Origin of the sequence: Actinokineospora terrae (assembly GCF_900111175.1) — a bacterium.
Classification (GTDB): domain Bacteria; phylum Actinomycetota; class Actinomycetes; order Mycobacteriales; family Pseudonocardiaceae; genus Actinokineospora; species Actinokineospora terrae.
On the sequence record NZ_FOGI01000009.1, the window covers coordinates 1 to 56463 of the forward strand.

The following is a 56463-nucleotide window of genomic DNA, read 5'->3' on the forward strand; positions in this document are numbered from 1 at the left end:
GCCCCGACCCGCTTCGCGCGCACGCCCGCGAGGACCCCCGCCCAGCCCCCACCCGCACCGGGGGGCGTCCCAGTGCCAGTCTATCGGCACCCCCCGACAGACGATCTTGAAACAGGGAGTCGGTGATCGACTTGTGGACAACTTCTGTCGCTGGAACGGGTGAAAGTCGAAGCGGGCGGAGATGAAGAACCACAGGTCAGGGGCTTGAAGGGCGCCGCGGTAGCGGGCTCGGGGTCGAAGTCGTGCAGCGGAAGATCGACCAGGGGCGAGCGGGTGATCGAATCGTCCACAGTGGACATCTGGACAGGATCATCTCCAGGCCATGCCCAGATCACCGAGCGAGACGGCAGCTCCCGCATGACCCCAACCCAAGACGGGGCCACCCGGAGACACTCCGACCTTGACCCCAGCGCAGCACTAGCCCCCGCGAGCCTTACTACTCGCAAACCTCTTGCCACCGAGAGCCCGTATCCCGCGCGAGCCCTCCGCGCCGCCCGCGCCTCCTGGCGAACTCTCCGAACCGTACGAGCCCCTTGCCCCGAGAACACTCCGGTACCGGGAGAGCCCTCTAGCCCCAAGAACTCTCCGACGCCCGAAGCGCATTCCGACCCCCGCAAGCCCTCTGCACCGCGCAACTGCTCTTAGCCCCACACCGCTCCGGACCGCACAAACCCTCCACGCCCCAGCAAGCGCCCTATCCCCACCCCAGCCGCCTCGCGGGCACGCGGTCCCGACCCCGCCCAGCCCCCACCCACACCGGGGGGCGTCCCAGTGCCAGTCTATCGACACCCCCCGACAAACGATCTTGAAACAGGCCGCCGAAGATCCACATGTGGACAACTTCTGTCCCCGAACCGGGTGAACCCACCAACCCGCGAACCCCAAGACCCCGATCACTCCACAGTGAACAGAGTCGAGTGCCATCCCGTTGCCCCATCAGGGATGGGCGGCACGCGCACGTCCGTCTGCGTCATCCCCCCGCGGTCAGTAGCCCGTACCTCAGCCCGGTGACTGCCCGAGGCCAACGGGAAAGTCGTCTGCCAGTGCCGCCAAGTCTGGTCGTTGACCTCGACCGCCAGCTCAGCCTCCTGCCAAGCTCCGCCATCGATCCGGACTTCCACCTTCGAGATCCCCACCGTCTGCGCCCAAGCGATCCCGGCGATGGTCACCGTGCCTGCGGGCACGTTCGCGAACCCGCGCGGTACGTCGATCCGGGACTGCGTCTTGATCGGCCCCCGAGCGGCCCACCCGCGTTCCTCCCAGTAGAACTGCTTCTCCCCGAACCGGGTCAGTTCCATGTCCACCACCCACTTCGTGGCCGACACGTACCCGTACAGCCCGGGCACCACCATCCGCGCAGGAAAGCCGTGTTCCAGGGGCAGCGGTTCGCCATTCATGCCGATCGCGAGGAGGGCGCCGCGTTTTTCGTCCATGATGTCGTCGAGCGGGGTTCCGGTGGTCCAACCGTCCACACTGGACGAGTACACCTGGTCGGCCGACGGCTTGACGCCTGCTTCCATCAGCAGGTCGCGCAGGGGGACGCCGATGAAGTTGGACGTCGACACGTACGGGCCGCCGACCTCGTTGGAGACGCAGGTCATGGTGATGGTGCGCTCGACGAGCGGGCGGCCGCGGATGTCGCCGAAGTCGAGGTTGAGTTCGGTGTCGACCAAGCCGTGGATGCGCAGGTGCCAGTCCTCGGCGCGCAGGCGGGGGACGGTCAGGGCGGTGTCGACGCGGTAGAAGTCGCGGTTCTGGGTGATGAAGGTGGGGTTGCCGGGGAACTCGGCGCCGCGGGGGACGGCGGGTGCGGGGGTGGCCGGGGTCAGTTTGCCGACCGCCGCGCGGGAGCCCTCGACGTCGACGCGGCCGGACAGGAACTGGCCGAAGCCGCCCAGCACGCCAGCACCGATGGCGATCCCGCCGGAGAGCCGCAGGAACGAGCGTCGGGACTCGTCGCTGGTCGCCCGGTCGCGGGCGGCGCCGTGCAGGAACCGGAACACCACGACGCCCACGACGAGGGACGCGAGCGGCGCGAGGACGGCGATCATGCCCAGGTCGGGCCGGTTGAGCACGGCGGCGACACCCAGCAGCCCGAGCGCGCCCGCGAGCACGAGCCCCGGCACCGGCGACCGCCGCGAGAGCAGACCGGCGACCACGGCGAACACCAGGATCGTCAGACCCATCCCGCCGAGCAGGACGATCTTGTCGTAGGTGCCGAAGGTGCGGACCGCGAAGTTCTTCAGCCACGAGGGCGTCAGGTCGATCGCGGTGTTGCCGACAGCGAGGAAGGGGGACGCGTTGGGGCCGACGAGCCCGGCGACGAGGTGACCGGCGGCGAGGGCGGCGGCGACGGCGAGAACACCGACGAGCGCGGCGACCCGCTTACCAAGCCTGGCGGAAGTGTCCACACCAGGGCTTCGGAGCCGATCGCCGCGCGGATCGGGACCTGATCAGGTGAGTGCCGCGCGCAGGCGGTCTTCCTCGACCCGCCAGTACCCGTGCTCGGCGTCGTCCACCAGGACCACCGGCACCCGGTCGCCGTACTCGCCGCGCAGCTCGGGGTCACCGTCGACGTCCACAGCGGACCAGGTGACGCCCAGGTCGGCGCAGATGCGCGCCACGTCGGCCTCGGCCACCTCGCACGCGTGGCAGCCCTGCCTGGTCATCACCGTCACCCTGCTCATGTCTGGACGTTATCGCGCAGGCCTGCGCGCCGGATCTTGCCGGTGACCGAGTGCGGCAGCTCGGCGGCGAACTCGACGACGGTCGGCACCTTGAACCGGGCCAGGTTGACCCGGCAGTGCTCCAGCAGCCGCTCGCGGGTCAGCTCGACGCCCGCCCTCGGGACGACGACGAGCTTCACCCGCTCCCCCGCGCGCTCGTCCGGCACGCCGACCGCGGCCACCTCGGCGACCTCCGGCAGCTCGCCGACGACCTGCTCGACCTCGTGCGGGTACACGTTGAACCCGTTGACGATGATCAGGTCGTTGGCGCGGTCCACCAGCCGCAGGTCGCCGTCGGGGTCCAGGTAGCCGACGTCGCCGGTGCGGAACCAGCCCTCGGCGTCCGGACCGCCGTCGCCATCGGGCCAGTAGCCGCTGAACAGGTTCTGGCCGCGGGCGGCGACCAGGCCGGTGTCGGAGTCGTCGCCGAAGTCGGGCTCGTCGTCGGAGTCGTCGGGCGCGACCGGGGTGCCGTCCGCGTCGACCAGGCGCAGCTCGACGCCGGGGATGGCCCGACCGACCGACCCGGGCTTGGCGAAGCCGCCGACCAGGGTGGAGGTGAGCACCGGGCCGGTCTCGGTCAGGCCGTAGCCCTCGAAGATCGACAGGCCGGTCTCCTGGCGGAACAGCGCGAGCGTGCGCGGGTCGAGCGGGGCGGCGCCGGAGGTCAGCATCCTGGCGGTGGCGAGCGCCTCGCCGAGCCGGTCGCGGCCCGCGGTGGCCAGCGCCTGGTAGATGGCGGGCACGCCGACGAGGGTGGTGACGCGGTGGTCGCGGCACGCGTCGAGGGCGGTGTCGATGCCGAACCTGCCGGTCAGCACGCCCGTGGCGCCCGCGAGCGCGACCTGCCAGAGGCCGGAGAGCCCGTAGGCGTGCGCGAGCGGGACGGCGAGCAGCACCCGGTCGGTCGGGGTGACCGGCGCGGGTCGCAGGGCTGCGCACTGCGCGGCGTTGGCCAGCAGCGCCCGGTGCGACAGCATCACGCCGCGCGGGGTGCCCGCGGTGCCGGAGGTGTAGCAGAGCAGGGCCAGGTCCTCGCCGCCGCCGATGGCCGAAAACCGCGAGTCGACCTGCTCGGTGTCGTCCAACACCGGATCCGGGAGGGCGGTGACGACTCCGCCGGTGCGATCGGTAACCCTGGGTACGCCGAAAGCGAAACACACACCGCCGTGGTCGAGAACCCGCTCGACCTCCCGGGGCACCGCGTCGGTACCGAGGGGTACCGCCACCGCACCGGCCCGGAGCACCGCGAACAGCACGACACACGCCTGGAGGCTGTTGGACATGACCAGCGCGACCCGGTCACCGGGGGCGACCCCCAGTCCGGCCAGCGTGTTCGCGTAGCGGCCGACCGCCAGCTCGACCCGCTGCCAGCTGAGTGAACGCCCGTCGGGGACGTCGACCAGCCCGAGGTGGGCGGGTACGTTTTCGCTCGCCGCGGTCACCAGGTCGGCGACGTTTCCGGTCAGCGTGTCGGCCACCGGCGGACCCCCCTCGTTCGATCCCATCCCGTTCGACCAGCAAGCAGCAGCACCGCAGTCACATCCAGCAAGCACGCCACTGTCCTATCCAGCAAGCAAAGCCGCAGTCATATCAGCAAGCAAAGCCGCAGTGTGGCACGCATCACCCACGTCACGGTTAACTACCTGTTCCGACCCCATCCTGGCCCACCCACCGGCTCTACCGAGAAGTAACACCAAGTGAAGCTGCGATGCCCCGGCGGTGGCGCGACCGCCGGGTCCCGAGGGAGTGTGCGGCCGTCCGATGACCCGCCAGACGCGATCCGACCCGACCAGCCGGAACGTGCCCTCGGCACGGGCGGGCACCGACGGCGCCGGGCAGGACGGGGCGGTGCCGGACCAGGCGCACAGCGAGTCGTGGGCCCTCGTGCACGCCGCGCAGCAGGGTGACACGGTGGCCTTCGGGCAGCTCTACGACCGGTACGTGGACGTGGTCTACCGGTACGTCCTGTTCCGCGTCGGCGACCGGGAACTGGCCGAGGACGTCACCAGCGAGACGTTCTTACGGGCCTTACGCCGCATCACCTCCGTCACCTACCAGGGCCGCGACGTCGGTGCCTGGTTCGTCACCATCGCCCGCAACCTGGTGCTCGACCACGTGAAGTCCAGCCGGTTCCGGCTCGAGGTGACCACACCGGAGATCCGCGACTCCGAGCGGGTCGAGGCCGGTCCCGAGCAGCAGGTGATGTCCAAGGTCACCAGGGAGGCGCTGCTCGGCTGCGTCGACCAGCTCGGCGACGACCAGCGCGAGTGCATCGTCCTGCGGTTCCTGCAGGGCTTGTCCGTCGCCGAGACGGCGGAGATCATGAACCGGAACGAGGGCGCGGTCAAGGCGCTGCAGCACCGGGCGGTGCGCAGGCTGGCCCAGTTGTTGCCCACCGAGCTGCGGTGATCCGGCGGGTTCGGCCGGATCCGGTGCGTGGCGGTGGGAGAGTGTGCGTTGACCCGTTGGGGTCAATCGATATGTGCCACGTGGCCGGGCCGTAACCCGGAGGAAGGCCAGTCGTTTCATCCACAGCGAGACCCACAGGAGTCGGAGCGGGATGGTGGACAGCGGAACCGGGTCGACCGGACCCCAGGGCGAGCGGGCGGACAGACCGCGCGCGGGCCGCGCGCACCCCGGTCTGGTCGATGAGCTGGGACCCGAGTTCACCGACGACGACCACGCCATCGTCGAACTGCTGGCCGCGCTCGCCCGTGACACCGCACCCGAGGACGACGCCAGGGCCAGGATGCGGGCGAGGATCACCGCGAGCCTGGTCGCCGACCCGATCCACCCCGACCGCGCCGAGCAGCCCCGCGTCGAGCAGCCGCACCCGTCGCCGACCCCGCGCCGCGCAGGCGAGTCGCGACCGGGCAGACCGCAGCGCTCCGGCCGGGCACCGCGCAGCAGGCGCGACCCGGACTCGGCGCCAGCTCCCCGGCCGTCGCCGACCCCGCGCGGGTCGGCCCGCGCCCGCTTCACCATCGCCGCCGTCGCCGCGCTCGCCCTGGTGTTCTCGCTGGCCGGGATGAGCCTGCTGCTGGCCCGCGACGCCCTGCCGGGCGACGCCCTTTACGGGGTGAAGCGGACCGGGGAGGCCGCCGCCCTGGGGTTGACCTTCGGGCAGGAGGAGAAGGCCTTCAAGCACCTGGAGTTCGCCACCGCCCGGATCGGCGAGATCGAGACCCTCACCCTGCGCAACGCGGACCCGAACGGCGCGCCGACCGGCGGGTACCTCGACGCGCTCGGCGACTTCGACAACGACGCCACCGCCGGTAGCCGCGGCCTCACCTCGGTGGCCACCTCCGGCGACGGCAGCCAGCTGGCCACCCTGCGCACCTGGGCCGACCAGCAGGGCGCCCGGCTGGCCGCGCTGCGCCCGAAACTGCCCCCGGCGACCGACAGCAGGCTCTCGGCGTCGCTGGCGCTGCTCGACCAGGTCGAGGGCCGGGCGGCCGCGCTGCTGGCCAGGATGCGGTGCTACCAGGTCACCTCGGGCGACCTCGACGAGATCGGCGCGCTGCCTGCGACCGCGGCGTGCGAGGTGCGCCCGGACGCGCCGAGGGTCCTGACGTCGACGCCGGGCAGCCAGGCGGGCAACGAGCCCACCGCGGACCCGCGCACGCCGACCACCGAGCCGCAGCCGACCGGGCCGCCGACGGGACAACCCGTGACGACGACACCGGGTGCGCCGCGGACCACGACACCACCACCCCTGGTGGACCTGCCACCCATCATCGGCTCGCCCAGCCCGATCCCCGGCACCAGCACACCGGCCCCCGGTGTGTCGGTGCCGCTGCCGTTGCCGCTGCCGACCATCGAGCTGCCGCCGCTGCTGGGTATCGGGCCGATCAGGATCGGCTGAGGCGGGCACCGAACCGGGCGGCGGCTCGCTACCCTGGTGGGGACAGGTGGGATCCAGCGGGGAGGCGTGCGGTGTTCGTGCGGCGTGGGGACAGGAACAACCCCGAACTCGAACGGCTCGCCGCGCTCGCGGGCGAGGCGAGCGCCGAGGCGGCTTCCGTCGCGATCGAACAGTCCGACACCCCGGTGCCGATCGACCTGACCGCGGCGGCGTTCTTCGACGTGGACAACACGATCATGATGGGCGCGTCGATCTTCCACTTCGCCAGGGGACTGGCCGCGCGCAAGTTCTTCTCCAACTCCGACCTGGCCAAGTTCGCCATGCAGCAGGTGATGTTCCGCATCGGCGGCAAGGAGAGCGCGGACGGCATCCGCAGCAGCCGGGAGCAGGCGCTGTCCTTTGTGGCCGGTCACACGGTCGCCGAGCTGAGCGCGCTGGGCGAGGAGATCTTCGACGAGCTGATGTCGGACAAGATCTGGCCGGGCACCAGGGCGCTGGCCCAGATGCACCTGGACGCGGGTCAGCGGGTCTGGCTGGTCACAGCGACCCCGGTGGAGCTGGCCGAGATCATCGCCCGCAGGCTCGGGCTGACCGGCGCGCTGGGCACGGTCGCCGAGAGCACCGACGGCGTCTTCACCGGGAAGCTGGTCGGCGAGATGCTGCACGGCCCGGCCAAGGCGCACGCGGTCCGCTCGCTGGCCGCCCGCGAGGGCCTGGACCTGCGCCGCTGCACCGCCTACTCGGACTCGTCCAACGACATCCCGATGCTCTCGGTGGCGGGCACCGCGGTGGCCGTCAACCCGGACTCCGGCCTGCGCGAGGTGGCCCGCAAGCGCGGCTGGGAGATCCGCGACTTCCGCACCGGCCGCAAGGCCGCCAAGATCGGCGTCCCCTCGGTGCTGGGCGCGGGCGCCCTGGCAGGCGCCGTCGCCGCGGGCCTGGCCTACCGCAAGCGCGTCATCTGACCTGGGCGGATGACCTCGACCACGACGGGTGGTCACGGATCGGCTCCGCGCGTCACGCTGGGGCGGTGATCCGGCGCGGCTGGGGCACGGACCGGTGCGACAGGATCGGGGGGAACCGTGAAGGACGAGCTGAAGCTGGGCGCGCGGCTGGGTGTGCAACGCGCGGCGGTGTGGGGCATGGCGGCGCGGGGCGACGGGCTGGCGCGGTTGGTGTCCGCGCCGTGGCGGGGTGAGCCGTACGGGATCTACGCGCGGCTGCGGGAAGGCGCCGGGGTCCGGCGCAGCGCCACCGGGTTGACGGTGGTGGCCTCGCACGCGTTGTGCTCGAAGTTGTTGCGCGACCGCACCTTCGGCGTCCGGACCACCGACGGGGCCGAGCCGCCGCCGTTCACCGCCTCCGGGCTGCCGGGCGATGTCGAGGTCATCCCGTCGTTGCTGGAGCTGGACCCGCCCGACCACACCCGGCTGCGGGCGCTGGCCAGGCCCGCGTTCTCCCCGGCCAAGATCGCCGGGTACCGGTCAGGCGTCGAGAACGCCACCGCCCGGCTGCTGGAGCGGGCCCTGGCCGAGGACCGGTTCGACCTGGTGGCCGACTTCGCCGCGCCGCTGCCGATCGCGGTGATCAGCGACCTGCTCGGCATCCCGGACGTCGACGCCGACGTGTTCGCCCGCTACGGCCGGGTGCTCGGCGCGTCGCTGGACGGGGTGAAGTCGGTGCGGCACGCGCTGCAGGTCCGGACCGCGAACCGGGAACTGCGCGCGCTGTTCACCCGGCTCATCGCCGAGCGCAGGGCGGACCCGGGCGAGGACGTGATCAGCGCGCTGGCCGCCTCGGACGAGCTCACCGAGGTGGAACTGGCGACGACCTGCGAACTGCTGCTGCTCGCCGGCTTCGAGACGACGACGAACCTGATCGGCAACGCCGTGTGGTCCTTCGCGACCAACCCCGACCAGTGGGACCGGCTGCGCGGCGACGACACCCTGCTCGGCCCGGCCGTCGAGGAGGTGCTGCGCTACGAGGCACCGGTGCAGATGACCGCGCGGATCTCGCACCGGGACACCGAGATCTCCGGGGTCCCGGTGGCGGAGAACAGCATGGTCATCGCCCTGATCGGTTCGGCGGGCCGGGACCCCGCGGCGTTCGAGCAGCCGGACGAGTTCGACATCGGCCGCGCGCGGGACAACGACCACCTGGCCTTCTCCAGCGGCGCCCACTACTGCGTCGGCGCCCCGCTGGCCCGGCTGGAGGGCGAGGTCGCGCTGCGCGCGCTGACCGAGGCCCTGCCCAGGATCACCGTCGCCGCGAAGCCGAAGTGGCGGTCGACGTCGGTGATCCGGGGGCCGCGCTCGTTGTGGTTGCGGCCCTAGCCCAGGAACGGGTTGCCGCGCTGGTTGAGCATGCGGTAGAGGGTTTGCTGGATGGTTTCCCGGATCTGGTCGGTCAGCGCGAACACCACGGCCGGGTCGTCCTCGGCGGCCGCGTGCTCCTCAGTGGACACCGGGGGTCCGAAGTGGATGTGCCACTTGGACGGCAGCGGGACCAGCCCGAGTGGACCGAGCAGCGGGAAGAACGGGGTGATGGGGAAGTAGGGCAGGCCGAGCAGGCGCGCCAGCGGCTTGAGGTCGGCGATCTTGGGGTAGATCTCCTCCGCGCCGACGATGGAGCAGGGCACGATCGGGACGCCGGTGCGCAGCGCGGCGGAGACGAAGCCGCCGCGGCCGAAGCGCTGGAGCTTGTAGCGGTCGGCGAACGGCTTGCCGACGCCCTTGAAGCCCTCCGGCCAGACGCCGACCAGTTCGCCGGAGCGCAGCAGGTGCTCGGCGTCCGGGTTGCAGGCCAGCGTCTGCCCGGACTTGCGGGCCAGGGCACCCAGCAGCGGGGTCTGGAAGACGAGGTCCGCGCCGAGCATCCGCAGGTAGCGGTCCCGGTTGTCCTTGACCGCCACGGCCGTCATCAGGGCGTCCCACGGGAGGGTGCCGGAGTGGTTGGACACGACGAGTGCGCCACCGGATGCCGGTAGGTTCTCCGCGCCCGTCACCTCGACCCGGAACCACTTGCGGTAGACCGCACGCAGCGGGGGCAGCAGCACGGCGTCGGTGAGTTCAGGGTCGAACCCGAACTGGTCGACCGTGTAGTCGCCCGAGAGGCGCCTACGGGCGAAGCCGAGGGCATCCGCCACCACCCCGCGGAGACCCGTGGCGGGCTCCTCCGAGGGAGGCGGGCGTAAGGGGGTCGGCTCGACCGGTGGACCTTCCTGCGTCGGCTTGCGCTGCCGCTCCGCGCGGTCCAACGGGATGACCTGGGCCTGCTGCTGCACGCGCGTCACCTTCATCGGGTACCCACCAAGCGGCGTTCAAGACGCTCGATGACCGTGGGATCGAGGACCGGTCGCAACCCGCTGCCGTGGACGTAGTCGTCGAACGCCTGGCGGGTGGTCCACCGCGGGGTGAACCCGAGGACCGTGCGCAGCCGGGTCGTGTCCAGCACCCGGCCGTGGTTGAGGTAGCGGACGTGGTCGGCGGAGAAGTCGACCACCCTGGCGCCGCGCAGCAGCCTGCCCGCGGTGGGCATCGCCGCGCGCGGGACCGGGAACGGGACCCGACCGGCGCGGCGGATGGCCTGCGAGAGCAGCAGCACCCCGTCGCCGCCCGCGTTGAACACGCCCGAGACCGGGCTGGTCGCGGCCCGCTCCAGCACGGCGAGGGCGTCCTCGGAGTGCAGGAGCTGGATGCGCGGGTCGTAGCCGAGCACGGTGGGCACGACCGGGAGCGCGAAGTAGCGGGTGAGCACCGTGTCGACGCTGGGGCCGATGAGGTTGCTCAGCCGGACCACGGTGACCTCGACGTCCTGGCGGCGGCGGGCGAACGCGCGGGCGTAGCCCTCGACCTCGACGGCGTCCTTGGCGTACCCGCTGGAGGACAGCTCACGCGGCGGGCCGTCCTCGGTCAGCACGGCGGGCAGCCGGGCCCCGGCGCCGTAGACGGCGGCGGTGGACTTGATCACGAGCTTGCGCACCGACGGGGCGCGCTGGCAGGCGGCGAGCAGCTGCATCGCCCCGATGACGTTCATCTCCTTGACCGCGCTGCGCCGGGACGGGCCGGGCGGGTTGGCGGTCAGCGAGGCGTGCACGACGGTGTCGACCTCGGCCGAGGTGATCACCTTGGCGATGAGCGGGTTGCGGATGTCGGCGCGGACGAACTCGACGCGACCCGGCAGACCGGCGACCGCGCGGTACGGGCCGACGGTGTCGACGCCGAGCACGCGGTCGATGGCCGGGTTCGCCGCCAGCCGGGCGGCCAGGTGGCCACCCAGGTAGCCGCCGACACCGGTGACCAGGACGGTCCGTGGTGTCATGGGACCCCCGGGGGAGTGGGCGCTTGGAGGTCCGAGCCTACTCGCGCCCACCGGCGTCCCCCGGTCGGGCAACGCACTGTTAACGCAGGTCACACAGGGTGTTACCAGCGGCGCCCGCACCAGCGGACGCCGCGGGCAGACACTACTTCTTGAGCTTGCGACGCTGGACGCGAGTCTTGCGGAGCAGCTTGCGGTGCTTCTTCTTCGACATGCGCTTGCGACGCTTCTTGATGACCGAGCCCATGTGTGTCCTTACGTGTTTCTAGGTCGTTCCAGGTGTCCGGCGCTCCGGTGCGGCGGACACGTCAACGACGCGCGCCAAGACACCAGGCACAACGGCTGGCCAGCCTACCTGGCCGCCTCGGCGAGCTCGCGGGCGGGCGGGGACAAGCCCGCTCACCCAGCGTCGAAGTAGGCGTTCTGCAGGTAGTCGTGCACGGCCTTCTCCGGAACCCGGAACGACTTGCCGACCCGCACCGCGGGCAGCTCGCCGCCGTGCACCAGCCGGTACACCGTCATCTTCGAGACCCGCATGAGGGCCGCCACCTCGGCCACCGTCAGGAATTGCACCTGCGGGAGGCCGGGCGGATCGGAGTCGCGCTTGCTCGCAGGCATGATCCACCGCGTCCTTAACCACGCGTCGCGCCGTCGGCTTCCCCACCGACGGATTCGACACGCACGTGTACCGATCGAGAGTAGCGGGACACGTGTGACAAGTGCGACGTCACTTCGGGTTCAATCTGCGTCGTGCGCGCGGCCCAGCTCGCGGGAGCGGTCCCTGGCCGCCTCGATGGCCGCCAGCAGCGCCGCGCGCACCCCGTGCCGCTCCAACTCCCGGATCGCCATGATCGTCGTCCCAGCGGGCGAGGTGACGGCCTCGCGCAGGGTCACCGGGTGCTCGCCGGTCTCGGCCAGCATCGCCGCCGCGCCGACCGCCGACTGGATGATCAGCTTCTCGGCCACCGCGCGCGGCAGGCCGAGCAGGATCCCGGCGTCGATCATGGCCTCGACCAGGAAGAAGAAGTAGGCCGGGCCGGAGCCCGACAGCGCGGTCACCGCGTCCTGCTGCGACTCGGGCACCCGCACGACCTTGCCGACGACCCCCAGCAGCTCCTCGACGATGGCCAGGTGCGCCGAGGTGGCGTGCTTGCCCGGCGAGATGGCGCTCATGGCCTCGCCGACCAGCATCGGGGTGTTCGGCATGACCCGGACCACCGGGATGCCCGCGGGCAGCCTGCGCTCGAACAGGGCGGTCGGCAGGCCCGCGCACAGCGACACGATCAGGGTGTCGGCGCTGACCGCACCGGCCAGGTCGTCGAGCAGCGGGTCGATGTCCTGCGGCTTGACCGCGATGACCAGCACGTCGGCCGTCTTGGCCGCGGTGGGCACGTCGACGGCGTCGATGCCGTAGGTGTCGGTCAGCTGCGCGGAGCGGCCTGCGGAGCGCTCGGTGAACAGCAGCTCGTCGGCCTGCCTGCCGCCGTGCAGCAGTCCGGAGAGCAGGGCCTCGCCGATCTTGCCGGCGCCGAGCACGGCGATCACCGGCCGCGCGTTCGCCTCAGTCATGGCCGACAGGCTAGCCACTCGTTCCCGGTTTTCCCGGCAGCGGTGCCCGATCGGGTGCGGCGGGGACGAATGCGGGCGCGCCGGAATGGGTGGTCCAGACCATCCGCCGCACTTTGTGGAAAACAGTGAAAAAGACGGCGAAAACGGTGAAGTTCTAACCGGCGGCCGATAGCGCCAACTGCCGCGCCTGGCAGACAAGTCTGCCGGTGGAATCGACCACAGTCGCGTCGGAGTCGAACCAGACACCGTGCACGGCCTTCGACTCCACCTGGATCCGCAACCACCCCGGGGCGGGCCGCGACCGCAGGTGCGCGGTCAGCTGGACCGTCGGCGACCAGCCGAGCCTGCCGAGGTTGAAGGTCACCGGCATCGAGATGTCCCCGGCCACCAAGGCGAACAGCGGGTCCGGGTGCTCACCCCTTGGCCGCGCCCACAGCCGCAACCGCAGCGGGTCGCCGATGTGCCCGTGCAGGAACCCGGCCCCGTTGGGGTCGAGCCGCACGTCGCAGACCTCGCTCAGCTTGAACACCGAGGCCGAGGGCACCGTGGACAGGTCGATCGCGTTGCCGGGCGGTTCCGCAGACTGGTTGGGTAAATCCGTCCAGGCGGCGCGTTCGCGCGGCAGCCGACCGGTGGTGACCACGCCCTCCACGCAGCTGTGCCCGCTCTGCTCGAGGTGCACCGCCACGACCGTGGTGCGCCGCCCCGACTTGCGGACGTCGGTGCGCAGCAGCACCGGTCCGACCCCGGGTGGGCGCAGGAACTGCGCGCTCACCGTCAGCGGGTCGACCAGCGGTGCGCCCGCGCCGCTGTGCGTGGCCACCGCGGCCTTGGCCAACAAGGCCATCAGGAATCCCCCGTGCGGGCGCCCGCCGACCGTCCACGGGGCGGGGAGGTCGGCGGTGAAGGTGCCGTCCCCCAGCGGCCGCACCCTGACCGCCGCGGCGAACGCCCCACCGGCCGCCCGGACGTCGCCGTGCCCTGCAGCACTACTCATGGGCGATAGCCTGCCACGCCCGCGTCCGCGATTTTGCGCTGTGCCACGGATCGGGGTTCTTCTCAGCCCCGGGTCGCCAGGGCGCGGAGGAAGAAGGCGGTGTTCGCGGGGCGCTCGGCCATCCTGCGCATCAGGTAGCCGTACCACTCCCCGCCGTAAGGCACGTACACCCGCACGGTGTGGCCGAGCTGCGCCAACCGGAGTTGCTCGTCGGGTCGGATGCCGAAGAGCATCTGGTGCTCGAAGCTGCCCGGCTTGCGGCCGTGGGCCTCGGCGCGCTCCCCGATGATCCGCACCAGGCGCGGGTCGTGGGTGGCGAACTTCGGGTAGCCGTCGCCCGCGAGCAACGCGTTCGCACAGCGGACGTAGCTCTTGTCGACCTCGACCGCCTCCTGGAAGGCGACCGTCTCGGGCTCCTTGTAGGCGCCCTTGCAGAGCCGCACGCGCGAGCCGGACCCGGACAGGGCGTTGACGTCGTCGAGGGTGCGGTGCAGGTAGGACTGGAGCACGGCGCCGACCCACGGCCAGGTCTGGCGCAGCTCGCGCAGGATGCGCAGCGTCGAGTCCGTGGTGGTGTGGTCCTCCATGTCGAGCGTGACCGTCGTGCCCGCTGCCTCGGCCGCCGCGCAGATCCGCTTGGCGTTGGCCAGCGCGAGGTCCTCGTCGAACATCTGCCCGACGGCGGAGAGCTTGACGCTCACCTCGGCCCGGTCGGACAGGCCGTCGGCGTGCAGCTGGTCGAGGAGCTCCAGGTACGCCAGGACCGTGTGCTCGGCCTGCTTGGCGTCGGTGGTGTCCTCACCGAGGTAGTCGAGGGTCACGGTGAGACCGGAGTCGACCAGCTGCCGGGTGACGGCGACGGCCTCCGCCGTGGTCTCGCCCGCGACGAAGCGGCGCACGACGTCCCTGCTGACGGGAGCGGTGGCCACCAGGCGGCGGATGGTGCCGTTTCGCGCGGCGGCCAGGATCAAGGAACGCAACGGGTTCACGGGGGGAACTGTACGGCTCGTGTCCTATCGAGCCAAGACAGCCATCCGGTCGTCCTATGTTTGCGCCGAACTGTCTACTCTCCGACCAAGTGGGACCGTGCGAACCGCAACGCCGCCGCGATGTCCGCCTCGCGCTGCCCGGAGGTGCGCGCCCGCCTGGTGCTGATCTCCACCACGACCTGCCCGGCGAACCCGGTCTCGACCAACCGCCTGCACACCTGCGCGCACGGCTGGCCACCGCGACCCGGTACCAGGTGCTCGTCCTTGGCCAGTCCGGTGCCGTCCGCCAGGTGGACGTGCCGCAGGCCCGCGCCCATCCGCTCGGCCAGCGCCAGGGCGTCCACATGCGCGGCGGAGGTGTGCGACAGGTCCAGCGTGTAGTTGCGGTGCCCGACCTCGGTCGGGTCGATCGACGGGCGGAACGCACTGATCTCCACCGAGCCGCGGCGCACCGGGAACATGTTCTCCACCGCGACCGCGACGCCGCTGCCGTCCTCCAGAGCGGCGACCAGGTCCGCGAAGCGCTCGGCGTAGCCGCGCTGCCAGCGGAACGGCGGGTGGACCACCACCGTCGGCGCACCCAGGTCTTGCGCGGCCTCCACCGCGCGGCGCAGCCGGACCTCCGGGTCCGGCGACCAGATCCGCTGCGTCACCAGCAGGCAGGGCGCGTGCACGGCGAGCACCGGGACCCCGCTGCGGCGGGACTGGCGGGCCAGCGCGGGCACGTCCTGGCTCAGCGGGTCGGCCCAGACCATCACCTCGACCCCGTCGTAGCCGAGCGAGGCGGCCAGGGCGAAGGCGGTCGAGGCGGTCCTCGGCCACACCGACGCGGTCGAGAGACCGACCGGGATCACCGGCCGAGCAGCAACAATGCCGCCGGGGAGACCGTCGCCAACAACCCGACCAGCACCGCGAGCACCGTGGTCTGCAGGTCCTCCGCCCGGCGCACCTTGCGCACGATCAGCACCAGCCCGACGATCACCGCCAGCGCGCCGACCAGCGCGGCGGCGGGCAGCACCCGCCACAGCCAGTTGAAGATCAACCACACCACGGCGCCGCCGACCACGCCGAGCCCGAGCTGGCCGACCATGATCAGCCACTCGCGGCCAGCCGAGCGCGGGGCCTCGTCGGCGTCCGGCTCGTCCTCGTCGTCGTCGAGGTCGTCGCGGGCGCGGTCGGGCTCGTCGTCCTCGTCGAACCGGTCGTCGATGTCCTTGTCGAAGCGGTCGTCGAGGTCGTCGTCGAGCCGGTCGGCGAACTCGTCGTGCGCGGAGTAGTCGGTGAACCGGGTCGCGGCCTTGTCGTCGAAGCCGGTGAACTCCTCGCGGAACTCCGGCGGCGGCCCGGTCGGGTCGACCGCGGTCTCGGCCGAGTCACCGGCGAACTCGCGGTACCCGGGCTGGCGCGGCGGCACCGGTAGTGGCTGCGACACCTGCGGGACGGGCAGCGGCTGGGACACCTGCGGCGGCGGGACCGGCAACGGCTGCGAGACCTGCGGCGGGCGCCGGGCACCCGACGGCGCGCGCCTGGGCAGCGGCGCCCGGTTCGGCGCCTTGCCCAGACCGGCGGGCGGCTCGCCCGGGTCGGGCAGCGGGTCGTCGGCCGGGACCCTGGGCAGCTGCTCGGTGAGCGGCTCGGCCACGTCCGGCCTCGGCCTGGCCGCTGCCTGCGGTCCGTGCTGCTCGCGGGGGTCGACCTGGCGCGGGTGCGGCGGCGGGGGCGCCTGCGGGTGGCGCTGCTCGGGCTGCTCCGGCCGGACCTGCTCTGGCCTGACCTGGTCCGGCCTGCCCTGGGGCGGCCGCGGGTCGTCCGGCCGCTGCGGCTGGCGCGGGGGCTCCGCCACCCGGGGCTCGACCACCGGGCGCGCGGCCTGGCGGGGGTCCACCTGGGGCTCGCGGCGCGGCGGGGCCACCGGCGGGTGCTGCTGGGTCGGCGGCTGCTGGTCGACCCTGGCCTGCGGCTGGTCCGGTCGCGTGCGCCTGGGCAGCTGCGGGGCCTGCTGCGCCGGGGACGGTGCCTGCGGCGGCTGCGGGGCCGGGCCCCGGTCCTGCCGGTGCGAGGCGCGCTCGTGCGGCGGCTGGTCCTCGCGGATCGGCAGCAGCTTGCCGCTGTCGGACATCACCCGGTCGATGATCGCCTGCGGCGCGGTCTCCGAGGCGTCGTCCGGTTTGCGGCGGCGCCTGCGCGGCGCGCCGTCGCCAGGGGAGCCGCCGTACTTGGCCAGCAACTCGGCCACGGTGCGCTGCGTGCGCTCCGAACCACCTTCTTGACTCATCCACTCCACCGTGCCCCGTGCAGGCCGATCCGTCCAGTGCCCACCCGCGCCGCGGGCGGCACCGGCCCCTCGGGGTCGGGGGCCACCCGGATCTCGTCAATCCGAGTGAACAGTGTGGTCCTCACCATTCGTCTGGTCCAGCCGCCGCAGGATGACCCCTTCGCGCAGCGCCCACGGCCCGATTTCCACCTCGGGCAGTGACAACGCTCGCATAGTGGCCTGCGCCACCAGCGCACCGGCCACCAGTTGGTGCGCCCGGCTGGGGCTGACCCCGTCCAACTGGGCCAGGTCAGCGGCCGACATGCGGGTGATGAACGCGATCAGTTGGCTGAGCGCGGTGTCGGTCAGCACCCTGCGGACCCGTGGCCCGTCCGAGGACGGCGCGGCACCGGTGAGCCGCGCCAGGGTGCGGAAGGTCTTGGAGGTCGCGACCGCCCGGTCCGGGGCGCCGTACTTGGCGACCCGGCGGGCCACCGGCGCGAGCTGCTCGGCCAGCCAGCCGACCGTGCGCTCGACCTGGTCGCGGCCGGGCGGGTCGCTGGTGAACCGGGTGCGGGTCAGCCGACCGGCGCCCAGCGGCAGCGACCAGGCGAAGTCCGGGTCCTCGTCGATCCCGGCGGCGATCTCCAGCGAGCCGCCGCCGATGTCGAGCACCAGCAGGTTGCCAGCCGACCAGCCGTACCAGCGGCGGGCGGCGAGGAAGGTCAGCCTGGCCTCGTCCTCACCGGAGAGGACCTTGAGCTCGACCCCGGTCTCCTTGTGCACCCGGCGCAGCACCGCGGCCGAGTTGCCCGCCTCGCGCACCGCGGAGGTGGCGAAGGCCATGAGGTCGGCGCAGCCGAGCCGGACCGAGGACTCCTTGGCCGCGGCGACGGTGCGCACCAGCTCGTCGGCGCCCACCTTGGACAGTTGGCCGGTCGAGGTGATCCGCTCCGCCAGCCGCAGCACGGTCTTCTCAGACCGCGCGGGCGTGGGGTGGGCACCCCGACGAGCGTCCACCACGAGCAGGTGGACGGTGTTGGACCCGACGTCGAGCACACCTAGGCGCACTGGGGCACCGTACCGGGGCGACGATCAGGACTCGAACTTGTAACCCAGACCGCGCACCGTCACCAGGTGGCGCGGCGAGGCCGGGTCGGGTTCGATCTTCGAGCGCAACCGCTTGACGTGCACGTCGAGGGTCTTGGTGTCGCCGACGTAGTCCGCGCCCCACACCCGGTCGATGAGCTGGCCGCGGGTGAGCACCCTGCCGACGTTGCGCAGCAGGTACTCGAGCAGGTCGAACTCCTTGAGCGGCAGCGGGACGTCGGTGCCGTCCACAGTGACCACGTGCCGCTCGACGTCCATTCGCACCGGTCCGGCCGCGAGCACCTGGGGCAGCAGCTCGCCGTCGCCACCGGCCTCGCCGCCGCGGCGCAGCACCGCGCGCACCCTGGCGATCAGCTCGCGCGCCGAGTACGGCTTGGTGACGTAGTCGTCCGCGCCGAGCTCGAGGCCGACGACCTTGTCGATCTCGCTGTCGCGGGCGGTCACCATGATCACCGGCACCGCGGAGCGCTGGCGCAGCGCCTTGCACACGTCGGTGCCGCTCATCCCGGGCAGCATCAGGTCGAGCAGGACGATGTCGGCGCCGTTGCGGTCGAACTCCTCCAGCGCCTGCTGGCCGGTGACGGCCACGGCGGCGGTGAAGCCCTCCTTGCGCAGCAGGAAGGCAAGCGGGTCGGCGAAGGACTCCTCGTCCTCCACGATCAGCACTCTCGTCATGCCATTCCTCCATCGGTCGCGGCGCCGTCGGATTTCGACGGAGCGATCGCGCGGCCGCCCACCAGGGTGGGCTCCGCACCGTTCGTGGTCTGGTCCCGGGGTTCGGCCTGGGCCGGGACGCGCAGGGTGAAGGTCGAGCCGAGGCCGGGCTTGCTCCACAGCCGCACCTCGCCGCCGTGGTTGGCCGCGACGTGCTTGACGATGGCCAGGCCGAGGCCGGTGCCGCCGGTGGCGCGCGAGCGGGCCCGGTCGACGCGGTAGAACCGCTCGAAGACCCGCTGCTGCTCGTCCTCCGGGATGCCGATGCCGCGGTCGGTGACGGCGATCTCCACGAAGCCGTCGGCCACGCTGCGGCTCACCGAGACCGGGCTACCGGCCGAGGAGTAGGCGAGCGCGTTCTGCAGCAGGTTGGACAGCGCGGTGACCAGCAGCGTCCGGTCGCCCTGCACGAGCAGGCCGCTGTCGTCGTCGGTGGTGACGTCGATGCCGGTGGACTCCATCACCAGCCGGGCGCGGCCCATGGCCTCGCGCAGCACGGCGTCGACCTCGACGGTGTGCATCTCGGGCAGCCGCTCGGCGCCCTGCAACCGCGACAGCGCTATCAACTCGGTGACCAGCGTGCCCAGCCGGTTGCCCTCGTTGAGGATCTTGGTGGTGAACCGGCGCACCTCGACCGGGTCGTCCGCGGCGTCGAGCACCGCCTCGGCCAGCAGCGCCATCGCGCCGACCGGGGTCTTGAGCTCGTGGCTGACGTTGGCGACGAAGTCGCGCCGGGTGGCCTCCAGCCGGACCGCCTCGGACTGGTCGTCGGCGTCGACGGCGGTGAACCCGTCGCCGAGCGGCCGGACCTCGCCGAGCACGGCCTCGGGGGTGCGCCCGACCCGCGACTCCAGCGGCGAGAGGTCCACCTCGATGGGGTCGCCGGTCTCGACGACCACCTCGGCGGCCTTGCGGGCCCGGTCGTCGACGCGGTTGTTGCGGACCAGGCCGAGTTCCTCCGCCCTGGGGTTGTGGATCACCACGTCACCGAACCGGTTGAGCACGACCACACCGGTGTGGGTGGACTGGATGATCCGTTGGACCAGGTCGGCGACCGTGGGGCCGTCCGGGGCCCTCCCGGTCCCACCGGAGCGGGACCGACCGAGGAGGAAGCCGACGAACAGGCCGATCAGCAGGGTGCCGAACGACAGCGCGAGACAGACCGGGGCGGCCACACCGAGGATCGTAGGCAGGGGCCCCAGTGGTTTGACCAGCCCGGGAACGGCATTGGTGACCGTGCCGACACCCCTGCGCGTGCTTGTTCCCCACTCGGCCAAGCCCCGTTCACTCGATCGTGTCCTACTGGCCGGTAACCATCGCACTCCATGCGTCCGGGCGACACCGCCGTCGGAGCGAAACCGGCCGTTGGGGGGATCACACCCGGGTCGACGGCTCCCGGCCGTGTCGGCGGTGGCCGACCGGCCGAAGTGGACACCCCAACGACCGGCGGGGCGTCCACTTCGTCCGATCCATCAGTCCACTGGGGACTAGCGGCCCTGGTTGGCCACCGCGCTGATCGCGGCGTTCGCGGCGTCCGGGTCGAGGTAGGTGCCGCCGGGGTTGGTCGGCTTCAGCGCCTCGTCGAGGTCGTAGCGCAACGGGATGCCGGTGGGGATGTTCAGGCCTGCGATGTCGCCGTCGGAGATGCCGTCGAGGTGCTTGACCAGCGCCCGCAGCGAGTTGCCGTGCGCGCCGACCAGCACGGTCTTGCCCGCGCGCAGGTCCGGCACGATCTCCTGTTCCCAGTACGGGACGAGCCTGGCCACGACGTCCTTGAGGCACTCGGTGCGCGGGGCGGCGGCACCGAGGTGCGCGTAGCGGGGGTCGCCGTCCTGGCTGAACTCGTCGCCGGGGTCGATGGGCGGCGGCGGGGTGTCGTAGGAGCGGCGCCAGAGCATGAACTGCTCCTCGCCGAACTCCGCCAGCGTCTGCTTCTTGTTCTTGCCCTGGAGCGCGCCGTAGTGCCGCTCGTTGAGCCGCCAGTCGCGCTTGACCGGGATCCACACCCGGTCGGCCGCGTCGAGGGCGAGGTGCGCGGTGGTGATCGCGCGGCGCTGCAACGAGGTGTGCACGACGTCCGGCAGGATGCCCGCCTCGCGCAGCAGCAGCCCGCCCCTGGAGGCCTCGGCGACCCCCTTCTCGGACAGGGCGACGTCCACCCAGCCGGTGAACAGGTTCTGCGCGTTCCAGACGCTCTCGCCGTGGCGGAGCAACACCAGGGTTCCGATGGCCATGGCGAAAGCCTGCCAGACCCGCGAGCTCACCCGGGGTGTGCCACTGCTCACCGGTGGACCCGACGACCACCCTGGCCCGAAGGGGCGAGCTGCTTGCGCCGGTCAGCGGCACTCACCACCGGGTGACACCCGATTTGGCCCAGCTTGTACCCCCAAACGCCGCCAAAGGCACAGATAGTTGTCGGATCACCGACTTCCGTGATCGAATAGTTACTAACAGTCTGCGACAGACACGAATGGCGTAGTTGTCGGCCTTGTGCAGGCGTCCGGCATCTGACAAGTTGACCTATAGGCGCCCCGGGTCAGCTCCCACGCACTCCCTGGTCCGGGTGGCGTCCCGCGCGGCTCGACTCCCCTGCCGAGCCGCCGACCCGCGAGGCTCCCGGGTGCCCCCCGCCACGGGACGCAGCGGGCAGGCGCGGGGCGGTTCGGGAACGCGACTCCCCCTCGCTCGAACCGCCCCGCGACTCAAAACCCCAGTTCAGAACCGTTCGGGAACGCGAAGGCACCCACGCGCTCGAACCGCCCCGCGACTCAAACTCTCAGCTTGCGACAGTCAGGCTTCAGTGGCAGGTACTACCGCAGGCGGCGGGGTCACCACGGTGCGGTTGCGCCGACGAGCGCGCCACAGCAGGTAGGCCGGGATCCCCAGCACCACCGCGAACGGCAGCACGGTGCCCACGACGCGCAGCACGAACGACCCCGCGTCCAGGAACGCCCGCCACCCGGTCGCGAGCGCACCGAGGAACGAGTCGTCGTCCTCGGCCACCGGCGGGGCGGCCCCGTCGAGGCTGATCCGCACGGTCACCGTCGACAGCGCGACGCTGCCCGCGAGCACCTCGCGCCGCTTGAGCAGCGACTCCAGCTCGGCCTCGCGCCGGGTGACCTCGCCCTCGAGCTGCACGATCTCCGAGATGGTGCCCGCGCGGTCGAGCAGCGCGCGCACCCTGGCCAGGCTGGCCCGCTGGGTCTCGATGCGGCTCTCCACGTCCACGACCTGCTCGGTGACGTCCTGAGCGGTCTGCGAGCGGTTGCGCACCTGCCCGGCCGCGGTGATCTTCTCCAGCGCCTTGTCCAGCCGGTCGGACGGCACGTGCAGGGTCAGCGTCGCGTACCGGTCGTTGACCTGCTCCTGCCCGGAGAACCCGCCCTCCGAGGTCACCGCGTCGCGGACCTGGTCGGCGGCGTCGGACACCTTGCCCGCGGTCAGCTCCACGCTCGCGGTGCGGACGAGCTTGCGGTCCACGCCCGGCTGGTTGACCCGAGGCGGCTCCGCGGGCTCCTTGTTCGCCTCGGTGGGCGACGACCCGGAGCGGGCGCCCGTCCCGGTGGCGAGGTCGGTTGCGCTGTCGCCCGGCCCGCCCGGCTCGTGCAACGCGGGGACGGGCGCGGCGGGCGCCCCGCCCGACGACATGCTGTCCGTCGACGTGCACCCCACCGCCAAGGCCCCCGCCACCAGCAGCACCGCGGTTAACCCGGCTCTCCGGCTCACCATGTCGAGCTCCCCTCTCGCGCTGTTCGTCTGACATGCAGACGGGGCGCGCGGGTCAGGGCGTTGCGGGCGGGGTGATCACGAGTCGGCCTCGTCTGCGACACGGCCCTGTTGCCCGGCGGGTTCGAGCAGGTGGGCGAAGGCCTGGAGGTTGGCGAGCGACTCGCCGCGCGAGGTCCGCCAGTCCCACTCGCGGCGGATGGCGGAGGCGAAGCCGATCTCCAGCAGGGTGTTGAAGTCGCCGTCGGCTGCCTCGAGGACCTGGCCGAGCAGGCGGTCGAGCTCGTCGGCGGTCACCGCGGCGTGGCTGACCTTGCCCACCAGGTAGATGTCACCCAATCGGTCGACGGTGTAGTGCACGCCGTAGAGCCGGGCGTTGCGGCGCAGCAGGAAGCGGTAGACCTCCTCGTGCGCCTCGTCCGGCTTGCGGCACACGAACGCCTCGACGCTGAGCGCGTGGTTGCCCAGGATGAGCCAGCAGTTGGTGCGCTGCTTCTTGATCCCGGGGAGGGTGACGTGGAACCGGCCCGGCTGCGGCCGCTCGTAGTCCAGCTCCCGCTCGGTGAGCGCGTCCGCGATTACCTGGTCGAGTGAATGCGCATCCGTCACACCGCCACCTCAGCACGCGCGGAGGCGTACCGCAGGACGTGGTCGGCCTCGACGTAGGCAGCGATGAGGGCGTCGGTGGTGCGGTCCCAGGAGAACGCCCTGGCGTGCCGGACCGCGCCTGCGCCCAGCTCGGCGCGCAGGTCGGGCGCGGTGACCAGGCGGCCGAGCGAGTCGGCCCAGTCGGCGGTGGCGTGGCCGTCGACGAGCAGGCCGGACACCCGGTCGGCGACCGCGACCGGTAACCCGCCGACGGCGGCGGCGACCACCGGGGTGCCGCAGGCCTGCGCCTCCAGGGCGACCAGGCCGAAGCTCTCGTTGTGGCTGGGCACGGCGACCACGTCGGCGGCGCGGTAGACGGTGGCCAGCGCGGCCCCGGACTGCGGCGGCAGGAACCGCACCACGTCGGTGATGCCCAGCGCGACGGCCAGGTCCTGCAACGCGGCGGGCTGGTCGAGGCCGGTGCCGGAGGGCCCGCCCGCGACGAGGACGACGAGCTTGTCCCTGGCCGCGGTGCCCCTGGCGATCAGCTCGGCGGCGGCGCGCAGCAGCACGTCCGGCGCCTTCAGCGGCTGGATGCGGCCGACGAAGGCCACCACCACGGCGTCCTGCGGCAGCCGCAGCCTGGCCCTGGCCGCGGCCCGGTCGCCCGGGCGGAAGCGGTCCAGGTCGACCCCGGGGGCGATGGTCCTGACCTTCTCCGGCGCCGCGTCGTACAGGTCGATCAGCTGCGCGGCCTCGACGGCGGTGTTGGCGATGAGCTGGTCGGCCTCGTCGACCACCTGCTGCTCGCCGAGGACGCGGTCGAGCGGCTCCGGGGTGTCGCCGTCGGCGAGCGCGGCGTTCTTGACCTTGGCCAGGGTGTGCGCGGTGTGCACCAGCGGCACCCCCCAGCGCTCGCGGGCCAGCCAGCCGACCTGGCCGGAGAGCCAGTAGTGCGAGTGCACCAGCTCGTAGTGGCCCGGCTCGTGCCTGGCCTCGGCGCGCAGCACGCCCGCGGTGAACGGGCACAGCTGGCTGGGCAGCTCGGCGCGCTGCAACCCCTCGAACGGGCCTGCGGAGACGTGCCTGACCAGCACGCCGGGGGCCAGTTCGACGACCGGCGGCAGGTCGGAGGCGGTGGCCCGGGTGAACACCTCGACCGCGATGCCGCGCTGGGCCATCCGCGTGGTCGTCTCGGTGATGTAGACGTTCATCCCGCCCGCGTCCCCCGTGCCGGGCTGCTCCAACGGGGACGTGTGCACTGACAGGACCGCGATGCGCCGAGGCCTGCGCAGCTGCGTGGGAGTCACCCCGGATTCACCCCTTCCGGCCCTCCGCGGCCAGGGCGGCCTGGCGGAGCACACCGTTGAACTCGTCGACCCGTTCGGCGAAGGGCGCGTGCCCGACCCCTGAGAACCAACGCAGTGTGGCACCGGGAATCTTCCCGGCCGCGTACTCGGCACCGGCAGGTTCGACCACCACGTCGGCGGTCCCGTGCACCACGGTGGTGGGCGCGGTGATCCCCGCGAGCACGTCGCCGCTCCCCACATCCCGCCTGAACAAAGCCTTCCGGACCGCGGGCGGCACCCGCAGCGTGTCCCCGAACCAGGCCTGCGCGAGGGCGCCGGGGGCGGGCTCGGCGGTCATGGCGACTGTGAGGGACGCGACAGCGGGGACGGCCACCGCGAGGTCCTCGGCGAACACGGCGGGCAGCGCGGCGGCCATCGCGGGGCCCGGTCGGCCGCCGGGGTGGCCCTTGCCGATCTCGGTGATAGCACCGACCAGGACGATGGCGGCCAGGTCCGCGCAGCCGCGGTCGCGCACGTAGTCGGTGATCACCAGACCGCCGTAGGACCAGCCGACGACGACCGCGGGGGCACCGGCGAACGCCAGCACGGCGGCCAGGTCCTCGGCCCACACGGCCGGGTCGTCGTAGCCGGTGTCGGGGATGTCCGATTCGCCGTGCCCGCGCAGGTCAACGGCGATCAGGTGGTGCGCGGCGGCGAGCCCGGGATCGGCGAACTGGGCGGCCCAGCAGCGGCCGGACTGCGCCCACCCGTGCACGAAGACGATCGGCGGCGCGGTGGGATCCCCGGCGGTGCGGACGGCCAGTGTGGCGCCGCCCGCACCGTGCACGGCGTGGATCAACGCAGCGCCGACATCTTCTGCCACTGGCTCCACGGGATCAGCCAGTCGAAGACGTCGGAACTGGTGGGCATGTTCGCCTTCGAGCCGGTGATCTCCACCGGGTCGCCGATGAGCGCGGAGTCGAAGTAGGCCTTGGCGTCGGACTCGAGCAGGTTCACGCAGCCGTGCGAGGTGTTGGCCTTGCCGATGTTGCCGCGGTTCTCCTCGTTCTCGTGGATGAACTCGCCGTGGTTGGAGATCCGCACGGCCCACTTCTTCTTGACGTTGGTGTAGCCGTAGCGCGGGTTGGAGAAGTCGCCGATCGGGTCCTTCTGCATGACGATCAGCGTGCCGTTGGGCGTGTTCAGGTTCGGGTCGGAGTCCTTGCCGTTGCTGGAGGGGTAGCTGGCCGCCAGCACGCCGTCGCGGTAGACGTTCATCTTGTGGTCCGGGGTGTTGACCTTGACCACCTGGTTGCGGCCGACGGTGAACGTGGTGCTCAGGTCCGCCTTGCCGTAGGCGCCGCCGCCGTAGGCCAGCCCGTAGAGCTTCGCGGTGACGGTGACCTTGGTGCCCGACGGCCAGTACTCCTTGGGCCGCCAGTCGACCTGCTGGTCGTTGAGCCACGCCCAGGAGCCCTCGACCTTCTTCGAGGTGTCCACGACGAGCGCCTTCTCCACCGCGGCCTTGTCGGTGACCTTGCCCTCGGGGAACTTCACGCTGATCGGCATGCCGACGCCCACGGTGGCGTTGTCCGCCGGGTTGATCGTCGCGCGCGGGGTCTTGGCGGGCTTGAGCGTGGTGAACGCGCCCTTGAGCTCGACCTTCTTGCCGTCGGAGCCGGTGGCGGCCGCGGTGTAGGTGTACTTCTTGCCGTACCCGAACACCTCGGCCGAGGCCCAGGTCAGCTTGTCCTGCGCCACGGCGCCCTTGACCGGCTTGCCCTCCGGGCTCAGCACCTCGACCGAGTCGATGGCGCCCTCGGTCACGCTGATCTTGAGCGGGTCGCCCGGCGGCACGTCGGCCGCGTCCGTGGCGAGGCTGGCGGTCAGCTTGGCCTTGGGCGCGTCCGCTTGCTGCTGCTGTTGGCCGCCGTCCCCACCGCCACCGCCGCCGCCAGGTGTCCCCGGTTCCGCCGAGGTGCAGCCGGCGAGCAGCGCGAGAACCACGACGAGCGCACCGATGATGCCGCTGGTCCTGGTCGTCGAAGCCGGTCGTCTCACCGTGGAACCTCCAGTGTCGAGTCTTCCCCCACCGATGAAGGACGCCCGGGTGGCGATGGGGTGCGCCACGTCGGGTGTGACAGTGCTCATAGTCCCGTGCCCGGTCCTGGCCCCGGCCGCGGGGCAGGATCGACAACCGTGAACAAGCCAATCGCAGTAGTCACCGGGGCGAGCGCGGGCATCGGGGCGGCCACCGCCCGCCACCTCGCCGCGGCCGGTTTCCACGTGGTGCTCGGCGCCCGGCGGCTGGACCGGCTTGCCGAGGTCGCCGACTCGGTCGGCGGCGACGCGATCGAACTGGACGTCACCGACCCGGCCTCGGTCGAGGCGTTCGCCGACCAGGTCCCAGAGTGCCACGTGCTGGTGAACAACGCCGGTGGTGCCAAGGGTCTCGAGCGCGTCGACGCCGCGGTCGAGGACGACTGGCGGTGGATGTACGAGGCCAACGTGCTCGGCACGCTGCGGGTCACCAAGGCCCTGCTGCCCAAGCTGATCGCCTCCGGCAACGGCCACGTGGTGACCGTCACGTCCATCGCCGCCATCGACATCTACGACGGCGGCTCCGGCTACACCGCGGCCAAGCACGCCCAATCCGCCCTCCACCGCACCCTCCGCGGCGAACACCTCGGCGACCCCGTCCGCTTCACCGAGATCCTCCCCGGCATGGTGGAGACCGAGTTCTCCCTGGTCCGCTTCAACGGCGACACCACCCGCGCCACCAAGGTCTACGAGGGCATCACCCCGCTGACAGCCGACGACGTGGCCGAGGTGATCGCCTTCGCCACCACCCGCCCACCGCACGTCAACCTGGACCAGATCGTCCTCAAGCCCCGAGCCCAGGCCTCGGCCACCCGCGCCCACCGCACCACCTGACCGCCCCCAGCCCCCTCAAGAGCGGGGCTGTTGTCCGGTCCCGGTCAGGCCAGCGCGCAGTTGATCAGGATGGGTTCGGGGTGCAGGAGCACCCCGAACGCGCTGTGGACGCCGTCGCGGACCTGTTGGGCGAGGCCCAGGAGGTCCGCGGTGGTGGCGGACCCGCGGTTGGTGAGGGCGAGGGTGTGCTTGGTGGACAGGCCCGCGTTGCCCCGGGTGAAGCCCTTGCCGAACCCGGCGCGTTCGATCAGCCAGGCCGCGGACAGCTTGGCCGCCCCCGGCCCCGCCGGGTAGCGGGGCACGGTGGTGTCCGCCCCGACCACGGCGACGATCCTGGCCAGGACGTCGTCCACCGCCGGGAGCGCGACGATCGGGTTGGTGAAGAACGACCCGGCACTCCACGTGTCGTGATCAGCCGCGTCGAGCACCATGCCCTTGCCCCGCCGCAGGTCCAGCACCGCCGCCCGCGCGTCGGCCACCGGCACCCGGTCGTCCTGCCGCACCCCGAGCGCCCTGGCCAGCTCGGTGTACCGGATCGGCGCGGAGAGCCCGTCGTCGGACAGTTCGAACCGCGCCCGCAGGACGACGGCCCGGTCGGTGCCCTTGAGGATGCTGGTCCGGTAGTCCAACCCCAACTCGTCGGTGCGCAGGGTGCGGACGTCGCCGGTTGCCCGGTCGAGCAGGTCGACCGACACGAGGACCTGCGACACCTCGACCCCGTACGCCCCGACGTTCTGCACCGGGGTGGCACCGACGAGCCCCGGGATCCCGGACAGGCATTCCAGCCCGCCCAACCCGGCCTCCACCGTGCCCGCGACGACGGTGTCCCAGTCCTCACCGGCCTCGACGGTCAACTGGACCCGCCCCGGCTGAACGCAGTCGATCTTGCTCCCGTGGTTGGCCACCAGCACGACGGTCCCGTCGAACCCGAGGTCCCCGATGACCAGGTTGGACCCGCCACCGAGCACGAGCAGCGGTTCCCCGCTCCGATCGACGGCCTTGACGGCGTCCACCACCTCCGCGGCCGAGGCCGCGGTGACGAATCTGGCCGCAGGTCCACCCAGCCGCAGCGTGGTGTAACCGGAGAGCGGGACACCGGAACGAACGTCGGCGCCGAGGGGAAGGCTGGTCACGGGCACCAACGGTAACCTCCCGCTCATGACCAGCCGTATCGAGCACCGCGCCGCGTTCACCATCCCAGCCGCAACCGTGCACGCCCGACTGGTCGACCGCGCGTTCCTGGAGGCCCGCCTGCGCGCCATCGGCGGCAAGAACGCGACCCTCGTCGACCACGAGATCATCGGCGAGACAGTGCGCTACCGCCTGCGCCAGGGGATTGATTCAGCCAAACTCCCCTCAGCCGTCCGCAATGTGTTCAACGGCGACCTGGTGGTCGAACGCACCGAAACCTGGCACCCCGACGCCCCGGGCTTCACCGGCACAACCAAAGCCACCGTCGCGGGCGTCCCCGCCGAGATCAACGGCACCTACACCCTCACCATCACACCGTCCGGCTGCGAACTGCGCACCGCGGCCGAGGTGAAGGTCCGCATCCCCCTGATCGGCGGCAAGATCGAGTCGGTAATCGCCACCCATGTCCGCGACCTCCTCGCAGCAGAAGCCGCCTTCGCCGAGTCGCAGTGACCCGCACACCACCTCCCCTCACCTCGACACAGCCGCTAGCGCGCCACCGGACCGACCAGCGGCAGTACCCCACAGCGCGTCGAGAGCCCGCGACAGGTAACCAACCCGCAACACCCCGACCGAACTGCCAGCCCAGGGCGAACTGGCGGAGAGCGGTGCACCCGCACCACCGGACCACGTCCAGCCAGAACTCGTTGCCACGCCACCAGCGGATCGAGAGATCGCGGAAGGCCACGGCGATGATGGCCGATCGGACACCACCGCAGGTCTTCCTCGGCGACAACGACGCCGCTAACCCAAAGCGTCGACCAACCGACAGGCGTTGGGTTAGCACAGCGGACCGAGGTCCTGCGGCCGACAGCCGGCTGGCCGTGCACCAGCGCGCCATGGCGCGCCCGAAGATGGCGGTAGACCATCCAGACACCAAGGGCCACGAACTCCAGCGGAGACGACAGCCAACGAGGCGTCCACGGACCAACGAGAGCTGGTTCGACGCAGCGGGTCGAGAGCTCCCGGCGAATAGCCGGCCTGCGGTACTCAGGCAGGCCGTGGTCTGTCCGAAGACGGCTGAAGGCCATCCAGACACCGAGCGCCGGGAACTCCGGCGGAGGTGGCAGCCGCCACGGCGTCCACGGGCTGGCGGCGGCTGGGGTGGCGCAACGGGTCGGGCACCTGCGGCGAGTGGCCAGCTTGTAGTGCACCAGCAGGTCGTGGTGGGTCCGGAGATGGCGAAGGACCACCCAGACACCAAGCGCCGGGAACTCCAGCGGAGACGGCAGCCACCAAGGCGTCCACGGACCATCAGCGGCCAGGTTGGCGCGGCGGATCGAGAGCCCCCGGCGAATAGCCGGCCTGCGACATGCAGACAGGTCGTAGTACGCCCGAAGACGGCGACAAACCATCCAGACACCAAGGGCCACGAGCTCCAGCGGAGGCGGCAGCCAGCGAAACGTCCACGGACCATCAGCGGCTGGGTTGGCGCGGCGGGTCGAGGGGCCGCGGCGAATAGCCGGCCTGCGGTATGCGGGCAGGTCGTGGTAAGCCCGGAGGCTGCGGTAGACCATCCAGGTGCCCAGGGCTGGGAGTTCCTGTGGCGATGGCAGTCGGCGAGGTGTCCGTGGGCCGGTAGGTGCCGGCTGGCGGCGGAGGGTCGAGCGCTGGCGCAGCAGTGCTGGTCGGTGGTGAAGCAGCGGGTCACGAGGAGCAGAGGTCTTCCGACGAGCCGCCGCAATGAGAGAGACAGAGGCGTGACGGCATGCCGCCAGGCCGAGGAGAACAGCCGCATGGCGGCAGGCCATCGGGCTGGGCAGAACACGGACATGACGGCGAGCCACCGGGCTGAGAAGAACACCGGAGTGGCGGTAAGCCACCGGACCGAGAAGAACAGCCGCATGGCGGCAGGCCATCGGGCTGGGCAGAACACGGACATGGCGCTGAGCCGCAGCGCTGGGCAGAACACGGGCATTGCGGTGAGCGGCCAGGCTGAGAAGAACACGGGCGTGGCGGTGAGCGGCCGGGGTGGGAAGGGCAGAGGCGTGGTGGTGGGCCACCCGGTCGCGGTGAGTGGGGCGGTGGGGATGGGCGGGCACGGGTGGTGGCCGCGGCGGGGCGAGGCCTGCTTGGGGGCGGTTGTGCGCCGTGGAGTCGGGGTGTGGTGGTGATGGCCAAGGCACCGCGGTTGGCGGCGGGGCGTGCTCGTGCGTTGGGGGTGCCGACGCGGGGGACGACCAATCCGAATCGGTTGCGTCGAGTGGATCGCTGGTTGCTCGGCACGGCCGCCGTTCGGTCCGTCTTGGACAGTCCGGACCCGTTGGTGGTCGACCTGGGGTACGGGGCCACGCCGGTGACCACGATCGAGATGGCCGCGCGGCTGCGCGCGGTACGCCCGGACGTCCGGGTGCTCGGTCTGGAGATCGACCCCGAGCGGGTCGCGGCGGGCAAGGCCGTGGCGGAGCCGCCCGGGTTGGACTTCCGCCGCGGCGGGTTCGAGCTGGCGGGCGCGCGACCGGTGCTGCTGCGCGCGTTCAACGTGCTGCGCCAGTACGCCGAGGAGGAGTCGGCGCGCTCGTGGGAGACGATGCTGTCGCGGCTCGCGCCGGGCGGCCTGCTGGTGGAGGGCACCTGCGACGAGATCGGCAGGCGCTGCGCGTGGGTGTTGCTCGACGCCGACGGCCCGCGCACCTTCACGCTGGCGTGCCTGCCCTCGGACCTGGACCGCCCCTCCGACCTGGCCGAGCGGCTGCCGAAGGCGCTGATCCACCGCAACGTGCCCGGCGAACCGGTGTTCGACCTGCTGCGCGCCTTGGACGCGTGCTGGGCGACGGCGGCACCGTTCGCCCCCTTCGGCCCGCGCGCCCGCTGGGTGGAGGCCGTGCGGCTGCTGGCGGCCGAGGGGTGGCCGGTGCTGGACACCCGTCGCCGGTGGCGTCTGGGCGAAGTCACCCTGTCGTGGTCGGCCGTGGCGCCGAACTCGGCTTGACAGTGACGTCGCGTCAACTTCTACCGTAGGTGTCGGGCCGGAAAAGCCCAGGTAGGAGAGGTTCGGATGGCTTGGTCGACGGCACAGGTGGCCCGCATGTCGAAGGTGACGTCGCGGACGCTGCGGCACTACGACGCGATCGGCCTGCTGCCGCCCGCGTGGGTGGGGGCCAACGGCTACCGCTACTACGAGCAGGACCAACTGCTGCGCTTGCAGCAGATCCTCGTGTTGCGGGAGCTGGGGCTCGGGCTGGACGCGATCGCGGAGATCGTGCGCGACGGCCAGGACAGGGTGGCGGTGCTGCGCATGCACCACCGCTGGCTGCTCGCCGAGCGCGACCGGTTCGACCGACTGGCCAGAACCGTCTCCAGGACCATCACCGATGTCGAGGAGGGAACGACGATGACGAAGACCGACCACTGGTTCGAGGGGTTCGACGCCGCCACCCAGGAGCAGTTGCAGCAGGAGGCCAGGCAGCGCTGGGGTTCCGCGGCGGTGGACGGCGGCGGCGCCTGGCAGCAGGGCCACGGCGAGGAGTGGGCGGCCATGGTGACGGCGCTGGTCGCGCACATCGACGCGGGCCGCACCCCGCAGGACGCACAGGTGCAGACCACGATCGACGGCCACTACCGCTGGATCCAGGCGTTCTGGCAGCCCAACCGCGAGTCGTACCGGGGTCTGGCGAGCGTCTACGCCGACGACCCCCGGTTCCGCGCGAACTTCGACAGGAGCGACCCCCGGCTCGCCGAGTTCCTGCGCGCGGCGATGACGGAGTACGCGGAGACCCGGCTGTCGTAGTCGCACTGGGTGGCCGGTCGCGGCACGCGACCGGCCACCCTCTCCGCCAGCGCGGGCGCGCCACATCGCGATCGACCACAAGCGTTGACCAAAGCAGACCCACCTGCCCGGACGGACTCCGAGCACCCTCGACCGGCACCACCGGACCACGCCCAGAACCACTCGAACGACGAGACACCACAGCCGGTACCCGCGCGACCACGCGCCTGCCGCCCACGCCCGTAGGCGGCACAGAGCGGGGTGGACTGCCAAGTGGACAGCAGCTGCGAGGATTGGCCCGTGCCGTCGAACGAGCGTCGTTATGTGATCAGGTTGGGATGTCCGGACCGGACCGGCATCGTCGCGCGGATCTCCGGGTTCCTGGCCGATGCCGGGGGGTGGATCGTCGAGGCGGCCTACCACACCGACCCGGCGACGAACTGGTTCTTCACCAGGCAGGAGGTGCGGGCCGATTCGATCGGGTTCGGGGTCGACGAGCTGCGCGAGCGGTTCGCCGCGGTGGCGGGCGAGCTGAGCCCCGCCGCCGACTGGAGCGTGATCGACACCGGGGTGCGCCGCCGGGTGGTGATCCTGGTGTCGAAGGAGGGGCACTGCCTCTACGACCTGCTCGGCCGGGTGCACAGCGGGGAGCTGGACGTCGACGTGCGCGCGGTCGTCGGCAACCACGCCGACCTGGCCCCGATCACCCGCGCGCACGGCATCCCGTTCCACCACGTGCCCTTCCCCGCCGACCCCGACGGCAAGGCGGCCGCGTTCGCCGAGCTGCGCGACCTGGTCGACGCGCACACCCCGGACGCGATCGTGCTGGCCCGGTTCATGCAGGTGGTGCCCGCGCAGCTGTGCGCGGACTGGGCCGGGCGGGCGCTCAACATCCACCACAGCTTCCTGCCCTCGTTCATCGGCGCGCGGCCCTACCACCAGGCGCACAAGCGCGGGGTCAAGCTGATCGGCGCCACCTGCCACTACGTGACCGCCGACCTGGACCAGGGTCCGATCGTCGAGCAGAACGTGATCCGGGTCGGTCACGCGGACTCGGTGGCGGACATGGTGCGCAAGGGGCGGGACATCGAGAAGGTCGTGCTGGCACGCGGGCTGCGGGCGCACCTGGAGGGCAGGATCCTGCTGCACGGCAACAAGACCGTGGTGTTCTGAGCGGGACCGGCGCCGGTCGGTGCCGCGGACATGGTGTCGCACAACGTCTTCCTCGGTGAGTCGGACTGGCTTCCGATCTCCAAGGTAGGCCCGGTGGTGAGGCCGCGTCATTGACACGATGGCGTGGGGACAACTCCGGGTTGCCGTTTGACGAACTGGGACTTTCCGGGTATGCGAGCTAATTCGGTTGCCGCACAAGGCAAACACGCGGCACGATTCTCGTGTGACCACTGGGGAGGTTGGCACCATGAGAGTACGAACGCTGTCCACTACCGACCTCGGACCCTGCCTCGCGTTGGCAGCGGACCGGGAGTGGCCCTACGAGGACCGCAAGTGGGAGTACCTGCTCGACGTCGGGCAGGGCTACGGGATCGTCGACCAGAGCGGGGACCTGGTCGCGTCCACGATCCTGACCACTTCCGGCGACCTGGCGGCCATCAGCATGGTGCTGGTGGCCGCCAGGCACGCCCGGCAGGGCCTGGGCACCCGCCTGGTCAGCCACGTGCTGACCGAGGCGGGCGAGTCGACCGTGCACCTGCACGCGACGGCGCTGGGGCGCCCGCTCTACGAGCGCCTCGGTTTCCGCTCGTTGGCCGAGGTCGACGCGTACACGGGCACGTTCGAAGCGGACCCGGGCAAGTGCACGAGGGTGGCAGACCAGGAGGACTTGGCGGCCATCCTGGCTCTCGACACGGCCGTGTTCGGCGCGGACCGGTCCAACGTCCTGTCCGGACTGTTCGCATTCGCCGACGAGGTTCGCGTGATGGAGCGCGACGGCGAACTGGTCGGGTACGCGGCACGTTGGCGCCCAGGCACCGAGATGGGAACCACCATCGTTGGACCTGTCATCGCCGTTAACCCTGCCGACGCCCGCGCACTCGTCACGGACCTAGCGGCAGGCGTGGACGGCCAGGTGAGGGTCGACATCGACGACAAGCACGCAGAACTGGGGAGTTGGCTGTCCGAACGAGGCCTCACACCGGCTTTCCGCTGCGACCTGATGACCCTTGGCGGTCGCCCACTCCCGGGCGACCGCCAAGGCGTTCACGCCCCGTTCATGCAGGCGTTGGGCTAGAGCGCGGCGGCGAGGTTCGCCAACAGTTCGTCGTGCACGCGCTTGAGTCCGGCAGGCGCGAAGAGGCGCTCGAAGAACCCTCCGACACCGTTGGCACCTTCCCAGGTAGTAGCGATGCGCACGGTCGAAGTGGTGGCGTTACCTTCGACGGTCCACGTCGTCACCAGAGTGGAATTGCGGTCCGCTTCCACCAGGGCGCCCGAGTCCAGCTCACTGACGTCCAACAGGCAGTCGCGAACCCTCTTGCTCGTGGCCTGGAACCGCCAGTGCACGACCGTGCCCGCGCCGACCCCGCCGGAGCGGACCTCGTACTCGCTGTAGTGCTGCGTGAGGATCCGCGGCCGGGTCTCCCGGTAGTCGGCCACGGCGGCGCGCACGCGGTCCACCGGCGCGGCGATCGTCCGTTCGGCAAGCGCCTGGACCTGGTTCATCATTCTCCATACGTCGGCAACCGGGCTTGCTTAGGCTACCGGCGTGCGCATCGAGATCGCCGAGTTGCCAAGCCTGCGTAAGCATCGTGAGAACGGCTTGGACCTGCGTAGGACCGTCCTCGTCGGGCTAGACCTAACAGAGCCGGACGACGACTCACTGCTGAGGACGTCCCTCGACGGCGCGCTGTTCCTAGGCTGCACTCTCCGCCCAGAGACCCAACGGCGCGCCCATGCGGCTGGCGCTCTCCTCTTCCCGGCTGTCCCCGGGTTGCCGTACGAGGTGTACCGCTCACGGCTCTATACCCCCGATGAGCTGTTCGAGGGTTTCGACGCCACTCGACCGGAGTCCTACGCGATCACCCCTGACGCCCGGATCTATCAGCACACCCAGGAGCAGGGGCACCCGCCGGACCCGCTGCACGCGTTGGCCGAACGGCTGCACGATCACGGCATCAGCGAGGCGCTCGACGAGGTACTCACCGGGATGCCGGTCGCCGTCATGGGCGGCCACGCACTGACCCGCGACTCTGAGGGCTACCGAGGAGCAGTAGAGCTAGGCGTGCAGTTGGGCCAAGCCGGGTTCACAGTGTTGACCGGCGGCGGCCCTGGTGCGATGGAGGCCGTACCGCTCGGCGTTCGGCTCGCGGACAAGTCCGGTGTGGATGAGGCCCTGGCGGTGTTGGCGTCGGCACCGAGGTTCGCCAGCGGTCGGTCGGTCGACCCGGCGGAGATCGGCAGGTGGCTGGCGGCGGGTCTTGCGGTAGACCTACCGACCGGTGACCGCCCGAGAACCATCGGGATTCCGACCTGGTTCTACGGACATGAGCCGCCGAATCCCTTCTGCGAGTTGCACGCGAAGTACTTCGAGAACTCGGTACGCGAAGAGGGCCTGTTGACCGTGGCCACCGGCGGCATCATCTACACGCCGGGCAGCGCGGGCACAGTCCAGGAGGTGTTCCAGGACTACACCCAGAACCATTACGGCTCGGTGGGACCCGCTGCGCCCATGGTGTTCCTGGGCGAGCGGTTCTGGACCGAGGAAGTCCCGGCCGCGCCGTTGGTGCGCAAGCTGGCCAAGGGGCGTCCTGCGGAGCAGTGGATCCTGGTCACCGATGACGCCGCCGAGGCTGTTGCGTTCCTAGGCTCCTACGGCTCAGTCGAGTAGCCCCGCCCGCTGTGCGAGTACGGCCGCGGTGACGCGGTTAGCGCAACCGGTGGCCGCGAGGATCTCCGAGACGTAGCCCCTCACGGTGGAGTCGGACAGGCGCAGTTCCTCGGCGATCTCGCCGTTGCTGCGCCCCATCCCCACCAGCCGGAGGACGTCGCGCAGCCGGGCGGAGAGCCGGGTGACCTCGGCCGCGGCACCGATGCGGTCGAGGTGGTGGCTGGCCAGGTGCCCCATCAGGTCGTTGGTCAACGTCGGGTCGAGGACAGCGCCACCGTTGGCGGCCACGCGAACGGCGCGGATCAGCTCAGCGGGCTCGATGTGCTTGAGCAGAAAACCTTTCGCGCCGAGCCGCAGCGCGGTGGCGACCGCCTGGTCCGCGTGGAAGGTCGTGAGGACCACGACCGCGGGCACTCTCGGCTGTCTCCTGAGCTCGCGCAGCGCGTCCAGCCCATCCATCCTGGGCATGCGCAGGTCTAGCAGCAGCACGTCCAGCTCGGTGGTCCGCACCAGTTCCAGCGCGTCGGCGCCGTCAGCCCCCTCGGCGACGACCGCGACGTCCGCGGCAGCGCCCAGGATCTTGGACACGAACGCGCGTGCCATCGGTTCGTCGTCGACGATCCCCACCCGGATCACCGCGCGCTCGATGACTGTCCCGTCGATCTCGGTTTGCGTAGTCACGTGATAGCCCCTCTCCTGCTCACGGGGCGTATGCAAGCACACTGAAAGCGTGGTGGAACAGGGAATGTGGCGTCATCCCGACGATCGTCGGGGCCAACGCCCCTCGTTCGGTCTACCGGGCGAGGTCTTCGACCACCTCGGCACCGGGTAGTGCGGCGAGCAAATCCCCTGGCACGAGCAGCTTGCTGCCCCGGATACCGCTACCGATCACGACTTCAGGAGCGGCGGCAACGGCAGCGTCTACGTACAGCGGCCACTCTTGTGGCAGACCGACCGGGGTGATGCCGCCGTAGGCCATTCCACTCTGCTCGACAGCGAGTTCCATCGGCGCGAACGAGGCCTTGCGGACGTTCAGGCGCCTGCGCAGCACACCGTTGACGTCAGCTCGCGTGGTCGCGAGCACCAGGCACGCCGCGAGCCGCTCCTCGGCACCACGCTTGCCGAGCACGATCACGCAGTTGGCCGAGGCGCTCAGCGGTGAGCCGTAGTGCTCACAGAACGCCGCGGTGTCGGCGAGTTCCGGATCGATCTCGGCCACACCGACACGGTCGGCGTCGAGCGCGGCTAGAGCCTTGGCAACGGGGTCCGCGAGCAGTTCAGGGTGGTCCGCGGCAGGGAGAACGGTGAGGGTTCCGGCGATGGTCCAGTTCACCCGGCAGAGCGTACGCCGAGGAAGTCGACCAACAATGCGCGCAACTCGCGCCGATGGGTGACCATTGGCGCGGCCGAATCGAACTGGACGAGGGTCGCCTTCGGGAACGCGGCCACTGTCTCCCGCGCTGTCTCAGCCGGATGCAATAGGTCACCAGTTGCGGCAACAACAAGTACCTCGGCGGTGACGTGCATAAGAGCCGACGGATCAGGTACCGGGATTTGAGTGGCGACAGCGTCTAGAGCAGGACCCAATCGAAGAAGGGCGTCTGTGCGGTCATCGACGTAGTCATCCAAGCCCTCCGGCGCATCGGCCGCGACTAGAGCGCGCAAGCTGGCCCTGTCTGCGTTGAGGGCTGCTGTGGACATCTCCAACACGTGCTCTGCGGATGCTGACGGCCGCGGCTTGGTAAGAGCGGCGGGCAGCATCAACACAAGCCGGTCGAGCACGTCAGGTGAGCGGGAGGCGAGGTTGCTGAGTGCGCCCGCGCCTAGCGAGACGCCTACGGCCTGCCTGGCCCCGTCCAGCGCCGCGGCGACGTCGTCGGCGATCGTCGGGTAGTGCCAGTAGTCGAGGGGCGCGTCGGCGGCGTCAGCGTGCGACGGAAGGGTCAACACGATCCGGGTACCCGGTAGGCCTGACGCCGGGATGCGGGCCTCACCAGCGGTGGCGCCCAGCCCTGGGACTACGACCGTGCGTGGATCTCCCGAGCCGTAGGCCCGGGCAATCACCACCGCTGGCCGCGCTGCACCTCGATCAGCTTCGGGCGCACGTCGACGAGGTACACGAGCGCGGCCACGAGACCGGCGGTCCACAGGATCCAACCGGTGCTCGCGAAGCTGAACAGCAGCAGAGCGGCGGTGGCCCCCGCGGTGATGCCGACCCACGCGGGCTTGGTGAGGCGCTCGGCGGCGGAGTAGGCATCCGGCCGCTGCATCAGCGCGTGGATGAACGCGAAGGCCGCGACGGGCACGGCAGCCCAGTCGATGACCTTCAGGATCCAGTACGCGGTCTCCGGCACCCTGTCAGCCTACGTGCGATCCGCCCGAATCCACCACAAGACCCCACGCGCTCACCCGGGGGAGGCGCGCGGGGTCTAGGCGGGTCACTTCGTGGTCGGCTTGGTGGCGGGCTTGCGCACGGCGGGCTTGCCAGCGGGGGAGGTGCGGTTGGCGACCCGGCGGGTGGCGCTGCGGGCCTCCTCGGCCACCTCGTCGCCCGCGTCGAGCACGGCCTCGGCGACCTCGGCGGCGACGGTCTCGGCCGTCTCGGCGGCCTTCTCGCCCGCCTCGCGGGTCTTGCCGGTCACCTTGGCCAGCACGTCCTCTGCCAGGGTCCTGGCGTCGCCCGCGGCGACACCGACCCGGACCTGCGCGGCCTCGATGGCCTCCTCCAGCTTCTTGACCTGCGGCTGCGCGCGCAGCTTGTCCAGCGCGCCCTCGCCGTGCTCGGCCAGGCCCTGGTAGAGCCGGAACGCGGCGGCGGTGTACTCCTCGACGAGCTTGCGCAGCTCAGCCGGGTCGAACTTGCCGCGCAGCTCGTTCGGGGTGGCCTCGGCGCGCGCCTTGGCCTTGTTCACGGCTTCCACGACCGCCTTGGCGGCAAGGTCACCTGCGCCGAGCGCGGCTAGAAGCGGGGTACGGGCCTGCTCGATCGCGGTGTTCACCGCGTGCGTACCGGCCTTGCGGACGTCATCGGTCTTGGGCAGCGTCATCGTCACTCCTCTGGTGGCCTTCCACAGTGGACTTGGCGGCAGCGTTCTCGCGGCGGAAGGACTCGTAGACGTCCAACAGCACCTGCTTCTGCCGCTCGGTCAGGTCACGGTCGGCGCGGACAGCGTCGGTGACCGGACCCCCGGCCGGGAGGTCGAGGATCCCGGCCTGCACGTACAGCGCCTCGGCGGAGATCCGCAGCCCCTTGGCGATCTGCTGCAGGATCTCGGCGCTCGGCTTGCGCAGGCCCCGTTCGATCTGGCTGAGGTAGGGGTTGGAGACCCCGGCCAACCGCGCCAGCTGGCGCAGCGAGATCTCGGCGTTGTTGCGTTGCTGCTTGATGTACTCGCCGATCCCGCGGCCGAGGTCGGCGACCTTGTCGATCGCGCTGGCCTCGTTGTCGTCCACCGGGTACCGCCTCCTCGTGCCACCACCGACGGTACGCCCGAGTGCTAGCAACTGCAAGCGCACTGATTGCGCAGGTCAGTGCGGCCGATCACAGCGGCTGAGGCGCGACACCGGCGGAGGGGGAGGCTGATGGCATGACCGAACGGATCAGCCCGCCGTTGACCGGCGGCGAGCGGGAGACCCTGCGCGCGTTCCTCGACTTCCACCGCGCGACGTTGGCGATGAAGTGCGACGGCGTCTCGGAAGAGGACATGCGCCGCCGGTCTTCGCCACCGTCAGAACTAACCCTGCTGGGGCTGGTGCGCCACATGGCCGAGGTCGAGCGGACCTGGTTCAGAAGGGTCATCAACGGCGAAGACCTGCCGCTTGTGTGGTCAGACAGCGGTGACTACCAGCAGGCGTTCGCTCTAGAGAGCGCCACGGTCAGCGAGGCGCTGGCAGCCTGGGAGCGAGAGGTGGCGCACTCGCGCGACATCGAGCAGGCAGCGCAATCGCTGGATGTGACCGGCTACTTCGCACGGTGGGAGTCAGATGTGTCGTTGAGGTTGGTGATGCTGCACCTCATCCATGAGTACGCGCGACACAACGGACACGCCGACTTCCTTCGAGAGGCGATCGACGGCACTACCGGGCCTTGAGCAGGCCCAGGATCCAGTCGGCCACAGCCTCGGTGGTGTCTTCCACCGTGGCCGAGGTGGTGTCCAGCAGCCGCATCGGCGGCTCGGTGACCGTCGTCTTGATCCAGGAGTTGAACGCGAGCATGTCCGCGATCCGCTGCTCGTCGTCCCACCCACGCCAGGCAGGGCGGGCGCGCAGCCTCTTGGCCAACACGTCGTCTTCGGCTACCAGCGCGAGGTAGTGGATATCGGCGAAGAGGACGCGTTCAGGACGACGCTCGAACTGGGGCGGAGCGACAGTGCCGCACAGGACGGTCGGACGGCCGTTTTGGTTGATCATGGCTGCCATCCGCAGCCAGGTCTGCCGGAACGCGCCGTAGTCGTCCTCCGGGTCGCGCAGGGCACCGATCCACAGCACGTCCTGCTCCACCACGACGGCGTGGTCGCCCAAGAGCGCGCCGAGACCGCGGCACACGGTGGACTTACCCGTGCCGCTCGGTCCGGTCAGGGCGAACATCGGGAGCCGCGCGAACGGCTCCCGATGCCCGCAGAACCCGCAGACCAGGACGTTGCCGTCGACCCGAGGTGCGTCGGCCCACTCTCCGCAGGCCGCGCAGATCATCGGGTTCAACGGGATCAGTCGAAGAGGTCTTCGAGGAAGCTCTTACGGCGCTTCTTGTGGCCGTAGTGACCACCGTGGCTGCCGTGGTGGCCGTACCCGGGGGGCGAGTCGCGGTACCCGGGGGGCGAGTCGCGGTGACCGTGCGCGTAGCCCTGAGGGGGGTACGGCGCGGCCACAGGTGGGTACCCGGCGGGCGCGGGCGGATACGCGGCAGGCGGCGGCGCGCCCTGGTACGGCGGAGGTGGTGCCGCCGCCGTGTAGTGGCGCTGCTCAGCTGCGGCAATCTGCTCGAGCTCACCACGGTCGAGGAAGATCCCCCGACACCCATCGCACTGGTCGATGTGCACGCCGAGGCGGTCGACGGTGCGCATCACGTTTTGGCACTTCGGACAAATCACTACGTCAGACTACGCAGTTACTGGTGCGCATGTCGGCATAGCCGTGATCAACACCAGTCGGCGCCAGGTTGTAGGCCCCGCGCACATGGCCCGCCGGGCTCGCACTACCTACCGTCATCTGCCATGAAGAGTGGTCCGGATCACAACGGCGACCTGCGGGGTCGCACCGCGCTCGTGACCGGCGGCGCGAGCGGGATCGGCCGCGCGTGCGTGCGCGTTCTCGGCTCGGCAGGCGCCAAGGTGCACGTCGTCGACCGAGCGGGACCCGCCGCCGAGGAACTCGCAGCCGAGGTGGGTGGGGTGGCGCACGTCGTCGACCTCGCGGACCCGACCTTCGCCGACGCGCTGCCCACCGACATCGACGTCCTGGTCAACAACGCCGGATTGCAGCACGTGGCGCCGCTGCACGAGTTCCCGCCGGAGCGGTTCGACGTGATCCAGCGGGTCATGGTCACGGCGCCGTTCCTGCTTGTCCGGCGCCTGGTTCCGCACATGTACGCGCGCGAGTGGGGCCGGATCGTGAACATCTCCAGCGTCCACGGACTGCGCGCTAGCGCCTACAAGGCCGCGTACGTCACCGCCAAGCACGCGTTAGAGGGCCTGTCGAAGGTCACCGCGATCGAGGGGGCGCCGCACGGGGTCACGAGCAACTGCGTCAGCCCGGGCTATGTGCGTACGCCTCTGGTGACCGACCAGATCGAGGCGCAGTCCCGCGCGCACGGTGTCGGGGCGGACGAAGTGGTCGAACAGGTGCTCTTGGACCGGTCACCGATCAAGCGACTGGTCGAACCCGAGGACGTAGCCGCCACCGTGTTGTGGCTATGCGGTCCCCACACAGCCAACGTCACCGGTAGCTCCATCCCGGTCGACGGCGGTTGGACAGCCAACTAGCCGGATTGGAGCGAATCGCCATGTCCAAACCGTTCGTGCGGATCGTCGGAGCGAGCCTGGTCGGGACCACGATCGAGTGGTACGACTTCTTCCTCTACACCTCTGCCGCCGCTCTTGTGTTCAACAAGCTGTTCTTCCCGACGGCAAACCCACTCACCGGGACCCTGCTGGCGTTCTTGACGTATGCGGTCGGGTTCATCGCAAGGCCGATCGGTGGGCTCATCTTCGGCCACTACGGCGACAGGGTGGGCCGCAAGCGTTTGCTCGTGTTGAGCCTCTTACTCATGGGCGGTTCGACCTTCGCGATGGGTCTCCTACCCACCTATGCCGCTATAGGCGTGGGTGCACCGTTGCTGCTCACGGCCCTGCGACTGATCCAAGGGTTCGCGCTCGGCGGAGAGTGGGGCGGCGCCGTGCTGATCGTGTCCGAGCACGGCTCACCCGAGCGACGGGGGTTCTGGGCGTCGTGGCCCCAGTGCGGGGCCCCGGGCGGGAACCTGCTGGCCACCGGCGTACTCGCCCTGTTGGCAGCCGTGCAGTCGGACGTCACCTTCCTCGCGTGGGGTTGGCGGGTGCCGTTCCTGCTGTCCGGCGTTCTTGTCCTGATCGGGCTCTGGATCAGGTTGTCCGTAAGCGAGTCGCCGGTCTTCCTCGCCGCGCAGGCCAAGGCCGCCGAACGCGCAGAGCCGCACGTGCCGGTGGTGGAGGTATTCCGCAACAGTTGGCAGCGGGTGCTGGTGACTATCGGCGCGCGCATGGCGGAGAACGTGTCTTACTACATCATCACGGCGTTCATCCTGGTCTATGTGACGAACGGACTGGGCATGGCCAAGACCGTTGGTCTCAACGCGGTGATGATCGGATCCGCGATCCACTTCATCAGCATCCCGCTATGGGGAGCGTTGTCCGACCGGCTGGGGCGGCGTCCGGTCTACCTGTTCGGCGCCGTGACGATGGCGGTGTGGGCGTTCGTGTTCTTCGCACTTCTGAACACCCGTTCTCCGGGCCTCGTCATCGTGGCGGCGACGGTAGGCCTAACGCTGCACGGAGCGATGTACGGACCACAGGCGGCGTTCTTCTCAGAGCAGTTCCCCACGCGAGTGCGGTACACGGGCCTGTCCGTGGGTGGCCAACTGTCCTCGATCGCCGCAGGCGCGGTAGCACCGCTCATCGCCACGGCGCTGTTCCAGCACTACGGCAGCACGCTGCCGGTGTCGCTCTACCTCGTCGGGATGTGTGCGATCACGATCATCGCGATCCTGGCCGCACGGGAGACCCGGGGCCACTCGCTCGCCGAGCCCGAGACCGTCGACAGCCCGGTGCCCGCGGGCAGGTGAGCCCGGTTCAGGACCGGCCGCGACCCGGTCGGTCCCGAACCGTCCACGCGTTCGGCCGGAATCGGTGCGACCATGACCCCCGTGAGGGCACACGACGCCGTGCGCGACCTACTCGGCCTGCTCGCCGCCGGGGCGAGCGGGGAGCAGTTGGCGCAGGTCGCGGTGGCCGCGCGGGCCTCCGGAATGCCCGCCGACGAGCTCGCCACGGTCGACAACGCGGCAGAGCACGCGCTGAAGGTCAGGCAGACCCTTGCCGCGCACCGGAGGCGCGAGGCCGAGCTGACGGCGCTCTTCGACACCGCCAGCGATCTTGCGCGACTGCGTGACACGGACGCGGTGCTGCGGTCGATCGTGCGACGCGCCCGGACGCTGCTACGGGTGAACGTCTCCTACCTCACGCTCAACGACGAGCACGCGGGCCGGACATACATGCGGGTAACGGATGGTTCCGCGTCCGCACTGTTCCAGCAGGTCACGCTAGGTATGGGTGAAGGTCTGGGTGGCCTGGTAGCGCAAACGGCCAGGCCTTACGCCACCCGCGACTACTTCGCGGATGCCCGATTTCGCCATACGACGCCCATCGACTCGTCGGTGCACGACGAGGGTCTTGCGGCCATTCTCGGCGTACCCCTCGCCGTGGGCGGCAAGGTCATCGGCGTCCTCTTCGCCGCTGACCGTTCGGCTAGGGACTTCTCCCCCGACGAGGTCGCGCTTTTGTCGTCCCTCGCGAACCACGCGGCCATCGCGATCGAGAACGCGGGGCTGCTCGACGAGACCCGACTCGCGCTGGCCGACCTGAACGTCGCCAATGCCACGATCAGCAGCCACAACGAAGCCATGCGGCGCGCCGAGGAAGCCCACGACCGGCTGACCGACCTCATCCTCCGCGGTGGGGACCTACCGGAAGTCGCCGCGGCGGTGGCCGACGTACTGCACGGCGGTATCGCTGTCTTCGACGCGACCGGAACCGAGTTGGCTCGCGTGGGGAACAGCCACGCATCGGCGACTGAAGATGCCGTCATCCGCGCTAGAGGTTCCGGACGTGCGGTGTCCACACCGGACGGTTGGGTCTGTGCCGTGCAGGCAGGGCAAGAGCTGCTCGGCAGCCTGGTTCTGACTGATCGGCCTGACTTGTCGGACGCGGACCGGCGGCTCTTCGAGCGCGCGGGGGTCGTCACAGCTCTCCTGTTGATGCTGCGCCGGTCCGTCGCACAGGCCGAGGACGAGGTGCGCGGCGAGCTTCTAACGGATCTGCTCACCGCGCCCGATCGCAATCCGGCCGCGCTCATGGCGCGTGGACAACGTTTGGGCGTGGACCTCGGTGAGGAATACGCGGTTCTTGTCGTCACCGCGGAACAGGTCTCGCGACGCCGACTTCTTACTGCCGCAGGACGTTTCGCGGTGCTGGTGGGCGTGCACGCGGACCAGGTCGTCCTACTTGCGCGCTCAGAGGATCCCAGCGGTCTAGCGGCAAGGATCGCCGAGTCACTTAGTTCCACTATGGACTCACCTGTGACAGTCGGCGCTGCCGGACCAGTTTGTGGCGTGGAAGGCTTGGTCGCAGCTCATGCCGAAGCTGTGCGCTGCGTGCGGTCGTTGCTAGCACTTGGGCGTACCGGCTCGGGCGGCACGATGTCCGATCTGGGCTTCGTCGGCCTGCTGCTCGGCGAGGCAGATCTAGAGGCTTACGTTCACAGCACGCTTGGCCCCGTGCTGGAGTACGACGACCGTCGCGGTACCGAACTGTTGCGCACTCTGGAGGCGTACTTCACGGCAGGAGCCAACCTGACGCGCGCCAAGGAGCTGTTGCACGTGCACGTGAATACGGTCGTGCAACGGCTTGAGCGGATCGGCTCCCTGCTCGGCGCGGACTGGCAAACGCCGCAACGAGCACTGGAGATCCAGCTCGCGCTCCGGCTGTTCCGACTTACTTCCGCGTAACCACGCGATTTCGGTGGCGGGCGGGCCACGGCTGGGTTACATCTGGAGACGTGTACGAGGTCCTCGACGAACTGGGCGTCCGCGCGGACTTGCTCGCGCCGCAACAACTGAGCGAACTCGACGAGCTGGGCTACTGCCGGTTCGACAACTTCCTCGCCCCGGCGCAGATCAGCGCCGCGCTGGGCGCGATCGAGCCGCTGGCGCCCGGCACCGGCACGCTCCGGCTCACCGACCTGCTCGAGACGGGGCCGGTGTTCGACCCGCTGTGGCTGCGGCCGAACCTGCTCGCCGCGGTCCGCCACCTGCTCGGACCGGAGTTCCGGATCAGCGCCATGACCTACCGGGCCGGTCGCCCTGAGCACGGCGGCCAGGTCCGGCCCGGCGACGCGGCCGACCGCGTGGGACCGGTCCGCTGGCGGGTCTGCACGGCCATCGTCGCCCTGGTCGACTTCACCCCGGAGAACGGCGCGACGCGCGTGGTCCCCGGCTCGCACCTCGACTACGGCTTCGTCCCGCCGCCCGCGCACGAGGACCACCCCGACCAGGCCCTGCTGGTCGGCCAGGCGGGCACGGCGTGGCTGGTCAACTCGCACCTCTGGCACTCGAACACGGTGAACCGCTCCTCCTCGGCGCGCCACGCGGTCTTCACCGGCTTCGGTCGCCGCTGCGGGACCTCCGGGTTCGACCCGAGGCCTGCCGATGCCGCCATCGAGCGCCTCGGAAGTGCCGCCTACCTGCTGATGTAGGCCCCTGTGCACAACTTCCGACGCGGTCTTGTGGTTTCTGCGACGGTATGTCTCCCGACGGAAGACGCAGAAGGAACACCATGCCCGGGCCGCTCAGGCGACTGCTCGCCGCCGTCCGCCGCGCCATGGCGGCAGCACGCGCGCCGAAAGGTCCGCGTGGCAGGGGCCGACCCCCAGTGGCGGTCCCTGCCACGCGGACCGGCTCACTCGGTCCGCAGCGAGTCCAACCTGGTCGCGCTGCGCAGGAACGGGAGGGTGAGCAGCGAGACGATGAGCACGAGGCCTGCGCCTGCCCCCGCCATCGTCACGGCGCTGACCCAGTCGACGACCAGCGGACCCTGCATGATCAGCACCGTCTCCACCGACAGCACGGTGCCGAGCAGGACCGCGATCAGCACGCCGAGCGCGATCGGGATGGCGATCTGCCAGAGCAGGGACCTGGCCAGCACCCCGGTCGGCACCCCGCTGGCGGCGAGCACGGCCAAGGGGCGCTTGCGCTCCCGGATGTGCTCGACGGCGAGCACGAGCAGGCTCAACCCGGCGAGCAGCAGGGTGAACACCGCCCCGATCAGCAGGCCCCGGCGGATGCTCAGGAACGTGTCCTGCTCGCGGGTGAGGGCTGCGCGGTCCGTGGTCGTGATCCGCGTGTGCCAACCCAACGGGGCCAGCGCCGTGCGCAGCCGGTCCCCGGTGTCGGGCCTCGACCGGTCCAGGTTCAGCACGTAGGTGGCGGCGACCTTGATCGCGGGCAGTTGCGGGATCGCGCCCGGCGTCACCAGGACCATGCCCGGGATCCGGTTCTCCCACTGGCCGCGTTCGGTGAGCCGTTGGACGCCCTGCGGGACGATCCACCCGCCCGCGGGCTGGAGGTCGCCGAAGTCGCGGTCTCCGCTGGGGAGGTAGATGGTGGTCTGCCTGCCCGCGGGGAACGCGGCCAGGTTGATGTCGTGCTCGACGTAGACCTTCCCGTCGACGCAGTCGGTGATGAGGCGGTTGAGCGTGGCCAGCTCGCAGTTCATCACCTCGGCGAGCATCACGTCCTCGCCCGCGCGCAGCTCCACCGACCGGGTCAGGCTCCAGGCGTTCACGCCGGGGACGGTGTTCAACGTGCGTTCGGTCTCGGCCATGGTGGACCGCGTGGCGTACACGGCGGCGGAGGCGTAGCTGGAGTCGTTGTACTGGATGCTGATCGCCAGTCCCTCGGCCATCGACGCGAAGGTCGCTTGGAGCGCGATCGCGCCCGCGAGCACGACCGCGACACCGCTGACGACCCGCGACGACGTGCCGCTGTCGAGCTGGAGCCTGCGCACCGCCAACTGCCAGGACGTCGGGCCGCCCCGGATGCGGCCCACCACGTGCTCGACGACCCACGGCAGCAGCGCGGGGACACCGAGCAGGACCAGCGCGACGCCGATGGCGATGCTGATCGCCCACATGTCGTCGCCCCTGCCGAGGCCGTTGACCGCCCTGTTGCTGCCGTGGAAGTTCAGGATCGCCACGCCCAGGGCGACCACGGCGAAGCGCCAGGCCAACCGGCGCTTGGTCGGCTTGCTGTAGCGGACGACGCCCAGCGGCTCGATGATCGTCCGCCGCAGGGCGAACTGGGTGGCGAAGACGGCCAGCAGCGGGGCGATGAGCACCACCAGCGCCGCCATCCACGGCACCGGCACGATGTCGTGCGGGTAGACGCTGGCGCGGTACAGGGTCACGCGGTCGGCCAACTGCCGCCCGACGAGGAACAGGCTGGTGCCGAGTGCCAGGCCGGACAGCGAGCTGACCAGCGATTCGGCGGCGGCGATCCGGCGGATCTGCCGGTTGTCGCAGCCGACCAACCGCAGCGCCGAGAGCCTGCGGTCGCGGTCGACACCGGCGATCCGGGTGCTGGAGACCAGGAAGATGAACACCGGGATGAGCACGGCGAGGGTGCCGAGCAGCAACAGCAGCAGGGCGTCGGGGTCGAGGCTCCTGGTCTCGTGCGGCGGTATGCCGAACGAGTAGACCGGTTCGGTCCGGGTCGCGGTGTCGATCCGCAGGTCGGCGCTCCCGAGGTAGGCGACCGATTCCCTCGGGTCCCGGATCGTGGCCGGGTCGATGACGCCGATGACCCGTTCGCTGAAGCGCTCCCGCAGCAGCGGGTCGTCCAGGAGCGCGGCGAGCGCGTTCGACACGTACATCTCGCCGGGTTCGGGCAGGCGGGGGATCCCGGCGGGCACCGGGGAGGTGTGGTCGGCGCCGCGCAGGTAGATCAGGTCCATGGACTGGCCCTGGAAAGCGGACGTCGTGCCCAGCCGCAGGGTCGGCTTCACCCCGACGACGGCGTCCGTGTTGGGCGTGTTGACCAGCTCCCTGGCGGCCCTGGCCTCCAGGATCGGCCCGACCGAGGAGGCGAGCAGCAGCACCGCCACCGCCAACCCGATCCCGATGGTGCTGAGCACGAACCGCGCCAGCGAGGTCCGGCCGCCCGAGATGGCCAGCCGGACGCCGATGCGGAAGTCGTTCACCCAGGCGCGTACCACGTCACTCCCTCGCCAGGCACCGGGTTCTGCCTCCGGTGCTCCCCGTCCCGACCTAGTGGGCTAACGCGACCTGGCGTGTCTTGCCGTCGCGGACGACGACCTCGCGGTCGGAGTAGGCGGCCACCCTGGCCTCGTGCGTCACCAGCACGATCGAGGCGCCCGTGTCGCGCGCGGTGTCCACCAGCAGCCGGATCACCTGCTCGCCGTTGAACGAGTCCAGCGCGCCGGTCGGCTCGTCAGCGAAGATCACCTTCGGGCCGGTCACCAGCGCCCTGGCGACCGCGACCCGCTGGCCCTGCCCACCCGAGATCTCGCCCGGCCGCTTGCCGGTCAGGTGGCCCACCTCGATCCGGTCCATCCACTCCCGAGCGGTGGCCTCGGCGTCCTTGCGCCGTGCGCCGCCGAGCCGCAACGGGAGGGCGACGTTCTCCAGGCACGACAACTCGGGGACCAACTGGCCGAACTGGAAGACGAAGCCGAAGTCGGTGCGCCGCAACGCGCTGCGCTCCTTGTCGGTCATCGCGGCGAGGTCGCGACCCCGGTAGGAGACGACGCCGTTGTCCGGCGCCACGATGCCCGCGAGGCAGTGCAGCAGCGTGGACTTGCCGGAGCCGGACGGGCCGAGGATCGCGACGATCTCGTTCTCGTGCACCAGCATCGAGGCGCCCTCGAGCGCGTCGGTGGGGCCGAACGACTTGATCAGGTCTGTTCCACTGAGCAGGACCTCGCTCACCCGGCCACCTGCTTCGCCAGGTCGGACAGCCGGGCCGCGGTCAACTCCAGCCAGCGCAGGTCCGCCTCGAGGTGGAACAGCGCGTGGTCGCAGATCAGCTGGTCGGTGAGGTCGCCGTCGCGCTTGCGGGCGGTCAGCTCGCGCATCGCGGTGAGGTGCGCCGACCGCTGCGTGTCGAGGACCTCCTCGGCGTCGCGGTCGGACATCAGCGCGAGTACCACCTTGGTGTAGAGCGCGCTCTGCAGGTAGATCTGCGGGCTCTCCGGGGTCACGAGCCACTCCGAGACGTCGGTGACTCCGGCGTCGGTGATCGCATACCGCTTGCGTTCAGGTCCCCCACCTGCCTCAACCCCGCTCTCCTCGACGAGTCCGTTGCGCAGCAACCGCGACAGCGTCGAGTAGACCTGGCCGTAGGCCAACGGCCGGTCGTGCCCGAAGCGCTCGTCGTAGACGCGCTTGAGGTCGTACCCGTGCCGAGGGCCGGTCTCCAGCAGGCCGAGCAACGCGTGTCCGATTGACATGGGAGCGACTCTACCGCACGTGTATACACTCAACGAATAGCGACGTTCGCTAGCTCCTGAGCAGGCAGAACGGGTGCCCGGCGGGGTCCGCGTAGACCCAGAACGACGTGCTCGACTGGTCCAGCACCACGGCCCCGAGCGCGACGGCCCGGTCGTGTCCCGCCTGGAGGTCGTCGACCTGCAGGTCCAGGTGCAGCATCTGCTGGCGCTCGGGGTGCGGCCAGGTGGGCGGCTGGTAGTCGTCGATCCGCTGGAAGTCGAGCCTGCCGCCCTCGCCCTCGATGGTGGACCAGGAGTCGTCCTCGGCGGGCTTGGCGTCCCTGGGCCAGTCGAGCAGGTCGGCGTAGAAGCCGGACAGCGCGACCGGGTCCGCGCAGTCGAGCACGACGGCGAAGAACCGGGGAATGGCGGTCGACATGGATTCCTCCAGGGATGGCGTGACCAGCGAGGCGAGTATGTGAGTCGACCCCGACCGGAGCAACCAGTATTCGGCTTACAGTGGTGTCGTGAGTAGTGCTGAGGACAGCAGCGCGGCCGATGTGGCGCTGGTCCTCGACTTCCTGAACACCGTCGACCTCGACCTGCACACCGACGTGCTGGACGACCCCGCCGGCTGGCAGGGGTGGCTCGCCACCCGCGCCCTCGCCGACGACCAGCACACCCGCGCCACCCGGGACGGCCTCCGCGCCGCGATCGGCTGCCGTGCCGCACCACCCGCACCACCCGCGACCGTCCACATCGAACTGGTCGCCGGGATCCCCACCCTGGTCGCCACCACGGCCACCGGCGCGGTACTGGCAGCCGCCACCCGCCTGGCCGTGCTGGGCGAGTGGGACCGGGTGAAGATCTGCCCAGCGGGCGACTGCCGGTGGGCCTTCTTCGACCGGTCCCGCAACCGCTCGCGCACCTGGTGCTCGATGCGCGTCTGCGGCAACCGGGAGAAGGCCCGCACCTGGCGCGAACGCGCGAAACTCGCCTGAACCGACCCAGACGGAGGTGGATGGCGCGGCAGGCCCGCGAGCAGATCAGCGCCGGAGCTCGTGCGGGCGTGGCTGTCGCGGATCGCCCAGGTCGGACGGCGGGACGGTGACCAGTGGAGCCACGTCCCGCCGCCCGGGCCCGGCCGGTTCGGGGGGTGTGGACTAACCGCCGATGAGTTGGGCGATGGCGTAGATCAGGACACCGGCCAGTGCACCGACGACGGTGCCGTTGATGCGGATGAACTGCAGGTCGCGGCCGACCTGGAGTTCCACCTTGCGGGCGGTCTCCTCGGCGTCCCAGCGCTGGACGGTGTCGGTGATCAGGGTGGTGATCTCGTCGCGGTAGTTGAGGACGATGTAGGCGGCGGCGCCTTCCAGCCAGCTGTCGGCCTTGGTGCGCAGGGCGTCGTCGGTGGCCAGCTTGGTGCCGAGCGAGACCAGGCCCGAGCGGACCCGGGTCCGCAGTTCGCTCGACGGGTCCTCGGCGGCGTCGAGGAGCATCTTCTTGGCGGTGGACCAGGTGGAGCCGATGAGGTTCTGCACCTGGGGGTGGTCGAGGACCTGGTGCTTGACCGCCTCGGCGCGGGCCATGGCCTTGGGGTCGTGCTGCAGGTCACCAGCGAACTCGCGCAGGAAGGTGTCCAGGGAGAGCCGCATCGGGTGGTTGACGTCGGTCTTCACCGCCCAGGCGAAGTTCAGCACCTCGCCGTAGACCTTGTCGGCGACCAGCGAGTCGAAGAACTTCGGCGACCACGACGGCGCCCGGTCGGACACCACGTTCATGACCTGGTCGTGGTTGTCCTTGACCCAGTCGTAGGCGCGGTCGCACATCAGGTCGACCAGCTTGTGGTGCGACCCGTCGGCGAAGGCCCCCTCCAGCAGCTTGCCCAGTGGCGGCCCCCACGGCACGCCCACGATGCGGGACACGACGGCCTGCTCGACCACGGCCTGCACGTCCTCGTCCCGCAGCACGGTGACGGCCCCGCGCATCACCGTCGCCAGTTCCGAGGTGATCCGGTCGGCGTTGTCCGGCTTGGCCAGCCACTCCCCGAACCGGGCCGCGACCCCGATCCTGCGCAACCGCTCGCGCACGACCTGCTCGGACAGGAAGTTGGTGCCGACGAACTCGCCCAGGCTGTCGCCGAGCGCGTCCTTGCGGGTCGGGATGATCGCGGTGTGCGGGATCGGCAGGCCCAGCGGCCTGCGGAACAGCGCGGTGACGGCGAACCAGTCCGCCAGCGCGCCGACCATTCCCGCCTCCCCCGCCGCCTTCAGGTAGCCCACCCAGCCGGGCGCGCCCGCCGCCTGCCAGAAGGTCGCGACCAGGAAGACCGCCGTCGCCGCGCCGAGGAAGGCGAGGGCGACGAGCTTCATCCGACGCAGCGCGAGCCGCTTCTCCACCTCGCCGGGGACCGGTGCCAGTTGCTCCACACCCCCATTCTCCGTGAGGATTGCCTACCGTGCCCCGAACCAGCCTCGTGCCCCGCCTGCAGCCGTTCACCTCGACGATCTTCGCGGAGATGACCGCGTTGGCCGTGCGCGCGGGCGCGGTCAACCTCGGGCAGGGCTTCCCGGACACCGATGGCCCCGCAGGCATGCTGGCCGCGGCCCAGGAGGCCATCGCCACCGGGATCAACCAGTACCCGCCCGGCCCCGGTCGCCCGGAGCTGCGCGCGGCCATCGCCGAGCAGCGCGCCCGGTACGGCACCCGCTTCGACCCGGACACCGAGATCCTGGTCACGGTCGGCGCCACCGAGGCCATCGCGGCCACCCTGCTCGCCCTGATCGACAGCGGCGACGAGGTGATCCTGTTCGAGCCCTACTACGACTCGTACGCGGCCTCGGTCGCGCTCGCGGGTGGGCAGCGCCGGGTCGTCGCGCTCGTCGAGGAACCGTCCGGCCGGTTCGGCCTCGACGTGGACGCCCTGCGCGCCGCCGTCACCCCCAGGACCAAGGCGATCCTGGTCAACACCCCGCACAACCCGACCGGCACAGTGCTGACCCGAGCCGAGCTGACCGCGATCGCGCAGGTGTGCCAGGAGCACGACCTGCTCGCGATCACCGACGAGGTGTACGAGGACCTGCTGTTCGACGACCGCGAGCACGTCCCACTGGGGTCGCTGCCCGGGATGGCCGAGCGGACCCTGACGATCTCCAGCGCGGGCAAGAGCTTCAACTGCACCGGCTGGAAGATCGGGTGGGTGTGCGGCCCCGCCGAGTTGGTGGCGGCGGTGCGCGCGGCCAAGCAGTTCCTCACCTTCGTCGGGGGTGCGCCGTTCCAGCCCGCGGTGGCCCACGCCCTGCGGTCGGAATCGGCCTGGGTCGCCGACCTGCGGGCGTCGCTGGCGGACAAGCGCACCCGGCTCTCGGCCGGTCTCGCCGAAGCGGGCTTCGGCGTGCGCGCCGCCGAAGGCACCTACTTCGTGTGCGCGGACGTCCGCCCGCTCGGGTTCACCGATGGTCTGGAGTTCTGCCGCGCCCTGCCCGACAAGATCGGCGTCGCCGCCGTGCCGGTGCAGGTGTTCACCGACAACCCGGACCGTTGGCGCCACATCGTCCGGTTCGCCTTCTGCAAGCGCGACGAGGTGCTCGACGAGGCGATCTCCCGATTGCACCGTCTTCGTTGATAGGGCATCACCTTTCCTTTCTGCCGCTGATACCAGGAAGCCACGGGACGGGCGGGCACGTCATCACTCGATGGGGTGGCAGTCGCCTTTTCCTGAGGCCGAGGCGAATCGGCGGACGCGCGATTAATCACAGGTAGCGCAAACCCTCACGGTTAGCGCTACCTGTGCGTTTCACACCTTCGAGGGTCTGCGGGAGCGATCACGAGGGACTCCCCGTCTGAAGCGGCGAACGGCTCACTTCAGGAGGGAGAGCAGCGTGGATGCACTGTCCACTACAGACTTGCTGCGCGACGCGCTGGCCGGGGAGCAGGCCGCGTGGCGGGAACTCGTCGGCCGCTACGCACCGCTGGTGTGGCAAGTCGCCAGGGCGCACCGGTTGACCCCGGCCGACGCGGCGGACGTCAGCCAGAACACGTGGATCATCCTTGCCGAGAAGGCAGGAACCATCCGCACCCCGGAGCGGTTGGGATCGTGGCTGGCGACCACGGCGCGACGCGAATGCCTGCGGGTACTCGGGTCGCGCACGCGGGAAATCAGCACGGACCAAGTCGAATGGATAGTTCGACAAGACGACTACGGGCCCGAGGCCGCTGTTCTGCGCTCTGATCGCGACGACTTCTTGTGGCGTGCATTCGAACAACTCAGTCAACGCTGCCGCAGCCTGCTAGGGCTAATGGCGTTCGCCCCTGAACTCAGCTACGCGCAGTTGGCCAAGGCCGTTGGGGTTGCCGGGACGAGTGTGAGCACGACCCGCGCCCGCTGCCTGGACATCTTGCGCCGCAAGCTGGCGATCATCGGGATGCCCGAGGAGGTGGCCGGGTGAGCAGCGACGACGACCTGCTGGCTGAGCTGCGCGCGCTGCTGGACCGCTTGGACCCGATGCCCGCGCGGGTACGCGACGCTGCCGTCGCCGCCGGCGCGCTGCTGGGAATCGACTGGGCCGAGTTGGAGCTGTTCGCCGCCGAGCGCGTGCTGGTGCGCGGCAGCGGCGAGGTGTGGCGGGGCGACGGCGTGGTCGTCGAACTGGGCGCCCGGATCACTGGCCTCGTCGACCACGACCTGGGCGTCTCGCACGTCGAGCTGCACTCCCGCGACGGTTCGACGCTGCTGCACCCCGACCCGATCGGCACCTTCTCGGCAGACCTGCCCGAGGGCAGGGTTCGTCTCGTCTTGCACCGCTCGAACGCCACGGCCCTCGTCTCGCCATGGCTGAGGTGACTTGGAGGGCACTCCAGACCTCGGCTGTAGCCCTGCACGAGAACGGTAAGACGCGAGAGGCACGACGCGTAGCCGAAGCGGCCGTCTCCGCCGCTGGCACTGACGACGAACGCGACGAGTCACGGCTGACCTTGGCGTGGGTGTGTCATCAGCTCGGCGACCGAGCCAGGAGCGCGCAGCTCGTCCTCGACGTTCGCGACCTGCGTGCGGACTGCCTTCGCGGGCTTCTCTTGTGCCACGACGGCAACCATGCGGCGGCGATACCGGTGCTAGAAGCCGCGATCGCTGACCCCGAGTTGGACCTCCGATGGCAGGCGAACGCGCTCGTCGGGTTGGGCGTGTCAGCCATCTTCCTCCGCAAGTTCACGATGGCTGATGAGGCACTCGAACGTGCCTACGAGATCTATAGAGGACTCGGCGAGCTTGAGCGTGCAGCGACCTGTAAACACAACCAGGGCTTTGCCGCAGCAGAGGCAGGCGACCTGCCACGAGCGTTGGAGCTCTATGACGCAGCGGCCATAGATGAAACCCGAAGGCCTGAGGTACTTGTCGACCGTGCGAAGGCTCTGCTGGATTGCGGCTTACTGCGAGAGGCAGGGGTAGCCCTAACACGAGCAGGCAGGCTGCTGGGCGCAGCAGGGCGCGGTCCCGCGTACGCCGACGCGATGCTCACCTACGGTTGGTGCTGCCTGCGAGCAGGGAATCCGGCAGCCGCTCGGACCGCGGCGAGCATGATCGACCTGCCTGAGGCGAGCGCACTCGACGCGCATGCGCGCATCGCGGTGGGCGAGGCGGTCGACATCGACGCGATCGCTGAGATGTGCGACCCGGCGGTCGCGGCTCGCCTGCGGTTGGCAGCGGCCAAGCCGGAACTCGTCGCGCTCGAGCGATTCTCGCGGCATCCACAACTCCGCGCACTGGGCTGGCTGGCACAGGCGCAATTGGCTGAGACAAGAGGCGCTGTACTAGCCGCATGCCGAGCGGGACTCAGATCCAATCCGAGGTCGGTAGAGCTAGCGCAGACAGGTCGCTCTGCCGTCACTAGTCCGCGAGCGGTATTCGCGTGGATCGAGCGTGAACGGGCAGCGTTGGACAACACCGATCGCCTGCCAACCGCAACAGAGGTAGTCGAGGCCCTTGGCGACAACTCCCTGCTGAGCTTCTACATCCACAACGGACTTACATCTGCTGTTGCCATCATCGGCGGCCGGTTCACAACGCACGAACTCGGCCAGGTAGACCTAGCGGCGGTCCGAGCCGCGTTGACACTCGTGGCGACCACGAATCAGGGACAGGTCGCGGCAGGCCACGCACTCCGAGCGCTGGACGAGCAGATCTTCTCGAAGATCGATCTTCCTCATCGTCCAGTGGTGATCCTGACGCGGGATCTTCATCAAATACCCTGGTCAGCCCTGCCGTCATTGCAGGATGTCCCCGTGACGACTGCCCCATCGGCCGCTCACTGGCTAGACGCTGAAGGTCCGGTCCCGGAGGGACACCTGTGGGTGGCGGGGCCGCGGCTCAAGCATGCGGAGACTGAGGCCAGGGCGCTGCACCGCGAGCACGGCGGAGTTCTCCTCACCGGCAACAACGCCACGGTTGACGCTGTACGCGCCGCTATGGCCGAGGCTGGCACAGCGCACATCGCCGCACATTGCGTACATAAGCCGAGAGCACCGCTGTTCTCGGCACTAGAGCTGGCAGACGGGCCGTTGTTCGGCCATCACATCGCCAGGCTAGGCCGTCTACCAGCGCGGGTTGTGCTGTCGGCTTGTGAGTCCGCGCTCGACTTGCCGAGGGTGTTCCTCGACAACGGCACGCGCTCCATCGTCGCAAGCACGCTGCCCGTCGCCGACGAGAGGGTCTCCGAACTGGTCACCGACCTGCACAGGCGACTCGCTCTAGGCGCCGACACCGCGAGCGCGCTGGCGGGCGCCCACCCCGGGCTCGGGTTCGTCGTGATCGGCCGCTAGCGAGGCCAACTCGGCGGCGACCTGGGGCGCGGCGAACGACGTCCCGCTCCACTTGGCGGCGCCGT

Annotated in this window: 58 protein-coding genes (1 of these 58 only partly in view); 21 read left to right on the top strand and 37 right to left on the bottom strand. The window is 70.6% G+C overall.

All coding sequences use genetic code 11. The features are described from left to right. Nucleotides 1-893: 893 nt before the first annotated feature. From BMY07_RS20830 to BMY07_RS20840, 3 genes are read right to left on the bottom strand one after another with little or no spacing between them, the layout of a single operon-like run. Nucleotides 894-2411: a molybdopterin-dependent oxidoreductase gene (locus tag BMY07_RS20830; RefSeq protein ID WP_092781205.1), complete on the bottom strand. Its 1518-nt coding sequence runs from the start codon at nucleotides 2409-2411 to the stop codon at nucleotides 894-896. A gap of 42 nt (nucleotides 2412-2453) precedes the next feature. Further along, nucleotides 2454-2687, bottom strand: a complete 234-nt coding sequence (locus BMY07_RS20835; RefSeq protein ID WP_092781208.1) for a glutaredoxin family protein — start codon at nucleotides 2685-2687, stop codon at nucleotides 2454-2456. Then, nucleotides 2684-4234 carry an AMP-binding protein gene (locus tag BMY07_RS20840; protein ID WP_092781211.1) on the bottom strand — a complete coding sequence of 517 codons (1551 nt, stop codon included), beginning with the start codon at nucleotides 4232-4234 and terminating at the stop codon, nucleotides 2684-2686. Before BMY07_RS20840 ends, BMY07_RS20835 begins: the two co-directional genes overlap by 4 nt. A 256-nt stretch (nucleotides 4235-4490) precedes the next feature. Between BMY07_RS20840 and BMY07_RS20845 the strand changes: the two genes are divergently transcribed. From BMY07_RS20845 to BMY07_RS20860, 4 genes are all read left to right on the top strand, one after another. Further along, on the top strand, nucleotides 4491-5138 hold the full coding sequence (locus BMY07_RS20845) for a sigma-70 family RNA polymerase sigma factor (RefSeq protein WP_092781214.1): 648 nt from the start codon (nucleotides 4491-4493) through the stop codon (nucleotides 5136-5138). 151 nt (nucleotides 5139-5289) lie between these two features. Further along, complete coding sequence (locus tag BMY07_RS20850; protein ID WP_092781216.1) at nucleotides 5290-6594, top strand: DUF5667 domain-containing protein; 1305 nt, start codon at nucleotides 5290-5292, stop codon at nucleotides 6592-6594. Between the two features lie 71 nt (nucleotides 6595-6665). After that, nucleotides 6666-7559 (top strand): HAD family hydrolase, encoded by an 894-nt coding sequence (locus BMY07_RS20855; RefSeq protein WP_092781219.1) that lies wholly within the window; start codon nucleotides 6666-6668, stop codon nucleotides 7557-7559. Nucleotides 7560-7676: 117 nt separating this feature from the next. Beyond that, nucleotides 7677-8927, top strand: a complete 1251-nt coding sequence (locus BMY07_RS20860; protein WP_092781222.1) for a cytochrome P450 — start codon at nucleotides 7677-7679, stop codon at nucleotides 8925-8927. On the opposite strand, the gene BMY07_RS20865 is transcribed toward BMY07_RS20860, so the two are convergent. The 18 genes from BMY07_RS20865 to BMY07_RS20950 all read right to left on the bottom strand — a co-directional run bounded on the left by BMY07_RS20865 (nucleotide 8924) and on the right by BMY07_RS20950 (nucleotide 26208). Then, nucleotides 8924-9892 carry a lysophospholipid acyltransferase family protein gene (locus BMY07_RS20865; RefSeq protein ID WP_143073572.1) on the bottom strand — a complete coding sequence of 323 codons (969 nt, stop codon included), beginning with the start codon at nucleotides 9890-9892 and terminating at the stop codon, nucleotides 8924-8926. The two genes, BMY07_RS20860 and BMY07_RS20865, sit on opposite strands and share 4 nt — an antisense overlap. Next, a complete protein-coding gene (locus BMY07_RS20870; RefSeq protein WP_092781225.1) occupies nucleotides 9889-10914 on the bottom strand; it encodes an NAD-dependent epimerase/dehydratase family protein in 1026 nt (341 codons plus the stop codon). Before BMY07_RS20870 ends, BMY07_RS20865 begins: the two co-directional genes overlap by 4 nt. 142 nt (nucleotides 10915-11056) lie before the next feature. Then, a complete protein-coding gene (locus BMY07_RS20875; protein ID WP_018684825.1) occupies nucleotides 11057-11158 on the bottom strand; it encodes a 30S ribosomal protein bS22 in 102 nt (33 codons plus the stop codon). 152 nt (nucleotides 11159-11310) lie between these two features. Continuing rightward, the gene (locus tag BMY07_RS20880) at nucleotides 11311-11529 is read right to left on the bottom strand and encodes a helix-turn-helix domain-containing protein (protein WP_092781228.1); all 219 of its coding nucleotides are present in this window, start codon (nucleotides 11527-11529) and stop codon (nucleotides 11311-11313) included. 120 nt (nucleotides 11530-11649) lie between these two features. Further along, a complete protein-coding gene (gene proC / locus BMY07_RS20885; protein ID WP_092781231.1) occupies nucleotides 11650-12480 on the bottom strand; it encodes a pyrroline-5-carboxylate reductase in 831 nt (276 codons plus the stop codon). A gap of 154 nt (nucleotides 12481-12634) precedes the next feature. Beyond that, complete coding sequence (locus BMY07_RS20890) at nucleotides 12635-13477, bottom strand: thioesterase family protein (RefSeq protein ID WP_092781234.1); 843 nt, start codon at nucleotides 13475-13477, stop codon at nucleotides 12635-12637. Nucleotides 13478-13539: 62 nt separating this feature from the next. Further along, the gene (locus BMY07_RS20895; protein ID WP_092781237.1) at nucleotides 13540-14466 is read right to left on the bottom strand and encodes a proline dehydrogenase family protein; all 927 of its coding nucleotides are present in this window, start codon (nucleotides 14464-14466) and stop codon (nucleotides 13540-13542) included. Nucleotides 14467-14540: 74 nt separating this feature from the next. Then, entirely contained in the window at nucleotides 14541-15320 is a 780-nt protein-coding gene (locus BMY07_RS20900; protein ID WP_092781239.1) for a sugar phosphate isomerase/epimerase family protein, read from the bottom strand. Beyond that, nucleotides 15317-16741 (bottom strand): hypothetical protein, encoded by a 1425-nt coding sequence (locus BMY07_RS20905; RefSeq protein ID WP_143073573.1) that lies wholly within the window; start codon nucleotides 16739-16741, stop codon nucleotides 15317-15319. The genes BMY07_RS20900 and BMY07_RS20905 overlap by 4 nt, the downstream gene beginning before the upstream one ends. 96 nt (nucleotides 16742-16837) lie before the next feature. Then, nucleotides 16838-17791: a Ppx/GppA phosphatase family protein gene (locus tag BMY07_RS20910; RefSeq protein ID WP_092781245.1), complete on the bottom strand. Its 954-nt coding sequence runs from the start codon at nucleotides 17789-17791 to the stop codon at nucleotides 16838-16840. A 24-nt stretch (nucleotides 17792-17815) separates the two neighbouring features. Continuing rightward, complete coding sequence (locus BMY07_RS20915) at nucleotides 17816-18505, bottom strand: response regulator transcription factor (protein WP_026425837.1); 690 nt, start codon at nucleotides 18503-18505, stop codon at nucleotides 17816-17818. Then, a complete protein-coding gene (locus BMY07_RS20920; RefSeq protein ID WP_092781248.1) occupies nucleotides 18502-19719 on the bottom strand; it encodes a sensor histidine kinase in 1218 nt (405 codons plus the stop codon). Before BMY07_RS20920 ends, BMY07_RS20915 begins: the two co-directional genes overlap by 4 nt. A gap of 312 nt (nucleotides 19720-20031) precedes the next feature. Then, a complete protein-coding gene (locus BMY07_RS20925; protein ID WP_092782201.1) occupies nucleotides 20032-20778 on the bottom strand; it encodes a phosphoglyceromutase in 747 nt (248 codons plus the stop codon). 556 nt (nucleotides 20779-21334) lie between these two features. After that, on the bottom strand, nucleotides 21335-22273 hold the full coding sequence (locus BMY07_RS20930) for a DUF4349 domain-containing protein (RefSeq protein WP_092781251.1): 939 nt from the start codon (nucleotides 22271-22273) through the stop codon (nucleotides 21335-21337). 75 nt (nucleotides 22274-22348) lie between these two features. Next, the gene (locus BMY07_RS20935; RefSeq protein ID WP_425426337.1) at nucleotides 22349-22849 is read right to left on the bottom strand and encodes a type III secretion system chaperone family protein; all 501 of its coding nucleotides are present in this window, start codon (nucleotides 22847-22849) and stop codon (nucleotides 22349-22351) included. Between the two features lie 26 nt (nucleotides 22850-22875). Next, on the bottom strand, nucleotides 22876-24168 hold the full coding sequence (gene mshA / locus BMY07_RS20940; RefSeq protein WP_092781257.1) for a D-inositol-3-phosphate glycosyltransferase: 1293 nt from the start codon (nucleotides 24166-24168) through the stop codon (nucleotides 22876-22878). Between the two features lie 7 nt (nucleotides 24169-24175). Further along, on the bottom strand, nucleotides 24176-25030 hold the full coding sequence (locus BMY07_RS20945; protein ID WP_425426334.1) for an alpha/beta fold hydrolase: 855 nt from the start codon (nucleotides 25028-25030) through the stop codon (nucleotides 24176-24178). Then, the gene (locus BMY07_RS20950; RefSeq protein WP_245782540.1) at nucleotides 25003-26208 is read right to left on the bottom strand and encodes a L,D-transpeptidase; all 1206 of its coding nucleotides are present in this window, start codon (nucleotides 26206-26208) and stop codon (nucleotides 25003-25005) included. The genes BMY07_RS20945 and BMY07_RS20950 overlap by 28 nt, the downstream gene beginning before the upstream one ends. Nucleotides 26209-26346: 138 nt before the next feature. Here BMY07_RS20950 and BMY07_RS20955 point away from each other — a divergent pair, with 138 nt between their 5' ends. Next, on the top strand, nucleotides 26347-27081 hold the full coding sequence (locus tag BMY07_RS20955; RefSeq protein WP_092781263.1) for an SDR family NAD(P)-dependent oxidoreductase: 735 nt from the start codon (nucleotides 26347-26349) through the stop codon (nucleotides 27079-27081). Nucleotides 27082-27125: 44 nt separating this feature from the next. On the opposite strand, the gene BMY07_RS20960 is transcribed toward BMY07_RS20955, so the two are convergent. Beyond that, on the bottom strand, nucleotides 27126-28214 hold the full coding sequence (locus BMY07_RS20960; RefSeq protein ID WP_245782541.1) for a UDP-N-acetylmuramate dehydrogenase: 1089 nt from the start codon (nucleotides 28212-28214) through the stop codon (nucleotides 27126-27128). A 25-nt stretch (nucleotides 28215-28239) separates the two neighbouring features. Here BMY07_RS20960 and BMY07_RS20965 point away from each other — a divergent pair, with 25 nt between their 5' ends. The 5 genes from BMY07_RS20965 to BMY07_RS20990 all read left to right on the top strand — a co-directional run bounded on the left by BMY07_RS20965 (nucleotide 28240) and on the right by BMY07_RS20990 (nucleotide 34229). Further along, nucleotides 28240-28725, top strand: a complete 486-nt coding sequence (locus BMY07_RS20965; RefSeq protein ID WP_092781269.1) for a DUF2505 domain-containing protein — start codon at nucleotides 28240-28242, stop codon at nucleotides 28723-28725. Nucleotides 28726-30385: 1660 nt separating this feature from the next. After that, complete coding sequence (locus tag BMY07_RS20975; protein WP_092782207.1) at nucleotides 30386-31204, top strand: class I SAM-dependent methyltransferase; 819 nt, start codon at nucleotides 30386-30388, stop codon at nucleotides 31202-31204. Nucleotides 31205-31270: 66 nt separating this feature from the next. Next, nucleotides 31271-32002 (top strand): MerR family transcriptional regulator, encoded by a 732-nt coding sequence (locus BMY07_RS20980; RefSeq protein ID WP_092781275.1) that lies wholly within the window; start codon nucleotides 31271-31273, stop codon nucleotides 32000-32002. Nucleotides 32003-32281: 279 nt separating this feature from the next. Then, nucleotides 32282-33154: a formyltetrahydrofolate deformylase gene (purU, locus tag BMY07_RS20985; protein ID WP_092781278.1), complete on the top strand. Its 873-nt coding sequence runs from the start codon at nucleotides 32282-32284 to the stop codon at nucleotides 33152-33154. Between the two features lie 247 nt (nucleotides 33155-33401). Further along, nucleotides 33402-34229 carry a GNAT family N-acetyltransferase gene (locus tag BMY07_RS20990; RefSeq protein WP_092781280.1) on the top strand — a complete coding sequence of 276 codons (828 nt, stop codon included), beginning with the start codon at nucleotides 33402-33404 and terminating at the stop codon, nucleotides 34227-34229. On the opposite strand, the gene BMY07_RS20995 is transcribed toward BMY07_RS20990, so the two are convergent. Then, nucleotides 34226-34660, bottom strand: a complete 435-nt coding sequence (locus BMY07_RS20995) for an SRPBCC family protein (protein WP_092781283.1) — start codon at nucleotides 34658-34660, stop codon at nucleotides 34226-34228. The two genes, BMY07_RS20990 and BMY07_RS20995, sit on opposite strands and share 4 nt — an antisense overlap. 43 nt (nucleotides 34661-34703) lie before the next feature. On the opposite strand from BMY07_RS20995, the gene BMY07_RS21000 reads away from it, so the two are divergent. Beyond that, the gene (locus BMY07_RS21000; protein WP_092781286.1) at nucleotides 34704-35825 is read left to right on the top strand and encodes an LOG family protein; all 1122 of its coding nucleotides are present in this window, start codon (nucleotides 34704-34706) and stop codon (nucleotides 35823-35825) included. On the opposite strand, the gene BMY07_RS21005 is transcribed toward BMY07_RS21000, so the two are convergent. From BMY07_RS21005 to BMY07_RS21030, 6 genes are all read right to left on the bottom strand, one after another. Beyond that, complete coding sequence (locus BMY07_RS21005; protein ID WP_245782543.1) at nucleotides 35814-36506, bottom strand: response regulator; 693 nt, start codon at nucleotides 36504-36506, stop codon at nucleotides 35814-35816. The two genes, BMY07_RS21000 and BMY07_RS21005, sit on opposite strands and share 12 nt — an antisense overlap. A gap of 112 nt (nucleotides 36507-36618) precedes the next feature. Next, nucleotides 36619-37158 (bottom strand): YbaK/EbsC family protein, encoded by a 540-nt coding sequence (locus tag BMY07_RS21010; protein ID WP_092781288.1) that lies wholly within the window; start codon nucleotides 37156-37158, stop codon nucleotides 36619-36621. Next, nucleotides 37155-37775 (bottom strand): alpha/beta fold hydrolase, encoded by a 621-nt coding sequence (locus BMY07_RS21015; protein ID WP_245782544.1) that lies wholly within the window; start codon nucleotides 37773-37775, stop codon nucleotides 37155-37157. Before BMY07_RS21015 ends, BMY07_RS21010 begins: the two co-directional genes overlap by 4 nt. Before the next feature lie 110 nt (nucleotides 37776-37885). Then, entirely contained in the window at nucleotides 37886-38179 is a 294-nt protein-coding gene (locus tag BMY07_RS21020) for a DUF2516 family protein (protein WP_092781291.1), read from the bottom strand. Between the two features lie 84 nt (nucleotides 38180-38263). Beyond that, nucleotides 38264-38872 carry a hypothetical protein gene (locus BMY07_RS21025; RefSeq protein ID WP_092781296.1) on the bottom strand — a complete coding sequence of 203 codons (609 nt, stop codon included), beginning with the start codon at nucleotides 38870-38872 and terminating at the stop codon, nucleotides 38264-38266. Next, nucleotides 38850-39278, bottom strand: coding sequence for a helix-turn-helix domain-containing protein (locus BMY07_RS21030; RefSeq protein WP_092781301.1), 429 nt, complete (start codon nucleotides 39276-39278; stop codon nucleotides 38850-38852). Before BMY07_RS21030 ends, BMY07_RS21025 begins: the two co-directional genes overlap by 23 nt. A 134-nt stretch (nucleotides 39279-39412) precedes the next feature. Between BMY07_RS21030 and BMY07_RS21035 the strand changes: the two genes are divergently transcribed. Next, nucleotides 39413-39916, top strand: a complete 504-nt coding sequence (locus BMY07_RS21035; RefSeq protein ID WP_092781304.1) for a DinB family protein — start codon at nucleotides 39413-39415, stop codon at nucleotides 39914-39916. Here BMY07_RS21035 and BMY07_RS21040 read toward each other — a convergent pair. Beyond that, a complete protein-coding gene (locus tag BMY07_RS21040; protein WP_177215716.1) occupies nucleotides 39903-40517 on the bottom strand; it encodes a P-loop nucleotide/nucleoside kinase family protein in 615 nt (204 codons plus the stop codon). The genes BMY07_RS21035 and BMY07_RS21040 overlap by 14 nt on opposite strands. A 14-nt stretch (nucleotides 40518-40531) precedes the next feature. Next, nucleotides 40532-40915, bottom strand: a complete 384-nt coding sequence (locus BMY07_RS21045) for a TFIIB-type zinc ribbon-containing protein (protein ID WP_092781310.1) — start codon at nucleotides 40913-40915, stop codon at nucleotides 40532-40534. Nucleotides 40916-41038: 123 nt separating this feature from the next. Here BMY07_RS21045 and BMY07_RS21050 point away from each other — a divergent pair, with 123 nt between their 5' ends. The 4 genes from BMY07_RS21050 to BMY07_RS21065 all read left to right on the top strand — a co-directional run bounded on the left by BMY07_RS21050 (nucleotide 41039) and on the right by BMY07_RS21065 (nucleotide 45830). Next, the gene (locus tag BMY07_RS21050; protein ID WP_092781313.1) at nucleotides 41039-41806 is read left to right on the top strand and encodes a 3-hydroxybutyrate dehydrogenase; all 768 of its coding nucleotides are present in this window, start codon (nucleotides 41039-41041) and stop codon (nucleotides 41804-41806) included. A 20-nt stretch (nucleotides 41807-41826) separates the two neighbouring features. After that, complete coding sequence (locus BMY07_RS21055; protein WP_092781317.1) at nucleotides 41827-43143, top strand: MFS transporter; 1317 nt, start codon at nucleotides 41827-41829, stop codon at nucleotides 43141-43143. A gap of 72 nt (nucleotides 43144-43215) precedes the next feature. Next, nucleotides 43216-45084: a helix-turn-helix domain-containing protein gene (locus BMY07_RS21060; RefSeq protein WP_092781320.1), complete on the top strand. Its 1869-nt coding sequence runs from the start codon at nucleotides 43216-43218 to the stop codon at nucleotides 45082-45084. 50 nt (nucleotides 45085-45134) lie between these two features. Then, nucleotides 45135-45830: a phytanoyl-CoA dioxygenase family protein gene (locus BMY07_RS21065; RefSeq protein WP_177215685.1), complete on the top strand. Its 696-nt coding sequence runs from the start codon at nucleotides 45135-45137 to the stop codon at nucleotides 45828-45830. 203 nt (nucleotides 45831-46033) lie between these two features. Here BMY07_RS21065 and BMY07_RS21070 read toward each other — a convergent pair whose 3' ends face one another. Genes BMY07_RS21070 through BMY07_RS21085 form a run of 4 tightly spaced genes read right to left on the bottom strand, consistent with a single transcriptional unit; the run spans nucleotide 46034 to nucleotide 50018 of the window. After that, nucleotides 46034-48346 carry an FtsX-like permease family protein gene (locus tag BMY07_RS21070; RefSeq protein WP_143073574.1) on the bottom strand — a complete coding sequence of 771 codons (2313 nt, stop codon included), beginning with the start codon at nucleotides 48344-48346 and terminating at the stop codon, nucleotides 46034-46036. A gap of 52 nt (nucleotides 48347-48398) precedes the next feature. Beyond that, on the bottom strand, nucleotides 48399-49079 hold the full coding sequence (locus BMY07_RS21075) for an ABC transporter ATP-binding protein (RefSeq protein WP_092781330.1): 681 nt from the start codon (nucleotides 49077-49079) through the stop codon (nucleotides 48399-48401). After that, a complete protein-coding gene (locus BMY07_RS21080; protein ID WP_092781333.1) occupies nucleotides 49076-49600 on the bottom strand; it encodes a PadR family transcriptional regulator in 525 nt (174 codons plus the stop codon). The genes BMY07_RS21075 and BMY07_RS21080 overlap by 4 nt, the downstream gene beginning before the upstream one ends. 49 nt (nucleotides 49601-49649) lie before the next feature. Next, a complete protein-coding gene (locus tag BMY07_RS21085) occupies nucleotides 49650-50018 on the bottom strand; it encodes a VOC family protein (protein ID WP_092781336.1) in 369 nt (122 codons plus the stop codon). 88 nt (nucleotides 50019-50106) lie between these two features. Between BMY07_RS21085 and BMY07_RS21090 the strand changes: the two genes are divergently transcribed. Then, nucleotides 50107-50580, top strand: coding sequence for a CGNR zinc finger domain-containing protein (locus BMY07_RS21090; RefSeq protein WP_245782546.1), 474 nt, complete (start codon nucleotides 50107-50109; stop codon nucleotides 50578-50580). Between the two features lie 162 nt (nucleotides 50581-50742). On the opposite strand, the gene BMY07_RS21095 is transcribed toward BMY07_RS21090, so the two are convergent. Continuing rightward, nucleotides 50743-51954: a DUF445 domain-containing protein gene (locus BMY07_RS21095; protein WP_092782216.1), complete on the bottom strand. Its 1212-nt coding sequence runs from the start codon at nucleotides 51952-51954 to the stop codon at nucleotides 50743-50745. A gap of 86 nt (nucleotides 51955-52040) precedes the next feature. Here BMY07_RS21095 and BMY07_RS21100 point away from each other — a divergent pair, with 86 nt between their 5' ends. The 4 genes from BMY07_RS21100 to BMY07_RS21115 all read left to right on the top strand — a co-directional run bounded on the left by BMY07_RS21100 (nucleotide 52041) and on the right by BMY07_RS21115 (nucleotide 56398). Next, entirely contained in the window at nucleotides 52041-53207 is a 1167-nt protein-coding gene (locus BMY07_RS21100; protein ID WP_092781343.1) for a pyridoxal phosphate-dependent aminotransferase, read from the top strand. Between the two features lie 256 nt (nucleotides 53208-53463). Then, nucleotides 53464-54030, top strand: coding sequence for an RNA polymerase sigma factor (locus tag BMY07_RS21105; RefSeq protein WP_245782547.1), 567 nt, complete (start codon nucleotides 53464-53466; stop codon nucleotides 54028-54030). Continuing rightward, a complete protein-coding gene (locus BMY07_RS21110) occupies nucleotides 54027-54425 on the top strand; it encodes a hypothetical protein (protein WP_092781346.1) in 399 nt (132 codons plus the stop codon). The genes BMY07_RS21105 and BMY07_RS21110 overlap by 4 nt, the downstream gene beginning before the upstream one ends. Beyond that, the gene (locus BMY07_RS21115) at nucleotides 54413-56398 is read left to right on the top strand and encodes a CHAT domain-containing protein (protein WP_092781349.1); all 1986 of its coding nucleotides are present in this window, start codon (nucleotides 54413-54415) and stop codon (nucleotides 56396-56398) included. Before BMY07_RS21110 ends, BMY07_RS21115 begins: the two co-directional genes overlap by 13 nt. On the opposite strand, the gene BMY07_RS21120 is transcribed toward BMY07_RS21115, so the two are convergent. Beyond that, nucleotides 56327-56463, bottom strand: the final stretch of a protein-coding gene (locus BMY07_RS21120; protein ID WP_143073575.1) for a S8 family peptidase. Its footprint extends 964 nt past the window's final position; only the last 137 of its 1101 coding nucleotides appear in the window; its start codon lies beyond the right edge, outside the window — the gene reads right to left on this strand; its stop codon occupies nucleotides 56327-56329. The two genes, BMY07_RS21115 and BMY07_RS21120, sit on opposite strands and share 72 nt — an antisense overlap.

Bases quoted from the DNA above. Each gene is read 5' to 3' on its own strand.
- BMY07_RS20980 (WP_092781275.1), top strand. From the start codon at position 31,271: ATGGCTTGGTCGACGGCACAGGTGGCCCGCATGTCGAAGGTGACGTCG.
- BMY07_RS20925 (WP_092782201.1), bottom strand. From the start codon at position 20,778: ATGGCCATCGGAACCCTGGTGTTGCTCCGCCACGGCGAGAGCGTCTGG.
- BMY07_RS20890 (WP_092781234.1), bottom strand. From the start codon at position 13,477: ATGAGTAGTGCTGCAGGGCACGGCGACGTCCGGGCGGCCGGTGGGGCG.
- BMY07_RS20915 (WP_026425837.1), bottom strand. From the start codon at position 18,505: ATGACGAGAGTGCTGATCGTGGAGGACGAGGAGTCCTTCGCCGACCCG.
- BMY07_RS21025 (WP_092781296.1), bottom strand. From the start codon at position 38,872: ATGACGCTGCCCAAGACCGATGACGTCCGCAAGGCCGGTACGCACGCG.
- BMY07_RS20995 (WP_092781283.1), bottom strand. From the start codon at position 34,660: ATGAACCAGGTCCAGGCGCTTGCCGAACGGACGATCGCCGCGCCGGTG.
- BMY07_RS20840 (WP_092781211.1), bottom strand. From the start codon at position 4,234: ATGGGATCGAACGAGGGGGGTCCGCCGGTGGCCGACACGCTGACCGGA.
- BMY07_RS21060 (WP_092781320.1), top strand. From the start codon at position 43,216: ATGACCCCCGTGAGGGCACACGACGCCGTGCGCGACCTACTCGGCCTG.
- BMY07_RS20875 (WP_018684825.1), bottom strand. From the start codon at position 11,158: ATGGGCTCGGTCATCAAGAAGCGTCGCAAGCGCATGTCGAAGAAGAAG.
- BMY07_RS20850 (WP_092781216.1), top strand. From the start codon at position 5,290: ATGGTGGACAGCGGAACCGGGTCGACCGGACCCCAGGGCGAGCGGGCG.
- BMY07_RS20865 (WP_143073572.1), bottom strand. From the start codon at position 9,892: ATGAAGGTGACGCGCGTGCAGCAGCAGGCCCAGGTCATCCCGTTGGAC.
- BMY07_RS20845 (WP_092781214.1), top strand. From the start codon at position 4,491: ATGACCCGCCAGACGCGATCCGACCCGACCAGCCGGAACGTGCCCTCG.
- BMY07_RS20870 (WP_092781225.1), bottom strand. From the start codon at position 10,914: ATGACACCACGGACCGTCCTGGTCACCGGTGTCGGCGGCTACCTGGGT.
- BMY07_RS21115 (WP_092781349.1), top strand. From the start codon at position 54,413: ATGGCTGAGGTGACTTGGAGGGCACTCCAGACCTCGGCTGTAGCCCTG.
- BMY07_RS20975 (WP_092782207.1), top strand. From the start codon at position 30,386: ATGGCCAAGGCACCGCGGTTGGCGGCGGGGCGTGCTCGTGCGTTGGGG.
- BMY07_RS21080 (WP_092781333.1), bottom strand. From the start codon at position 49,600: ATGTCAATCGGACACGCGTTGCTCGGCCTGCTGGAGACCGGCCCTCGG.
- BMY07_RS20835 (WP_092781208.1), bottom strand. From the start codon at position 2,687: ATGAGCAGGGTGACGGTGATGACCAGGCAGGGCTGCCACGCGTGCGAG.
- BMY07_RS21040 (WP_177215716.1), bottom strand. From the start codon at position 40,517: ATGATCTGCGCGGCCTGCGGAGAGTGGGCCGACGCACCTCGGGTCGAC.
- proC (WP_092781231.1), bottom strand. From the start codon at position 12,480: ATGACTGAGGCGAACGCGCGGCCGGTGATCGCCGTGCTCGGCGCCGGC.
- BMY07_RS21055 (WP_092781317.1), top strand. From the start codon at position 41,827: ATGTCCAAACCGTTCGTGCGGATCGTCGGAGCGAGCCTGGTCGGGACC.
- BMY07_RS21035 (WP_092781304.1), top strand. From the start codon at position 39,413: ATGACCGAACGGATCAGCCCGCCGTTGACCGGCGGCGAGCGGGAGACC.
- BMY07_RS21095 (WP_092782216.1), bottom strand. From the start codon at position 51,954: ATGAAGCTCGTCGCCCTCGCCTTCCTCGGCGCGGCGACGGCGGTCTTC.
- BMY07_RS20880 (WP_092781228.1), bottom strand. From the start codon at position 11,529: ATGCCTGCGAGCAAGCGCGACTCCGATCCGCCCGGCCTCCCGCAGGTG.
- BMY07_RS20990 (WP_092781280.1), top strand. From the start codon at position 33,402: ATGAGAGTACGAACGCTGTCCACTACCGACCTCGGACCCTGCCTCGCG.
- BMY07_RS21050 (WP_092781313.1), top strand. From the start codon at position 41,039: ATGAAGAGTGGTCCGGATCACAACGGCGACCTGCGGGGTCGCACCGCG.
- BMY07_RS21085 (WP_092781336.1), bottom strand. From the start codon at position 50,018: ATGTCGACCGCCATTCCCCGGTTCTTCGCCGTCGTGCTCGACTGCGCG.
- BMY07_RS20965 (WP_092781269.1), top strand. From the start codon at position 28,240: ATGACCAGCCGTATCGAGCACCGCGCCGCGTTCACCATCCCAGCCGCA.
- BMY07_RS20905 (WP_143073573.1), bottom strand. From the start codon at position 16,741: ATGAGTCAAGAAGGTGGTTCGGAGCGCACGCAGCGCACCGTGGCCGAG.
- BMY07_RS20930 (WP_092781251.1), bottom strand. From the start codon at position 22,273: ATGGTGAGCCGGAGAGCCGGGTTAACCGCGGTGCTGCTGGTGGCGGGG.